We start from the raw sequence: 57,076 nt of genomic DNA, 5'->3' as shown, positions 1-57,076 counted from the left end.
GGGCCCCCGCGTCCCGGCCTGCCGCGCGCTTGATCTTGGCGATGTCGGCGGCCGACACCGTGGAGTCCGCCGTCACCACCAGGGTGCCGGTGGCGGTGTCGGTGTGCCAGGCGGTACCGGCGACGTCGGCCCGCAGGACCGCGGCGTCGGCCGCGGCCAGCCGGTCGGCGCTGTAGCCGCCGTCCTGTCCGCCCTGGTCGTCGGCGCTGGCCGTCGCGGGTACCGCGAGCGCGGCTACGGCGGCCATGCCGGCGGCTAGCGCGGCCAGGCGGGTGGGGGTGATGCGCTTCTTCCTCACTTGTCGTCCTCCCGGATGGGTGTGGGGGTCGTCCGGACATGTGGTGAGGCGCAGTCAGGTACCGCGACCGGACCCGTGGGTACCGGATTTTGGCCGTGCCCCTGACAAGCGCTGCTCGGGAGTCTCGTGTCCTTGGTCAGCCGTCGGCAAGGGCTGGATTCAGCCGCCGCTCACGGGCGGGCACCGCGAGGAGCGGGGTTCCGCCGGGGGGTGGGCACGGGCGGACGGAGTGGTCGCAGAGGGTGCGGGGCGGCAGCGGGGCCCCGGTTCGGACCGGCCCCGGCGGTGCCGTCGGCGGCCGGAAATCGTGGCTGGAGAAAGCGGACGGGGGGGCCGTGGCGGCCGTGCGGACCCGCGGCGGCGGCGCTCGCGGAAGGGCCGGCCGGGGGGCCGGCCGGCCTCGGCACCCGTGTCCTCGCGCGCTCGCGCCCTCGCCCCCGGACGGCCGGAATTCGACCTTCCGGGTAGCCGGCGGGTGCGGCGGTGTGCGGGGCGTACGGGGCGACCGCCGTGTCCGGCCCGTGCCCGTGCCGCTCCTGCCGGGCGGCGGCCGCGTCATCGCTCATGCCGGTCACCCTTCCACACCGCCGGGGGCGGGCACCTCGGTCTACGCCGTCCGGCGGTGTGGAGCTGAGGGTCCCTCAGCAGCCGTCGCAGGGGCAGCAGCAGCAGTCGCAGCCGTCGCACCCGTCGCAGTCGCGGCAGCAGCCCTCGCGCTTCTTCCGCGACCAGGGCCCCTCGTACTCCTTGGCGCAGCAGATCTGGCAGGTGCAGAAGAGGCCGACGGCCACCGCGCAGCCGGCCCAGAAGCCGCGGCGCTGCGGGCGCTGCGGCTGCGGCGCGCCGAAGCCGCCGGGGCCGGGGGGCGGCGGCATCCCGGGTCCGCCCGGCCCGCCGGGCACACCGGGCGATCCCCCGCCGTAGGGGTTCCGACCGTACGGGCCCTGACCGCCGTACGGGCCTTGGCCACCGTACGGTCCCTGGCCGCCGTACGGACCCTGGCCGCCGTACGGGCCGGGTCCGGCCGCGGAGGCGGTCCCCGCGTGCCCGCAGGAGCTGGTGCCGAAGGCCCGGTCGACCGAGGCCCGCAGCTCGTGCACCAGCAGCCGGTGGGCGAGACCTCCGTCCGCGAACTCGGTCTCGCGCAGTGCCAGGCGTATGCCGTGCAGGGCGTCGTCGCAGAGCCGCCGGGCCTCCGCGAGCGGGGTGCCTGTGGCGTCGAGGGGGTTCCAGGCGCCCGCGGCACGGTCCGCCCCGAGGTCCTCGACGGCGTCCAGCAGGTGCGCGAGCCGCCCGAAGTACCGTCCGGCCTCGGCCAGCGAGGGGGCGTTGCCTGGCCGTCCCGCCAGGATCGCGGTATGCGCGAAGGCGGCCGCGGTGGCGGTCTCGGTGGGCTCGGTCACGGCGAGCACCGGCGTGCCGGGCCCGGCCAGGGCCTCGACACCCGGCTGCCGGTCCACCGCCTCGACCAGTACGGCCGTGTCGAAGCCGAGCGCGGCCCCGGTCCGGGCCCCGGCCCGGTCCCAGCCCCTGGCGACCCGGCGGGCGGCGGCCGCGATCGGGGCGCGGGCCAACAGCCCGTCCCGGTCGGCGACGTGGTCCCGGACCTTCGCCGAGGCCAGGACCAGCGACACGGCGGCCGCGAGCCGGGCACCCTCACCGTCGGCCACCGAGGCGGTCCGCATGCCGCGCAGCGGGCAGGGGCCGGCGGTGCGGCGGCCCCCTGCGGACGCCCCGGACTGAGCCTCCGTCAGAACGGATACGAGCAGCCCGTCGTAGTTGGTGACGATCCGGGACGCCTGTCCGCGCTCGCCCCTAAGTGCCAGGCACAGCCCGCAGAGATGGGCCATCCACTCCGCCTTGAACCGCTCGCCGAGCCGGTGCGTGCAGGGTCTGACGATGCCGAACAATCTGGGGTCCCCCGTGTGTCGAGCGCGTGCTTGCTGGGCATCGTATCCAGCCAGTGCCTTCACCCGTGCGTCGGCTGCGGTCACCCGGACGGAGGCAGTGGTCGTATTTTCACTCAGTCAGCAGTGGTAGCTCCCGAGAACCTTGAGCGTGCACCGGATGTTCTGCACCAGTACCGTCACGAAAGCCCTGCGCGGCGGCTATCCACTTGGCGCGTTGTCAGCATCATGGACGACCATAGGGATTGCGGAGATGAAGACGACAGACGACAGCCGCGGTGAAAGGAGGCGTCCATGGGTTCGGTGCGCAAGGCGAGTGCCTGGCTGGGCCTCGTAGAGGACAGCGACGACGAACGCTACTACGACGACGAGTACGCGGAGACCCCGCACGGTGCGCACGGCGGCGACCAGTGGGTCACCGACCCCCGGGTCAGGGTGGTCTCCGACTCGGCCGTCGAGCAGGGACGGCGCATCGCCACCGTCACCCCGGACGGCTTCCGCGACGCCCGCGGCATCGGCGAGCTGTTCCGCGAGGGCGTCCCCGTGATCGTGAACCTCTCCTCGATGGACCCGGCCGACGCGAAGCGCGTGGTCGACTTCGCGGCCGGCCTGACCTTCGGGCTGCGCGGCTCGATCGAGCGCGTGGCGACCAGGGTCTTCCTGCTGACCCCGGCCGACACGCAGATCGTCAGCGGGGAGGGCGGCCGGGCCGCCGACGGCTTCTTCAACCAGAGCTGAGCGGGGTGCTCACCGGAAGGCGTCGAGCCCGGTGAGTGCCTTGCCCAGTACCAACTGGTGCATCTCGACGGTTCCTTCGTAGGTGAGGACCGATTCGAGGTTGGTTGCGTGCCGCATGACGGGGTACTCGAGGCTGATCCCGTTGGCGCCGAGGACGGTGCGTGCCGTGCGGCAGATCTCGATGGCCTCGCGGACGTTGTTGAGCTTGCCGAAGCTGATCTGCTCCGGGCGGAGCGTCCCGGCGTCCATCCGGCGGCCCAGGTGGTGGGCGAGCAGGATCCCCTTGTGCAGCTCCAGCGCCATGTCGGCGAGCTTGGCCTGGGTGAGCTGGAAGCCGCCGATCGGGCGGCCGAACTGTTCGCGGGTCTTCGCGTAGTCGAGCGCGGCCTCGAAGGAGGCGCGGGCGGCGCCCATCGATCCCCACACGATGCCGTACCGGGCGTGGCTGAGACAGCTCAGCGGCCCCTTGAGTCCGCTGACCCCGGCGAGCACGGCGTCGGCGGGCAGCCGTACGTCGTCCATCACGAGCTCGCTGGTGACGCTGGCCCGCAGGGACCACTTGTGCTTGATCTCCGGGGCTGAGAAGCCAGGCGTGTCGGTGGGGACGGCGAACCCGCGGATCCCGTCTTCGGTCTGCGCCCAGACGACGGCGACCGCGGCGACGGAGCCGTTGGTGATCCACATCTTGCGGCCGTTCAGCACCCAGTCGGTGCCGTCGCGCTTGGCGTGGGTGCGCATGGCGGCGGGGTCGGAGCCGACGTCGGGCTCGGTGAGGCCGAAGCAGCCGATGTACTCGCCGGCGGCCATGCCCGGCAGCCACTGCTGCTTCTGCTCCTCGGAGCCGTAGCGGTGGATGGCGTACATGGCGAGCGACCCCTGGACGGAGACCAGGGAACGGATGCCGGAGTCCGCGGCCTCCAGCTCCAGGCAGGCCAGGCCGTACTGCACGGCGGTGGCGCCGGCGCAGCCGTAGCCCTCCAGTGACATGCCCAGCGCCCCGAGCGCGCCGAGCTCGCGCGCCAGCTCGCGGATCCCGGGCAGCTCGCCCTTCTCGTACCAGTCGGCGACGTGCGGCAGCACCCGGTCCGCGGCCCAGCCGCGCACGCTGTCGCGGATGGCGAGGTCCTCGGGGGTGAGCAGCTCGTCGAGACCGAGCGGATCGGTGGGCACGAACACGGTGGCGCCTCCGGCGGGGTGCGGGGTTGTGCGGAACCTTGCACTGCGAGTTTTCCGCGCCGACGCTAACCCCCACCGGCCCGCACCTCAACCCCGACCGGCCCCGAGCGACGATTGACCGTGCCCGGTCGAAGCCCCCGGGACACCTGGCGCAGCCGGGCCACACCTCAAGCCCGAGCGGCGATCGAGCGGGACCCGGCGGAGCCGAGCCGCGCGGCCAGCGGCTGGAGTGCCGCACCCGGCCCGGCCCGCAGGGCCCCGCGGGGCGCGGGGCGGGCCGGGCCGGGGCCGGCGTCAGGCGGGGTGGTGGGCCGGGTCGCGGTCCTTCGTGGGCTGGGCCGGGATGCGGACCGCGCCCCCCTCCACGGCCGGCGCCGCCGGATCCGCGCACTCCATCGCCCGCGGCAGCTTCAGCGCCATCACCGCCCCCGTCAGCAGCAGTCCCGCGCTGACCAGCAGGGTCACGTGCAGCCCGTGGACGAAGGAGACGCGCGCGGCGGTCTCAAGGGCCTCCCCCGCCGGGCCGCCGAGCGCCGCCGCGATCTGGTAGGCCTCGCCGAGCGAGTTCACCGCACCCGCGGAGTCCTCGGCGGAGACGCCCGGCACGTCCGCCAGCCCCGGCGCGTACGCCGCGTTCATGACGCTGCCGAGCAGCGCGATGCCCATGCCCGCGCCCAGCTGGTACGAGGTCTCGCCGATCGCCGCCGCGCCGCCCGCCGCCTCCGCCGGGGCCTCGCTCAGCATGGACTCGTACGCCGCGAACAGCGTCGTCTGGAGGCCGAAGCCGAGCAGCACGAAGCCCAGGGTGAGCAGCAGCGGCCGGTCGTGCTGGCCCATGAGGGTCAGCAGCAGCACGGCGAAGGCGGTCAGCGCGAAGCCCAGCGAGACCATGGCCCGCGGCCCGATCCGGTGCAGGGTGTACGACCCGGTGCCGCCCGCGGCCATCGCCGCGAAGGTCAGCGGCAGCAGCCGCAGCCCGGTCTCCAGCGGGGACAGGTGGAGCACCAGCTGGAGGTACTGGACGGCGATGAGCTCCAGGCCGACGAGCGCCAGCATGGCGAGCACGATGCAGCCCACCGAGGTGGTGAAGGTGACCCGGGAGAACATCCGCATGTCGATCAGCGGGTGCTCCCGCCGCTTCTGTCTGCGGACGAAGAGGACGAGCAGGACCGCGCCCAGCAGCAGCGGTACGAACGCCCGCGGGTCGAGGAAGCTCTGGTCGGCCCCGGCCCGCTTCACGCCGAGCACCACGCCGAGCACACCCGCCGCGGCCATCAGCGCGCCGACCACGTCCCAGGGGCCGTCCGCCGCTCCCCGCGACTCCGGCAGCAGCCACCGCCCGAGCGGGAGGATCAGCACCATCAGCGGGATGTTGATGAGGAAGACCGAGCCCCACCAGAAGTGCTGCACCAGGAAGCCGCCGAGCACCGGCCCGCTGGCCGCGCCGATGGCGGCGACCGCGGTCCAGATGCCGATGGCCAGGGCGCGTTCCTTCCGGTCGGGGAAGACCTGGCGGAGGATCGACAGCGTGGCCGGCATGATCATCGCGCCGCCGACGCCCAGCAGGGCCCGCGCGGCGATCAGGACCTGCGCGTTGTCGGCCAGTGCGGCGATGGCCGAGGCCACGCCGAAGAGCCCGTAGCCCAGGAGCAGGATCCGGCGCCGTCCGACCCGGTCGCCCAGCGTGCCGAAGAGGATCAGCAGCGAGGCGCAGACCAGCGGGTAGGCGTCCACGACCCAGAGGAGTTCGATGGAGCCGGGGCGCAGGTCCTCGGTGACGGAGGGGACGGCGACGTGCAGGATGGTCGCGTCGAGGGCGACGAGGACCAGGCTGACGCACAGGACGGCCAGGACCACCCAGCGATTGGCTCCGCCCGCGACCGCGGTGAGCCGCTGCCAGGACTTCGGTCCGGACATGCATGTACCTCCCAGTGATCCCTCGCGTTCGGTGGACCAGCGTTGTGACGTGCCGCGGGTGAGCGGCTTGGGTTTACGGGGTCCGGCATCGACACGCGAGTGAACGGCCAGCGTACGCGAGTTCGGTCAGGCGGCACGTGGTCAAGCTCTCACCCCGGCGGCGGCCGGGGTGTGGCGTGCGCCACTCGCACCTCCCCCTCGTGCACGCGGGGTCACGGTCCGTGGTTCCTTCCCGTGGGCCCCTGTCGGACACCACCGATAATCATGCCCGTGAAAGATCTTGCCGTTCGCCGGGCCGCGCCCGCCCTGCTCGCCTTCGCGGCGGTCCGCCTGCTGGTGCTGACCGTGCTCGGGGTGTGGGGGGCGGTCGCCGGCAGCAGTCCGCACCAGCTGTTGTCGGCCCGCTGGGACTCCCTCTGGTACGCGCGGATCGCCGCCGAGGGTTACGGGTACGCGATCACCCTGCCGGACGGCGACGTCCACTCGAACCTCGCGTTCTTCCCGTTGCTGCCCTGGCTGGAGCGGCTGGTGTCCGCCGTGACGGGGTCGTCGTACGGGTCGGCCGGGCTGGTGGTGTCGGCGGTGGCGGGGCTCGCGGCGGCCTGGGGGATCTTCGCGGTCGCCGACCGGCTGTACGGGCCGCGGGCCGGGGTGTGTGCGGCGGCGGCCTGGGCGGCGCTGCCGGTGGGGATCGTGCAGTCGATGGCGTACAGCGAGTCCCTGTTCACGGCCCTGGCGGCGTGGGCGCTGTACGGGGCGCTGCGCGGCCACTGGATCACGGCCGGGCTGCTCGCCGCCGGGGCGGGGCTGACCCGCCCGGTCGGTGCGGCGGTGGTGGCCGGGGTGTGGGTGGCGGCGGCCATGGCCTGGCGTGCCGGCCGGGCGTCGTGGCGTACGGCGGTGGGGGTGCTGCTCGCTCCGGCGGGGGCGGCGGCGTACGTGCTGTGGGTGGGGGCGTGGACCGGCCGGGGAGTGCTCGGCTATCTGGAGGTGCAGGCCGGCTGGGGGAACGGTTTCGACGGGGGGCTGGCCTTCGCGCGGTTCGTCGGGGCCCGGCTGGGGTCGTCGGCGTGGCCTGCGGGGGTGGGTCTGGTGGCGGGGGTGCTGCTGGTGCTGTGGCTGTACGCGTCGTGCGTGCGGCAGCGGCAGCCCGTGCCGCTGCTGGTGTACTGCGGGATCGTGGTGGCGCTGGCGCTGTGCGCGTCGGGGTACTTCGGGTCGAAGCCGCGGCTGTTGCTGCCGGCGTTCCCCCTGGTGTTCCCGGTGGCTGCGGGGCTGGCCCGGTGGCGGCGGGGGCGGGCGGCGGCTGCGCTCGGGGCGGCGGCCGTGGTGGCGGCGGTGTACGGCGCGTTCTGGCTGAACGGTTCCGGTCCGCCTTAGCGGAAGCGTCAATTCCATTCTTTTGCCGATGCGGAATTGACGCCTCGACATAAAAGCCGGGTAAGCCCTTTGGAGAATTGCTGGATTTCCCGGGAATAAAGGCCGGAGTGAGACCTGCTCCACATCACATGGTCATCACAAACGGCGCCATAGGTCCGGGTCGACCACGCGCGCGCGGTAACGTCGATTGAGTGCGTACCGACCAATCATTCACCCGTCTGGAGCGGCTCTTCGCCCGCCTCGACCGTGAACCCGAACGACCGGCTCATCTGCAAACGCCGCAGATGAGCCGGCACCGTGCGGTGCTCTTCGCGTCAACCCTCGCGTTCTATCTGGCGATTGTCGTCGCCGTCCTGACCACTTCCTGGCTGGTCCGGCTGGACTGGCAGGTCATGTTCTGGCGGCCCTACGAGCAGTGGCCGGAGCTGCACGCCTTCCTCGACTACCTCGTCGTGCTGGGCCAGCGCGGGCCCACGGCGGTCATGGTCGCCGCCTGGCTGGGCTGGCGCTCCTGGCGGCAGCACACCATCCGCCCGCTGCTCACCCTGGGCGTCGCACTGCTGCTGCTGAACGTCACGGTCGGCTCGGTGAAGCTCGGTCTGGGGCGGCTCGGTCCGCACTACGCCACCCGGATCGGTTCCGCCGAGCTCTTCGCCGGCGGGGATATATTTCCTTCGGGCCACACCGCCAACGCCGTCGTGACCTGGGGAATCCTGGCCTACCTGGCCTCCACCGTGCGCACCCGGCGGAACCTTTCGGTACTCTCCGCCGTCGTCGCCCTGAGCGTCGGCGCCACCACCGTCTACCTCGGCACCCACTGGGTCAGCGACGTGCTGCTCGGCTGGGCCGCGGGCCTGCTGATCCTGCTGGCCCTGCCCTGGTTCGAGCCGCTGATCGCCCGCGCCGAGGCCTGGATCTTCGAGGTGCGCGAGCAGGCGCTCCGCCGTCCGGCCGGCCGGGCCACCGCACCCGCGCCGTCCCCGGCTCCGGTGCCGGTGGGCGCCCGTGCGGCCGTACGGCCCGCGGCGCCGCGGACCGCGGTGGTGCACCTGACGACCCGGCCGCACGTCATCCGCTCCGAGCGCGCCCCGGTGGGACCCCACGGCGGCCGGCGGCCGGCGCACGCCGAGCGGGCCGCCCGCACCCCCTCCGCCCGGCCGGTCGCCGGGGGCTGAACCACCCGTCGCGCGGGGGCCGGTACGCACCACCGGGCCCCCGCGCCGGCGCCGCCGCGTCAGCCCGGCGCCCACGACTTCAGCCGTGGCGGGTCACGCTTGGGTCACGGAATGTCGACAACTGTTTCACCGGCACCCTTCACCCGAACCGACGGATTCGCGGCCCGGTCCGGCGTTTTGCGGGGCGCGACACGCCCGGCGCAAACCCTCTTGCCAATTCTCCGCGGAGGGGCCGGAATTCCGCCCCGGAATTGGCTCCGTCCGCCTCCGGAAGACCGGTCCGGGGGCCGTCCGCACTCCATGGTCCGGACCACCGCCCTCGTCCACGAAACCATCACTTCTTCTCCACCCGCGCCTCCTCTGGCGCGTCCGCTGCCGGTTGCCGCGGCCCGGCTGGGAGCATCGTGACCCGTGTCCGATGCCGCCCCAGTGAGGAGACCATCGATGGCGCACCGCGGGCGGGTCCTCGTCGACTGGCTGACCACCACCGACCACAAGAAGATCGGCCACCTCTACCTGGTCACGTCGTTCCTGTTCTTCCTCGTGGCCGGGGTGCTGGCCCTGGTCATGCGGGCCGAGCTGGCCCGGCCCGGCCTGCAGCTGGTGACCAACAACCAGTTCAACCAGGCCTTCACCGTGCACGGCACGATCATGCTGCTGCTCTTCGCAACCCCGACCTTCGCCGGGTTCGCCAACGAGATCATGCCGCTCCAGATCGGCGCGCCGGACGTCGCGTTCCCGCGGCTGAACATGCTGTCGTACTGGCTGTTCCTCTTCGGCGGGCTGATCGTGCTGTTCTCGCTGATCACCCCGACCGGCCCGGCGAACTTCGGCTGGACCGCCTACGCCCCGCTGAACAGCCTGGACCGGTCCCCCGGCATCGGTGCCGACATGTGGATCATGGGTCTGGCCCTGTCGGGCTTCGGCACCATCCTGGGGTCGGTCAACTTCGCCGTCACCATCATCGGGATGCGGGCCCCCGGCATGACCATGTTCCGGATGCCGGTCTTCACCTGGAACGTGCTCCTCACGTCGGTCCTGGTGCTGTTCGCGTTCCCGGTGCTCGCCGCGGCCCTGCTGGTGCTGGAGTCCGACCGCCGGTTCGGGTCGGTGGTCTTCCAGCCCCAGTGGGGCGGGGCCCTGCTGTGGCAGCACCTGTTCTGGTTCTTCGGCCATCCCGAGGTCTACATCATCGCGCTGCCGTTCTTCGGGATCGTCACCGAGATCCTGCCGGTGTTCTCCCGCAAGCCGATCTTCGGTTACGTCACCCTGGTCAGCGCGACCATCACCATCACCGGCCTGTCGGTGGTGGTGTGGGCGCACCACATGTTCGCCACCGGAGCCGTCCTGCTGCCGTTCTTCTCCCTGCTGTCCTTCCTGATCGCGGTGCCCACCGGGGTGAAGTTCTTCAACTGGACCGGGACCATGATGAAGGGCTCCCTGTCCTTCGAGACGCCGATGCTGTGGTCGATCGGCTTCCTGGTCAGCTTCCTGTTCGGCGGGCTCACCGGGGTGATCCTGGCCTCGCCGCCGATGGACTTCCAGGTCACCGACTCGTACTTCGTGGTGGCGCACTTCCACTACACGGTGTTCGGGACGGTGGTCTTCGCGACCTTCGCGGGCTTCTACTTCTGGTGGCCCAAGTTCACCGGGAAGCTGCTCGACGAGCGGCTCGGCCGGATCCACTTCTGGACCCTCTTCATCGGCTTCCACACCACCTTCCTGGTGCAGCACTGGCTGGGTGCCGAGGGCATGCCCCGCAGGTACGCGGACTACCTGGCCGCCGACGGCTTCACCGCGCTCAACACGGTCTCCTCCGTCGGAGCCTTCCTGCTGGGCCTGTCCACGCTGCCGTTCCTCTACAACGTGTGGACCACCCACCGGGACGGCCGACGGGTCACGGTGGACGACCCCTGGGGGTTCGGGCGCTCCCTGGAGTGGGCGACCTCCTGTCCCCCGCCCCGGCACAACTTCACCGAGCTGCCGCGGATCCGTTCGGAGTCCCCGGCGTTCGACCTGCACCATCCCCAGTACGCGCTGGCCCAGTTCCGGCGCGTGGACCCGCAGACCGGAGAGCTGCCCGAGTCAGCCGATCCCGGGCATCCCTGACCCGGTCGGCCAGCTCGGGCGGCTCCAGCACCTCGAACTCGAAGCCGAGCAGCAGGACGTGCACCAGCAGCACGTCCAGGCTGGCCGCGCCGGTGCGCAGCAGGCACGAGGCCCCGTCGACCGGTTCCAGCACCCCGGCGGCGGGCGACACCGCCTGCCCGGCCTCCTCCGCTGACACGTGCAGCCGCACCACGGCCCGGGCGGCGTACACCCGCTGCGAGACGCCCTCGGCCACGTAGGCGGCGAGGTCGCCGGCGGGCGGGGTGCGCGGGTCGAACCGCGGCCCGTGCGGGGGCCTCGGCTCGATCCGGTCGGCCCGGAAGGTCCGCCAGTCCGCCCGGTCCACGTCCCAGGCCACCAGGTACCAGCGCCGCTCGCTGCACACCAGGCGGTGCGGCTCCACGGTCCGGCGGGTGGCCACGCCGTCGTGGTCGAGGTAGGCGAACCGGAGGCGCTCGCCGTCGCGGCAGACCGCCGCGAGTTCGGTCAGCACCGAGGGGTCGACGGTGGAGCTCTGCGGTCCGCGCAACATGGACACGGTGAACTCGTTGAGGGCGCCCACCCGGCGCCGCAGCCGGCCCGGCAGAACCTGCTCCAGCTTGGCGAGCGCCCGCACGGAGGCCTCGCCGATGCCCTCCACCCCGTTGCCGGCGGCGGTGCGCAGCCCCACGGCGACCGCCACCGCCTCCTCGTCGTCCAGCAGCAGCGGGGGCAGCTCGGCGCCGGCGCCGAGCCGGTAGCCGCCGCCCGTGCCGGGGCTGGCGTGCACGGGGTATCCGAGCTCCCGCAGCCGGTCGACGTCCCGCCGGACCGTACGGGGAGTGACGCCGAGGCGCTCGGCCAGGTCGGCGCCGGTCCATTCGCGGCGCGCCTGGAGCAGCGAGAGCAGGCGGAGCAGGCGCGCGGAGGTGTCCAGCATGCCCAGAGTCTGCCGCATGCCGCGCGGGCGGCGGGGGGCGGGCGGGGTGAGCGGGGGTCAGCAGCCGGGGGCGGTGGTCCCGGCCATCTTCACCAGGGAGCAGAGGGTCTTGGCGGACACCTTCCAGACGTCGTCACGGAGCACGGCGGTGCCCTTGGCGTCGGAGACCACCGGAAGCCCGTGGACGGTCAGCTCGTAGGTCACCTGCGCCTCGGTGGGCGAGCTGAACGCCACGCCGGTGACCTCCGCCTCCGCCCCGGACACCTTGGGGTCGGAGCCGACCGACGCGAGCAGCGGGGCGAGTGCGGTGCCGTTCTCGACGAGCCGGGTCTTCTGCGCGGCCGGCACGTCGGTGTCGAAGAAGGCCGCCCAGTTCTTCTCGATCTCCGCTCGGGCGGCCGCGGGGTCGTCGGGTCCGACGGCGGGCGCCGAGGCGGTGTGGCTGCCGCCGCCGCCGCTGCTGCCGCTGCCGCCGTCGGAGGAACATCCGGCGGCCGCCAGGCCCAGGAGCAGCACGGCGGCCGCCGCCCTGCGTCGGGTTCCGCCTCGTCCGCCGAAGCCCATGTGGCTCACCGCCGTCCGTCGTCCGTCCGGGCCGCGCGGCCCGCTGGCCTCCCACACTGAGCGGCCCCCGCGCCCACCTCAAGCAGCCGCCCCGGGCACCGGGCGACCCCACCTGTATGGCCGCCGCCTGAGCGGACCCCGACACCGCGGGGCCACCCGGGGCTCCGCCCCGAACCCCGCTCCTCAAACGCCGGAGGGGCTGGATTCCCCGCCCGGCACCGACCCGCAGGGCCCCACCCCCGGGCCCCACCGAGCCCGAGCGGCGTTTGAGCGGGCCCGGGCGAAGCCCCGGGTACCCGGCGGACCCCGGCCGCACTTCAAGCCCGAGCGGCGATTGAGCGGGCCCCGGCGGAGCCAGAGCCGCGCAGCCAATGCTTCGCCCGAACACACGGGGCTCCGCCCCATACCCCGCTCCTCAAACGCCGGAGGGGCTGGAGACGCCCACCCCGGAACCGGCCCGCAAGGCACTCCCCTGGGAGCCCCACCAAGAGCGGGTCAGGGCGAAGCCCCCGGGCCACACGGCGCAGCCGGGCCGCACCCTCCAGCCCGAGCGGCGATTGAGCGGGGCCGGGCGGAGCCCTGGGTGCCTGGCGGAGCCGGGCCGCGCTTCAAGCCCGAGCGGCGATTGAGCGGGCACCGGCGGAGCCGGAGTCGCGCAGCCCGCGCCCGGGGCGGCTGGGGTCAGGCGTCTGCCCGGCTGGATGTGGCCGGCGTCGCCGGGGCAGGGGTAGGCGCCGGCGTCGCCGGGGCAGGGGTAGGCGCCGGCGTCGCCGGGGCAGGGATAGGCGCCGGGGCCGCCGGGGCAGCTGGCGGGGGTGCCGGGGGCCGGGGCGGGAGGTGCAGCATCGTGCCGACCCGGAGTGCGCCCGCGCGGGGGCCGATGCGGGCGCGGTTGGCCTCGTACAGGGCGCGCCAGCCGCCCGCGACCCCGCGGGCGCGGGCGATGCCGGTCAGCGTGTCCCCCGGCCGCACCACGTGCATCCGGCCGGCGAGTCCGTACCGCCGGGAGCACTCCGGCCAGGCCTCCCAGCCCTGCGTGCCCAGCACCTCCTCCGCGACCCGGATCTGCTGGGCCCGGGTCGCGAGGTCCGCGCGCGGCGCGAACAGCAGGCCGCCGTGGTCCTCCCAGGTCCGCTGCCAGAACTGCAGCCCGCCGTAGAAGCCGTTGCCGGTGTTGATGTTCCAGCGGCCGCTGGACTCGCAGTCGGCCACGCAGTCCCACGGCCACTCCCGGCCCGGCCCGCAGTCCCCCGGCCCGGAGCCGATCACCCCCGGCGATCCCACGGCGGCCGCCCCGGCCGGGCCCGGCGCGGGCGGCGGCGGGGGTGCCGCGTACGCCGCGGGTGGTGAGGGGGACAGGACGACGAACGCCAGCGCGGCGGCGGCCACCGGTACGGCCCGCCGGATCCGGAGGTTGGGCATCGGGTCACGTTACGCAGCGCCCCGGCGGCCGCCGGGCCCGGCGCGCGGCGCCCGCCGCGGGACCGCCCGGTCGGCCGACCGGCCCCCACCCCCGGAAACGGCCAACCGGCGCCATCAACTGACCACAAGCGGACACGAGTTGCACCGAAGGGAAAGCCCCGATCGGCACGTTCACCCCTTCGGGGGCCCGGTTCGATTCCGTTCCCTCGTCCGGCGTTACCCCGGCGACCGCTCCCCCGTTGTGCCCGGCGAGCCGGGAACCGCCCGGCCGCGCACCCGTTCCTTCCTAGTCCGAGGAGTCACCCCGTGCCGCGCATGCTCGACGTCAGTGATGACGTACGCGCCGAGATCGGCGACGAAGAAGCCGACCTGCTGCTCGCCGGCGATAACGCTCCGGGCAGTTACGACTGCACCTCCTGCCGCACCCCGGGAGACTCCGAGCGCGAACGCACCAGCACCGTGCTGTTCGTCGGCGAGGAGACCGCCGTCCTCGCCTTCGCCCACGCGACCTGCATCCCCTCGCAGGTCGTCACCGTGTCCGAGGAGCAGCTCAAGGGCGCCGTGGCCAGCATCACCGGCGAGACGCCGCAGTCCGTGCCCGGCGGCCAGGCCGTCCTCGGCATCACCAGCGGGCTGGTCCTGATCCAGGGCGAGCTCTACCCGGCCCTCGTGGTCGAGCCGACCGCGCCCATCGCCCGTCCCGGCAGCACCGGCCCCGGCGACGACTTCCTGCCCCTCCTCATCGAGCAGGGCTTCATCCCCGTCACCGACACCGACGCGGTGCCCTCCCCGCTGGCCGGCTGGTCCGTGCTGCTGGCCACCGGCCAGCTCCACTCCGTGCTCCAGCCCAACGCCGAGGGCACCGGCCAGGTCGCCTGGTGGCAGGCCCACCAGGCGCTGTCCGTCACCGAGGGCTGGCGGACCGCCGTCAACAAGACCAACCAGGTCCTGGTCTACGCGGCCCCCGTCGGCTCCATCGGCCAGCAGCCGCGCGAGGACCTGCTGCGCGACGCCCTGGACAAGGCGGCGGCCGCGGGCCAGCTGGTGGCCGCCGCGATGCCCCTCGCCGGCACGTGAGGTCAGCGAGGTCCGTGAGGTCCGCAAGGGACGCGAGGTTCCTGGGGTACGCGGCCTAGGGGCGGCCCGGCCCCGGGCCCAAGGCCGTTCCCGGCGCGCGCCGGGGGTACGCGATCCGGATCGCGCACCCCCGGCGATCTGCGTTTTTCTGCCCGTTTCCGTACCGTGCCCGCATCCGCGAGCCCCGAGTTTCGTTGGCAGGTACGTGCATGCATACGACCCCCACCTCCCCCCGATGCGGACGCACAGCGCCTCGCAGACCCCGATCTACGACGCCCTGTACTCGGAGTACCTGCGGTCCTTCCGGGCCCTGCCGTACGACCGGACAGGAGAGGAGGACCTCGGGTTCACGGCGTTCGGGAGCACCGGCTACCCGGCCGCGGCCCCGCCCAGCTCGTACGGCAGCACCTACGGCAGCTCCTACGGCACCGGCTACAGCAGCGGCCACAGCGGCGTCGGCGGCTGGAACGGTTCCGCATGGCAGACCGAGCCCTGGCCGGCTTCGTACGACCAGCAGCCCCGCTACGCCGGCACCGCCGCCGCCTCCGGACACGGCGGCGGGCGACAGCACCAGACCGGGACGTTCCACGTCCCGGCGGCCCTGCCGCCCGCACCGCGCCGGTCCTACTGAGTCCTGACTCCCGGCGGCTCCGCCCTACTTCTTGGCGTTCTTGCCGCCGCGCTTCTCGCGGACCCGGACGGAGATGTGGATCGGGGTGCCCTCGAAGCCGAACTCCTCGCGCAGGCGGCGCTCCACGAAGCGGCGGTAGCCGTGCTCCAGGAAGCCGGAGGCGAACAGCACGAACCGCGGCGGCTTGGTGCCCGCCTGGGTGCCGAACAGGATGCGCGGCTGCTTGCCGCCGCGGATCGGGTGCGGGTGGGCGGCGACGATCTCACCGAGGAAGGCGTTCAGCCGGCCGGTCGGGACCCGCGTCTCCCACCCCGCCAGCGCCGTCTCGATGGCCGGGACCAGCTTCTCCATGTGCCGGCCGGTGAGCGCGGAGACGTTCACCCGCGGCGCCCAGGAGACCTGCTGCATCTCGGTCTCGATCTCGCGCTCGAGGTAGTAGCGGCGCTCCTCGTCGAGCTCGTCCCACTTGTTGTAGGCGATCACGATCGCGCGGCCCGACTCGACCGCCATGGTGATGATGCGCTGGTCCTGGACGCTGATGTTCTCGGTCGAGTCGATCAGGACGACCGCGACCTCCGCCTTCTCGACGGCGGCGGCCGTGCGCAGGGAGGCGTAGTAGTCGGCACCCTGCTGGAGGTGGACCTTCTTGCGGATGCCGGCGGTGTCGACGAACTTCCAGGTCACCCCGCCCAGCTCGATCAGCTCGTCGACCGGGTCGCGGGTGGTGCCGGCCAGCTCGTTGACGACGACCCGCTCCTCCCTCGCGACCTTGTTCAGCAGCGAGGACTTGCCGACGTTCGGACGGCCGATCAGGGCGATCCGGCGCGGTCCGCCGATCGCGGAGCCGCCGAAGGTCTGCTCGGGGGCGTCCGGCAGCACCGCCAGGACCTGGTCGAGGAGGTCGCCGGTGCCGCGGCCGTGCAGCGCGGAGACCGGGTAGGGCTCGCCGAGGCCCAGGGACCACAGGTAGGCGGCGTCGGCCTCGCCGGACTGGCCGTCCACCTTGTTGGCGGCCAGGACGACCGGCTTGCCGGCGCGGCGCAGCAGCTTGACGACGGCCTCGTCGGTGTCGGTCGCACCGACCTTGGCGTCGACGACGAAGACCACGGCGTCGGCGGCCTCGATGGCGTACTCGGCCTGGGCGGCGACGGAGGCGTCGATGCCGAGGACGTCCTGCTCCCAGCCGCCGGTGTCGACGACCTTGAAGCGGCGGCCGGCCCACTCCGCCTCGTAGGTGACGCGGTCGCGGGTGACGCCGGGCTTGTCCTCGACCACGGCCTCGCGGCGGCCGATGATCCGGTTCACCAGGGTCGACTTGCCGACGTTCGGCCGGCCGACGACGGCGAGGACGGGGAGCGGGCCGTGCCCGGCCTCCTCGATGGCGCCCTCGACGTCCTCGATGTCGAAGCCCTCTTCCGCGGCGAGCTCCATGAACTCCGCGTACTCGGCGTCGCCGAGCGCTCCGTGGTCGTGCTGGTCGTTCATGAAGTCCGTTCCTCGTCGTTCGTGGTGGTCGGTGGCACCCGCGCGGCCGCGCGGGTCCACTACTGGTTCAAGTCTCGCCTACCGCCCGGTCAGGCGCCTGGCTTCCTTCAGGTGGGTGGTGAGCCGGTCCTGGATGCGTACGGTGGCCAGGTCCAGGGCCTGCCGGGTGCGCCGGCCGGACAGGTCCCCGGCCTGGAACGCCTCCCCGAAGACAATGTCGACCCGGCCGCGGAGCGGGGGCAAACCCTTTATGAGGCGGCCGCGGTGATCATTGCTGCCGAGGACCGCGACCGGCACCACCGGGGCGCCGCTGCGCACCGCGAAGTAGGCGAGGCCGGACCGCAGCGAGGCGAAGTCGCCCTCGCCGCGGGTGCCCTCCGGGAAGATCCCGAGGACCCCGCCGGCGGACAGCACGCCGAGGGCGCCGGTGACGGCGGTGCGGTCGGTGCCGTTCCGGTCGACCTTGACCTGCCCGATGCCCTCCAGGAAGGTGCCGAGCGGCCCCACGAAGGCCTCTTTCTTGATCAGGAAGTGGACCGGTCGCGGGGCGGTGCCCATGAGCATGGGCCCGTCGATGTTGTGGGAGTGGTTGACGGCCAGGATGACCGGCCCGGTGGCCGGTACCTTCCAGGCGCCGAGCACGCGGGGCTTCCACAGCCCGTACATGAGCCCGATGCCGATGCGCCGCCCGACCGCCGCACCCCTGGGGGAGGGCGTGTCGCTCACTTGACCGCCGCCCGCTTCTCCTCCACGAGGGTGACCACGCACTCGATCACCTGGTCGAGGGTGAGCTCGGTGGTGTCGACCTCGACGGCGTCGTCGGCCTTGGCCAGCGGGGAGGTCTTCCGGCCGGAGTCGGCGGCGTCCCGCTTGATCAGGGCTTCGCGGGTGGCCGCCAGGTCGGTGGCCTCCTTGCCCTTGAGCTCGCCGCTGCGGCGGGCGGCGCGGGCCTCGGGGGAGGCGGTCAGGAAGATCTTCAGGTCGGCGTCGGGCAGCACGGTGGTGCCGATGTCGCGGCCCTCGACGACGATGCCCTCCGCGGCGTCGGCGGCGATGGTCCGCTGCAGGTCGGTGATGATCGTCCGGACCTCGGGCACGGCGCTGACCGCGCTGACCCTGGAGGTGACCTCCTGGGTGCGGATCGGGCCGGAGGCGTCCACGCCGTCCACCGTGATGGTGGGCGCGGACGGGTCGGTGCCCGAGACGATGACCGGCTTGTACGCGGCGGTCGCGACGGCGTGCGGGTCCGTGATGTCGATCCCGTTGGTGATCATCCACCAGGTGATGGCCCGGTACTGGGCACCGGTGTCCAGATAGCGGAGGCCGAGCTTGGCGGCCACGGCCTTGGAGGTGCTGGACTTGCCCGTGCCGGAAGGACCGTCGATGGCGACGATCACGGCGGACGGAGCGGCGGTTTCCACGGGTGGGCACCTTCCTGGTGGCAGACGTTGTCCGGGCGCGCCAAAAGCGCCCCCGGTCAAGGTTACCGGGCCTTTGGAAGGGCCCCGCCCGCCGCCGGTGCCGCGGGGCCCCGCCGCCGCGTCACTGCCGGCGCAGGGCCCAGCCGCGCTCGCGGAGCTCGGCGGTGAGCGCCGGCACGGCCCGGGGTTCGACCATCAGCTGCACGAGGCCCGCCTGCTGGCCGGTGGCGTGCTCGATCCGTACGTCCTCGACGTTGACCCCGGCGCGGCCGGCGTCCGCGAAGATCCTCGCCAGCTCGCCCGGCTTGTCGCTGATGAAGACGGCCACGGTCTCGTAGGAGGCGGGGGCTGCGCCGTGCTTGCCCGGGACGCGTTCCCGGCCGGCGTTGCCGCGGCGGAGGACGTCCTCGATGCCGGCGGCGCCGTCCTGCCGCTTGGTCTCGTCGGCCGACGCCAGGCCCCGCAGGGCCTGGACGGTCTCCTCCAGGTCGGCGGCGATGCCGGAGAGCACCTCGGCGACGGGTCCGGGGTTGGCGGAGAGGATCTCCACCCACATCCGGGGGTCCGAGGCGGCGATCCTGGTCACGTCGCGGATGCCCTGTCCGCAGAGCCGTACGGCGCTCTCGTCGGCCTCCGCCAGGCGGGCCGCGACCATGGAGGACACCAGCTGCGGGGTGTGCGAGACGAGGGCGACGGCCTTGTCGTGGGCGTCGGCGTCCATCACGACGGGCACGGCCCGGCACAGGGCCACGAGTTCCAGCGCGAGGTTGAGCACCTCGTGGTCGGTCTCGCGGGCGGGGGTGAGCACCCAGGGCCGTCCCTCGAAGAGGTCGGCGGTGGCGGCCAGCGGGCCGGACTTCTCCCGTCCGGCCATGGGGTGGGTGCCGATGTAGGCGGAGACGTCGACGCCCTGGGCCTCCAGCTCGCGCCGGGGGCCGCCCTTGACGCTGGCGACGTCCACGTAGGCACGGGCCAGACCCTGTTCTATGGCGCGGGCCAGGGTCGCGGCCACGTGCGCGGGCGGTACGGCGATGACCGCGAGGTCGACCTGGCCGGCGGGCGGGTCGTCGGTGCCGGCGCCGAGCGAGGCGGCGGTGCGCGCCTGGGCCGGGTCGTGGTCGGCGAGGTGGACGGTGACGCCCCGGCCGGCGAGGGCGAGCGCCGCGGAGGTACCGATCAGCCCGGTTCCGATGACGACGGCGGTTCTCACTCTGGGCGCTCCTCGTTGGACGGTCCTGCGTTGCGGCTCGGTCTTCCCCTGAAGGGTAGTCACCCGGCACGGCGGGAAGGACCCGGTGACCGTCCTGCGAGACGGTCACCGGGTCCTGGGACGGCGGAGCGCGTGAGGGGGGCGGGTCCGGCCGGGGTCAGAGGCCCTGCTTCCGGACGATGTCCTCCAGCGACTCGGTGGGCACCGCGCCGTTCGGGGTCAGCTTGTCCACGGCCCCCGGCAGGGTCTGCGCGAGCTCGTCCGCCGCCTGCTCGGGGCTGACCCCGACGCGCTGGGCGACCTCGCGCAGGGTGTCGTCGGGCAGCGCCTCCTTGATCTGCGAGCCGCTGACGGGCTGGTTCTCGCCGGTGCCTACCCAGGACCGGGCCTGGTCGGCCAGGCCGGACCTGGTCAGCATGTCCAGGAGTCCGCCCAGCGGGTTCCCGTTGCCGGACGTCTGGGCGCCCGGGGCGCCGCCCCCGCTCGTCAGGGCCCCGAGCAGGGCGCCGAGGACGTTGCTCCCGCCGCCGCCCTGGCCACCGCCGAGGAGGCCGCCGAGGAGAGAGCCGAGGTCGTTTCCCGCCATGATCGTGTCGCCTTTCGAAGAGGGACGAAGAGGGATGAAGGGGACCGGGCGGGCCCGCGGGGTCCACCCGGCTCCGGAACACCGACAATCTCCCCCGAACCATGCCGTTCCGCCAGTCGGTGGGGGCCCTGGCCGGTACCGGCCGCGGGCTGCGCTACAACAGCGGCATGATCTTCCACGTCGTTCCGCTCGCCGACTGGTCCGCCGCCCCGGAGCTGCCGTACGCGCCGCCCTCCCTCGACTCCGAGGGTTTCGTGCACTGTTCGGCGGACCGGCCGACCGCCCTGGCGATCGCCGACGCCCACTACCGGGACACCCCCGGCACGCTGCTCGCCGTGGAGCTGGACGAGCGGGCGCTGACCTCCGAGGTCCGCCGGGAGGGTGAATCCGGCGCCCGGTACCCGCACCTGCACGGGCCGGTGGACCGGGCCGCCGTCGCCCGGGTCTGGGAAGTCGTCCGCGTCCCGGGCCGGCCGGCCGAACTGGCCCCCTGGCGGCCGCGCGGCTGATCCGGCGCGGCGTACTTCCCCCGGCCGCCGGCAGGCGCCAGGATGCTCCTCGCCGTCCCGGAAACCGACCGAGGAGATCCCCGATGAGCGACCCCACGCGCACCGCCCGCCGTACCGTCCTGGCGGCGGGCGCAGCCGCCCTCGCCGGCGGCGCGCTGACCGCCTGCGGCGAGGCGACCGAGCCGACGCCCGAGTCGTCCGGCAGCCCGGCCACCGGCGGCGCCGCGGTGCCCAAGGGTCTGGTGAAGGCCTCCGAGGTGCCGGTGGGCGGCGGCACCGTGCTGAAGGCGGAGAAGATCGTCGTCACCCAGCCCGAGGCCGGCACGTTCAAGGCCTTCTCGGCGGTCTGCACGCACCAGGGCTGCCTGGTCAACAAGGTGCAGGACGGCTCGATCGTCTGCCCCTGCCACGACAGCGAGTTCGACGCCTCCGACGGCGCGGTGACCAAGGGGCCGGCGACCAAGCCGCTGCCCGAGCGGAAGGTCCAGGTCACGGGCGGGGAAATCACGCTCGCCTGACCGGCGCGGTCCCGCCTAACCTCCCGGCATGGACCGTACGAGCGAACAGAGTGCCGATCCCCTCGCCCTGGTGCGCGAGCACACCGTCTACGCGTGCGTGATGGGCTCGCGGGCGTTCGGACTGGCGACGGAGGCGAGCGACACCGACCGGCGCGGGGTCTACCTCGCCCCGACGCCGCTGTTCTGGCGGTTCGACAAGCCTCCCACCCATGTCGAGGGTCCCCGGCCGGAGGAGTTCTCCTGGGAGCTGGAACGCTTCTGCGAGCTGGCCCTGAAGGCCAACCCGAACGTCCTGGAGTGCCTGCACTCCCCCCTCGTGGAGCGGCTCACCCCGGTGGGCGAGGAACTCCTCGACCTCCGCGGCGCGTTCCTCTCCCGGCACGCCCACGTCTCCTTCACCCGGTACGCGGAGGGCCAGCGGCGCAAGCTGGAAGCGGACGTCCGGCTCCACGGGGCCCCGCGCTGGAAGCACGCCATGCACCTGCTCCGGCTGCTGATCTCCTGCCGCGACCTGCTGCGCACCGGGCGGCTGACCGTCGACGCGGGCCCGCACCGGGAGCGGCTGCTCGCCGTCCGGCGCGGCGAGCTGACCTGGGACGAGGTGGAGTCCTGGATGGCCCGGCTCGCCGAGGGGACGGAGCAGGGTCTGGCGGCCACGCCCCTGCCGCCCGAACCGGACCGCGCCCGGGTCGAGGACTTCCTGCACCGCGCCCGCCGCGCCTCGGCGCACTGACCGGGCGCGCCTGCGGACACCGGCCGGCGCGCTACGCGGCCGGCGCGTCCCAGAGCGCCCCGAACTCCAGCAGCTCGTCCCGGTACTCGATCCGACCCTCCCAGTCCCTCGGCCAGACGTCGGCCCCCAGGTACGCCCCGGCGAAGGCACCGGCCAGGCAGGCGATCGAGTCGGAGTCGCCCTTGGTGCAGGCGGCGCGGCGCAGCGCGAGGAGCGGTTCGTCCGGGAACAGCAGGAAGCAGTGGAGGGCGGTGGCGAGGGCCTCCTCGGCGATCCAGCCGTCGCCGGTGGCCAGGCAGGGGTCCAGCTCGGGGGCCGGGTCGCGCAGGGCGGCGGCGAGCCGGTCGAGGACGGCCAGGCACTCGTCCCAGCCGCGCGCCATGAAGGACTCGGGCGAGGCGTCCGAGGGGGTGCGCGTCCACAGGTCGCCGAGCCAGCGCTCGTGGTAGCGGGTGCGCTGCTGGAGGGCGTACGACCGCAACCGGCCGACGAGGCCCGTCACTTCGACGCCCTGCGCCAGCAGGAACACGGCGTGGGCGGTCAGGTCGGAGGCGGCGAGGGCCGTCGGGTGGCCGTGGGTCAGCGCCGACTGGAGCTGGGCCGCGCCGGCCCGCTCCTCCTCCGTCCAGCCGGGGACGAGGCCCACCGGCACCACGCGCATGTTGGCCCCGCAGCCCTTGGAGCCGGTCTGGCTGGCGTCGCGCCAGTCCCGCTGCGGGTCCTTCAGCAGGCTGCAGGCCCGCAGGCAGGTGTTGCCGGGGGCGCGGTTGTTCTCCGGCGACTGGTACCAGTCGACGAACTCCTCCCGGACGGGGCGGGTCAGCCGCAGCGGGGCGATCCGTCCGCGGTCGGTGGCGGTGCGGATGCCGCGCGCCAGGGCCAGGGTCATCTGGGTGTCGTCCGTGACGATCGCCGGGCGGGGCAGCGGCATCTCCCGCCAGGGGCCGGTCTTGGCGAGGATGCCGGGCACGTCGCTGAACTCGGTCGGGAAGCCGAGTGCGTCGCCCAGCGCCAGGCCGATGAGCGCGCCGGTCGCGGACCGCTTGGCCGGGGTCCTGGTGGTCGTCATCCTCGGTGTCCTTCCGGGCGGAGCAGGGGTGGGTGGAGTGCGGTGGCGGGTCCGGCGCGGTAGAGGGCGGCCGGTTTGCCGCGGCCGCCGGTGAGGCGGGCGGCGCCGGGCACGGCTTCGACGAAGCCGGGGGTGGCGAGCACCTTCCGGCGGAAGTTGGCCGGGTCGAGGGGGGCGGCCCAGACCGTCTCGTAGACGGCGCGGAGCTCCCCCAGGGTGAACTCGGGCGGGCAGAACGCGGTGGCCAGGCAGGTGTACTCCAGCTTCGCGCCGACCCGTCGGCGGGCGTCCGCGAGGATCGCGTCGTGGTCGAAGGCGAGGGGTCCGGTCTCGTCCACGGGGGCCCAGCGGGCGCGGTCGGCGTCGCCGCCGCCGGTCTCGACGGGCTCGGGCAGATCGGGCACGAGGGCGGTGAAGGCGACCGACACCACCCGCATCCGCGGGTCCCGGTCGGGCTCGCTGTAGGTGCGCAGCTGTTCCAGGTGGAGGGCCGCCACGAGGTCCGCCGCCAGGCCGGTCTCCTCGGCGAGCTCGCGCCGGGCGGCGGTCTCGGCCGACTCCCGGGGCAGCAGGAACCCGCCGGGCAGCGCCCAGGCCCCCTCGTACGGCTGTCCGCCGCGTCGGATGAGCAGGACGTGCAGGGTCCCGTGGCGGACGGTGAACACGGCGAGGTCCGCGGTCACCGCGAACGGCTCGAAGGCCCGCGGGTCGTACCCGCCGACGCCGTCGGCCGCGCCCGCCCCGCTCGCCGGTGGGCCGGGGGGAGCGTCGGCGGGTCCTGGTCCACCCCCGTGGGTCCAGGCCCGCCGACCGTCCGTCCGCCCCATGACGCCCCCCGCTCCCCCCGTCGATTAATGGTCTACCTGACTATAAACAGGAGGGTGCGACCACGGCAAGGCGCGGGCGGCGTCCGGGCCGGAAAAAGGAAGGAGCCCGCGGTGCCACGGGCACCGCGGGCTCCGCCCGGGACGGTCGGGACCGGCTACAGGCCGACCTCGCGCATCAGCATGCCGACCTCGGTGTTGGTCAGCCGCCGCAGCCAACCGGACTTCTGGTCGCCGAGTTCGATCGGGCCGAAGGCGGTCCGGACGAGCTTCTCGACCGGGAAGCCGGCCTCGGCCAGCATCCGGCGGACGATGTGCTTGCGGCCCTCGTGCAGGGTCACCTCGACCAGGTAGTTCTTGCCGACCTGGTCGACCACGCGGAAGTGGTCGGCCTTGGCGTAGCCGTCCTCCAGCTGGATGCCGGACTGCAGCCGCTTGCCGATCTCCCGCGGCAGCGGGCCGGTGATGGCCGCGAGGTACTTCTTCTTCACGCCGTACTTGGGGTGCGTCAGCCGGTGGGCCAGCTCGCCGTGGTTGGTGAGCAGGATGATGCCCTCGGTCTCGGTGTCGAGCCGGCCGATGTGGAAGAGGCGGGTCTCCCGGTTGGTGACGTAGTCGCCGAGGCACTGGCGGCCGTCCGGGTCCTCCATGGTGGAGACGACACCGGCGGGCTTGTTCAGCGCGAAGAACAGGTAGGACTGGGTGGCGACGGTCAGGCCGTCCACCTTGATCTCGTCCTTCTGCGGGTCCACCCGCATGCCCTGCTCGGTGACGATCCGGCCGTTGACCTCGACCCGGGCCTGCTCGATCAGCTCCTCGCAGGCGCGCCGCGAGCCCATGCCGGCCCGCGCGAGCACCTTCTGCAGGCGCTCGCCCTCCTGCTCGGCGCCCGGGAAGGTCTTGGGCGTCTTGATCTCGGGCTTGTTCGCGTACCGCTCGCGGTTGCGCTCCTCGATCCGGGCGTCGTACTCCCGGGGCCGCGCCTGACCGCCGCCGCGCGGACCGTCGCCGCGGCGGCCGTCGGCCTTGCCGCCGCCCTGGGAGGTCCGGGGGCCGCCCTTGGCCCCGCCGCGGGCCGCGCTCCCGCGGGCCCCGCCGGAGCGGCCGGCTCCGCTGCGCTCACCCTCGGGGCCCACGTCGTAACGGCGCTCCTCGGGGCGGGGACGGCGCGGGCGGGCCTGGCCCTGACCGCCCTGCCGGTCGTCGCGCGAGTTGCCGGCGCCGCGGTGGTTACCGCGCCCGCCGCTCTTGCCGCTGTTCCTGTTGCCGCCGTTGCCGCCGCTGCTTCGCATCAAATGTCCGTCGTCTTGTCGTCTTCGTCAGTGTCCGGAGCGTCCGGATCGAACGACGGGACGCCTTCCTGCGTCTCGGCCTCGATCGCGTCCGCCTCCGGGAGGAACGGTGCGAGCTCGGGGAGCTCGTCCAGGCCTCGGAGGCCCATCCGCTCCAGGAAGTAGTTCGTCGTCCTGTACAGGATCGCACCTGTTTCGGGTTCCGTCCCCGTCTCCTCCACCAGCCCGCGCTGGAGCAGGGTGCGCATGACCCCGTCGCAGTTGACCCCGCGCACCGCGGAGACCCGGCTGCGGCTGACCGGCTGCCGGTAGGCCACGACCGCGAGGGTCTCCAGCGCCGCCTGGGTGAGCCGGGCCTGCTGCCCGTCCAGTACGAAGGCCTCGACCGCGGGGGCGTGCTCCGCGCGGGTGTAGTACCGCCAGCCGCCGGCCACCAGCCGCAGCTCGAAGCCGCGCCGCTGGACGTCGTACTCGTCGGCCAGCTCGCGGAGGGCGTCCGCGACCTCGCGGGGGCCGCGGCCGAGCACCTTGGCCAGGTGGGCCTCGGTGGCCGGCTCGTCCACCACCATCAGCACGGCCTCCAGCGCCGGCTTGAGCGCGGCCCGCTCGTGCCCGCCGGCCGTCCCGGTGTCACCCATCTCCGTCACTCTCCTCCACGACCCGGTCGAACTCGTCGGTGACCATCGCCCCGGGGCTGTCGGCGTCCCCGCCGCTCCAGCTGACCGTGAGCTCCTCCAGGGCCCGCTCCTGGTCGAGGGCGACAGCCTTCTCCCGGTAGAGCTCCAGCAGGGCGAGGAAGCGGGCCACCACGGTCAGCGTGTCCGGGGCGTCGGCGGTCAGCTCCCGGAAGCTGGCCCGGCCCCGCTCGCGCAGCATCCGCACGACCACCTCGGCCTGCTCCCGGACGCTGACCAGCGGGGCGTGGATGTGGTCCACGTACACCTGGGGCCTGGCCCTGGGCTGCATGGCCTTGACGGCGAGCCGGGCGAAGCCCTCGGCGCCGATGCCGATGACCACCTCGGGGAGCAGTTCGGCGTGGTGCGGCTCGAGCCCCACGGTCCGGGGGTACCGCCGGCCCTCGGCGTCGGCGCGCTCCTCGAAGATCCGGGCGATCTGCTTGTACGCCCGGTACTGGAGCAGCCGCGCGAAGAGCAGGTCGCGGGCCTCCAGGAGGGCGAGGTCGGCCTCGTCCTCGACCTCGGCGGCGGGCAGCAGGCGTGCGGCCTTGAGGTCGAGCAGGGTGGCCGCGACGACGAGGAACTCGGTGGTCTGGTCGAGGTCCCAGTCGGGGCCCATGGCGCGGATGTGGGCCATGAACTCGTCGGTCACCTTGGAAAGGGCGACCTCGGTGACGTCGAGCTTGTGCCGCGAGATGAGCTGGAGCAGCAGGTCGAACGGCCCCTCGAAGTTCGCGAGCCGCAACGTGAACCGCCCACCCCCGTCCCCGGGCTCCGCCACCGGCTCGCCCGAGGGCTCGTCGGCCGCGGGCGGGTCGGCCGCGGGCGGGTCGGCCGCGGGCTCTGCGGCTGCCGGCTCTTCTCCCCCGGGCCCGTGGCCCAGGCGGCGCCGGGCGGCGGGCCGAGCGGGGTGGTTCGGGGGCATGTCGATCCTGGTTCCGGCGTCACGTCGGGCGGCCCCCGCAGCCTACCGGGCCACCGCCCGCTGCCCCGCCGGGCGGTGGCCGGCCCGCCCGGCGTTTCGAAGCGCATGCTCCGGCGGAGCGCCGGCTGCCCGACCACGCCTCCGGCCGGGCCCGCTCAAACGCCGCTCGGGCTTGGTGGCCCGCCGGGGTCGCGTCCTGCGGGCCGGCTCCGGGCGGGCAAACCCAGCCCCGCCGGCGATCGAGGCGCGGGGTAGGGGGCGGAGCCCCGTGTGTGCGCCGGCGGGGCCGTGCGGCGGGTCAGCGGCCGCGGAGGCGGCGGACCAGGATGCTCGCGTCGCCGCGGGACTCCAGGTCCGCCAGGACGACGGCGACCGCTTCGCGGACGATGCGGCCGCGGTCGACCGCGAGCCCGTGCTCGCCGCGCAGCACCAGCCGCGCGTGCTCCAGGTCCATCAGCTCCTCCGCGGAGACGTAGACCGTGATCTTCTCGTCGTGGCGCTCGCGCCCGCTCGGCCGGCGGTTGGCCCCCCGCCCCTTCCGCCGCGGGCCGGAACCTTCCTGCGGCCTGCGCGGCGCCGCGACCACCGGGTCCTCAGCCTCCCGGCTGGGGGCCACTGCCGTCGCCGACTCCTGCTCGGGCTCCGGCGCCGCGGTCCCCGCGTCCTCCGGACCCCGCCTCGGCGAGGAGGCCTGCAGGGCCATCCCGCCGGTCGTACGGAACAGTTCGTCGGCTCCGGGCAGACTCACTCGGCGTGACACCGGGCGAGCACCTCCCTGGCCAGCTGGCGGTAGGCGGCGGCGCCGACGGAGTTGGACGCGTACGTGGTGATCGGCTCGCCGGCCACCGTGGTCTCCGGGAAGCGGACCGTCCGGCCGATGACCGTGTGGTACACGTGGTCGTCGAAGGCCTCCACGACGCGCGCGAGCACCTCACGGCTGTGCACCGTGCGGGAGTCGTACATCGTCGCGAGGATGCCGTCGAGCTCCAGCTCGGGGTTGAGCCGCTCCTGGACCTTCTCGATGGTCTCGGTCAGCAGGGCCACACCGCGCAGCGCGAAGAACTCGCATTCCAGCGGCACGATGACCTTGTGAGCGGCCGTCAGGGCGTTCACGGTCAGCAGGCCCAGTGAGGGCTGACAGTCGATCACGATGTAGTCGTAGTCGTTCATCAGCGGCTTCAGGGCGCGCTGGAGCGTCGACTCCCGCGCCACCTCGCTGACCAACTGCACTTCCGCCGCCGACAGGTCGATGTTGCTCGGCAGCAGGTCCATGTTGGGGACCGCCGTCTTCAGCAGCACCTCGTCCGCCGACATGCCCCGCTCCATGAGCAGGTTGTAGACGGTCAGGTCCAGCTCCATCGGGTTCACGCCGAGGCCCACGGACAGCGCGCCCTGCGGGTCGAAGTCGACGAGGAGGACCCGTCGGCCGTACTCGGCGAGCGCCGCACCCAGGTTGATGGTCGACGTCGTCTTGCCGACGCCGCCCTTCTGGTTGCACATCGCGATGATCTTCGCCGGACCGTGGTCGGTCAGCGGACCCGGGATCGGGAAGTACGGCAGTGGCCGTCCGGTGGGGCCGATCCGCTCGCGGCGCTGCCGGGCAGCGTCGGGGGCGAGCGTGGCCGCGTACTCGGGGTCGGGCTCGTACTCGGCGTCGGGGTCGTAGAAGTGCCCCTCGGGCACCTCGTCGTAGTCGGCGAAACCGGCGGGCATCTCGCCGCTCCGGTCGCCGGCCATGGAGTTCACGTCTAGGCCGTCCATGCTCTTCGGGGGCGTCGTCATGTGCTGGTGGTTTGCGAAGGTGCGGACTGCGACGGAGCCGACCGCTTCGAGCCCGGCCGGGCCCTGGCCCTGCGCACGGGTACCTGCTTGACCACCCCCAGGAGTAAATGTCGACTCATTCACAAGTCGTCTTACCTCCTTGGACGTGACCAGGACACTTATCGATAGGTCAGCGTGGCACCATGCCGACGGTTGTGGACTCTATGGCGTGTCAGCGCTTCGCAGCAACACAATCCGCCGGACCCGGCACGATGTGTCGGTGACCGAACACCGCTCTGTCAAGGGCGTACGGGCCGCCACCGCAAGGTTTCGCGGGTGCGCGAAACGGTTAAAGGGTTACGTTCGAGGCGAGTTGAGCGGGCTCCCCGCCACACCCGGACACGCCTCCGGCCGGACCTTGGCTGCAAGGTCCGGCCGGATACGTGAGATTGACGTCAGTCGTTGACGCGACTAGCCGAGCAGGGCGTGGAGCTCGACCGAGTCGAGGCCGTGGGCCTCGGCGACCGGGCCGTAAACGACCTGGCCGTCATGGGTGTTGAGGCCCAGGGCCAGCGCGGGGTCGCGGCGCAGCGCCTCGGCCCAGCCGAGGTTCGCGAGCTGCACGATGTAGGGCAGGGTCGCGTTGGTCAGGGCGTAGGTGGAGGTGTTCGGCACCGCGCCCGGCATGTTGGCGACGCAGTAGAAGACCGAGTCGTGGACCTTGAAGGTCGGCTCGGCGTGGGTGGTCGGACGGGAGTCCTCGAAGCAGCCGCCCTGGTCGATCGCAATGTCGACAAGGACACTTCCGGGCTTCATCTTGGCGACGAGCTCGTTGGTGACCAGCTTCGGGGCCTTCGCACCCGGGATCAGTACGGCACCGATGACGAGGTCGGCCTCGATGACGGCCTTCTCCAGCTCGAAGGCGTTGGAGACGATCGTCTTGATCTTCGTGCCGAAGATCTTGTCGGCCTCGCGGAGCTTGTTGATGTCCCGGTCGAGCAGGGTCACGTGGAAGCCCATGCCGATGGCGATCTGCGCGGCGTTCCAGCCGGAGACGCCGCCGCCGATGACGACGCACTCGCCGGCGTGGGTGCCGGGGACGCCACCGGGGAGCACGCCGCGGCCGCCGGCCGAGCGCATCAGGTGGTAGGCGCCGACCTGCGGGGCCAGGCGGCCCGCGACCTCGGACATCGGGGCGAGCAGCGGGAGCGCGCGGTTGGCGAGCTCGACCGTCTCGTAGGCGATGGCGGTGGTGCCGGACTCCAGCAGGGCGTCCGTGCACTCGCGGGAGGCCGCGAGGTGCAGGTAGGTGAAGAGGGTCTGGTCCTTGCGGAGGCGGTGGTACTCCTCCGCGATGGGCTCCTTGACCTTCAGCAGCAGGTCGGCGGTGGCCCAGACCTCGTCGGCCGTGCCGAGGATCTCGGCACCGGCGGCGACGTACTCGGCGTCCGTGATCGAGGAGCCGACGCCGGCGTTCTGCTCGATGAAGACCTGGTGGCCGTTGCGGACGAGCTCGTGCACGCCGGCGGGGGTGATGGCCACCCGGAACTCGTTGTTCTTGACCTCGCGGGGGATGCCGACCTTCATCGTCGATCACGGTCCTTGGCTCAGGGGAAATAACGGGGCAATGCCATACATACCCGCTTACACCGGTGCGCAACGGGATGCACCACGAGATGACGTGGTGGAGCCAGTTTAATGAAGGATTAACGCGTGTCTAGCCTTGCAAACTAATAATCTTGGCCGGAAGCGCTACGGATTTCGCAGGCCGCTGGGTCGTCTCCCAGCAGTCGATCCGCCGTGGAACGGTGCAGCCGGGCCGCCGCCGGGTCGCCGAGCCGGTCCAGCGTGTCGGCCAGCCGGACCTCCAGGGCCGCCTGAAGCCGCAGGTCCCCGGCCCGGCGGGCCAGCTCCACCGCCTCGCGGCAGGTGTGCAGCGACTCCTCGGGCCGTCCCGCGTACTCCTGCACCCGGGCCATCTCGCTCAACGCCTTTGCCTGGCCCGGCACATCGGCCAGCCTTCGGTAGCCGGCACCTGCCGCCCGCCAGCTGCGCAGCGCCTCCCCGTACCGGCCGGCCAGGGTGTGGGCGTTCCCGAGCCGCCCGTACAGCCGGGCCTCGTCGGGCCGCTCCCCGCGGGCCAGGCAGTGGGCCAGCGCCCGGCCGAACCAGTCGGCGGCGCGGTTGTAGTCCCCCAGTTCCTGGTAGGCCCCGCCTACGGATTCCATCGCCCGGCCGGTCGCCAGCGGGTCCTTCGCGGCCCGGCCGGCGTCCAGCGCGGCCCGGTACCGCTCCAGCGCCTCGGCCGTCCGGCCGGTCTCGGCGTCCAGGTCGGCGAGGAACAGCTGGGCGGCGGCCTTCTCCCGGTGCAGGGAGCGCCGCTCGGCCACGTCCAGGACCAGCCGGTGCAGGGAGTACAGCTCGGGGGCGGCGTCAGCGGTGCCCCGGTGCGCGGCGAGGGCGTGGACCAGGGCCGAGATCAGCCGCCGGGCCAGGGTGTCGAGCTCGCCGTCGGCGACGGCGAGCCGGGCCGAGGCGCTGAGGGCGGGCAGGCGGGAGTCCAGCCAGCGGGCGGCGGCCCGGGTGTCGGGGAAGCGCAGGGGCCGGGGCAGGCCGTCCAGCTGCTCCCGGACGACTTCCTCGTCGTCCTCGGCCATGGCCCGGCAGGAGCCGAGCAGCCGGACGGTCCGCTCCAGCATCCGTGCCCGGGCCAGCTGCACCTCGGCGGGCCGCTCGCCGGACTCCAGGAGGGTCCGCAGCAGCGGGGCGAGGCAGCCGGGCAGCAGGTACAGGCCGTCGGCGGCGGGGCGGAGCAGCCCGAGCCCGGCGAACTCCTCCAGGGTCGACTGGGCGGCGGCGACGGAGCAGCCGGCCAGCGCGGAGGCGGTGTGGGAGTCGATCAGCCCGGCGGGGGCGAGCGGGAGCAGCCGGAGGCTGCGCTGGGCGGGCTGGGGCAGTCCCCCGTAGACGAAGCGGAACGCCCGGGCCAGGGGGTCGCCGGCCCCGCCGGGGGTGTCGTGGAGCTGCTTGGCGAGGTCGGCGACGGAGGCCTTGGGGTGGGCGGCGAGCCAGCCGCCGGCCAGGGCGAGGGCGGCGGGGCGGCCGCCGCACTCCTCGGCGAGGGCCTCCGCGGCGCGTGGGTCCACGGTGATCCGGGTGTCGCCGATGCGGTGGCCGAGCATCCGCACGGCGGCCGGGGTGTCGAGTCCGCCGAGCGTGCAGGGGCGGACATCCGGAATCCCGGTCAGGGGTCCCTCCGAGGTGACGACGACCAGGCATTCGCGGACGTCGGGGAGGAGCGGGTCCACCTGGTGGGCGTCCGCGGCGTCGTCGAGCAGGACGATCGCCCGGCGGCCGGCGAGGGCCTCGTTGAGGGAGGTGCCGAGCTCGTCCTCGCCCGCGCCCGGCGGGGTCGGCCGGCCGAGGCCCTCCAGCAGCTCGCGCAGGGTGTGCGCGGTGGGCACCCGCTCGCCGCCGGGGAGGGTCAGCCGGGCCCGGAGGACACCGTCGGGATAGTCCGCGGCGACCTCGCGCACGAAGGCCTCGGCGAGGGCGGTGCCGCCGGAGCCGGGCCGGCCGGCGACGAGCAGCACGCGGGCCCGGGGTGCCTTGTCCTTGCGTCCGGAGAGGGTGTCGAGCCCCGTCCGGGCGATGTCCTCGCGCAGCTCCTTGAGCTCGCGCCGCCGCCCGACGAAATCCGTCACAGCCTGCTCCTTTCCGTGCCCGACGCTTCGGGATCCCGAGCGTAGTTCACGCAGAGCGACGGTCCGTGGGGAGCGCGGCGCACAGGTCGCCTGATCGGATCAGCCGATCGTCACACCGGTGGAGTGGGGCTCCCGGCTCCCGCGTCCGCTGTCCGCGCCCGCGCCCCGTCCGGTCACGCGGAGTAGGGCCGGGCCGGCCAGGGGGCCTCGGCGGGACGGAGCCCCTCGACTCCCCCGGTCCCCCGTGCCGCATGGAGCGCCAGGACCCCGGCCACCAGCGCGGCGTTGCCCAGCTCGCCGTCCAGCACCCCGCGTACGAGGTCCTCCAGCGGCACCCGGCGGACCTCCATGTCCGCCTCCTCGCCCTCGCCCTCGTACCGCTCGCCCTGCGCGTCGGCGAGGCCGCGGGCCAGGAAGATCCGCACCGCCTCGTCCGACCCGCCGGGCGAGTTGAAGAAGTCGACCAGCACCCGCCAGTCCGCCGCCTCGACGTGCGCCTCCTCGTACAGCTCCCGCTGCGCCGCGTGCAGCGGGTTCTCCCCCGGTACGTCGAGCAGGCCGGCCGGGAGCTCCCACAGCCGGTGCCGCACCGGGTGCCGGTACTGCCGCAGCACCAGGACCCGGTCCTGCTCGTCCAGGGCCAGCACGCACACCGAGCCGGGGTGGACCTGGTAGTCCCGGCGGGCCACCGACCCGTCGGGCATCCGCACCTCCTCCGAGTCCACCGCCGTCTTCGCACCCTGGAACGGCCGCTCGGACGAGATGACCTCCCAGGTCTCCGCGGTGTCCCTGATCTCCTTCGCCGACATGGCCGTACCCTCCCGAGAAACGCGACAGCCGGGGCACGGATGATCCGTACCCCGGCTGCACACGTTACCGAGCGTCAGCCCTGCTGCCGCTCCACCGCGGCCTTCACCAGGCCCGCGAACAGCGGGTGCGGGCGGGTCGGGCGGGAGCGCAGCTCCGGGTGGGCCTGGGTGGCCACCAGGTAGGGGTGCACCTCGCGCGGGTACTCGACGTACTCGACCAGCTTGTTGTCCGGGGAGGTGCCGGAGAACTGCAGGCCGGCCTTCTTCTCCAGCTCGCCGCGGTAGGCGTTGTTCACCTCGTAGCGGTGGCGGTGGCGCTCGTCCACGTACGCCTGGTCGCCGTAGACCTCGCGGACGATGGAGCCCTCGGCGAGCTTCGCCGGGTACATGCCGAGCCGCATGGTGCCGCCCAGGTCGCCGGCGCCCTCGACGAAGGCCAGCTGCTCCTCCATGGTCGAGATGACCGGGTGCGGGGTCGACGGGTCGAACTCGGTGGAGTTCGCGTCCTCGATGCCGGCCAGGTTCCGCGCCGCCTCGATGACCACGCACTGCAGGCCCAGGCAGAGGCCGAGCAGCGGCACCTTGTTCTCGCGGGCGTAGGTGATCGCGCCGACCTTGCCGTTCACGCCGCGGTCGCCGAAGCCGCCGGGCACGCAGATCGCGTCGACGTCGGAGAGCTGGGCGGCGGCGCCGGCCGGGGTCTTGCAGTCGTCCGAGGTGACCCACTTGATCTTGACGCGGGCCCGGTTGGCGAAGCCGCCGGCGCGCAGCGCCTCGGTCACCGACAGGTAGGCGTCGGGCAGGTCGATGTACTTGCCGACGAGCGCCACGGTGACCTCGTGGTCGGGGTTGTGGACCCGGTCCAGCAGGTCCTCCCAGACGGTCCAGTCCACGTCGCGGAACGGCAGGTCGAGCTTGCGCACGACGTACGCGTCCAGGCCCTCGGTGTGCAGCACCTTCGGGATGTCGTAGATCGACTTGGCGTCGATGGCGGCCACGACGGCGGCCTCGTCCACGTCGCACATCAGCGAGATCTTGCGCTTGATGGAGGTGGGGACGTCCCGGTCGGCGCGCAGCACGATCGCGTCGGGCTGGATGCCGATGTTGCGCAGGGCGGCGACGGAGTGCTGGGTCGGCTTGGTCTTCAGCTCGCCGGAGGGGCCGATGTAGGGCAGCAGCGAGATGTGCACGACGAAGACGTTGTCGCGGCCGACCTCGTGGCGGACCTGGCGGACGGTCTCCAGGAACGGCAGCGACTCGATGTCGCCGACGGTGCCGCCGACCTCGGTGATGACGACGTCGACGTCGTCGGTCGCCATGCGCCGGATGCGGTGCTTGATCTCGTTGGTGATGTGCGGGATGACCTGCACGGTGTCACCGAGGTACTCGCCGCGCCGCTCCTTGGCGATGACCGTGTTGTAGACCTGGCCGGTGGTGACGTTGGCCGAGCCGTCGAGGTCGACGTCGAGGAAGCGCTCGTAGTGGCCGATGTCCAGGTCGGTCTCGGCGCCGTCGTTGGTGACGAACACCTCGCCGTGCTGGAACGGGTTCATCGTGCCCGGGTCGACGTTCAGGTACGGGTCGAGCTTCTGCATCGTGACCCGCAGGCCCCGGGCCTTGAGCAGCGCACCCAGGCTGGAGGCCGTCAGTCCCTTACCGAGGGAGGAGGCGACACCCCCGGTGACGAAGATGTGCTTGGTCGTCATGGCTGTGCTCGCCAAGAGGGGGCTCCCGTGGTCGCGAAGTGAGGTACGTCCGGCGACTTCTCCCGTTTCCGGAGGTGCCGAAGCTGCGGTTTCGGGGCCCCTGATTCGCACAGGCGGACTCCCGGTCCACGGGGTACCAGCCTATCAGCGACCTGGACGGTCCGCCTCCGAGCCACACGCGCGGCCGGCGCGCCCCGCCCGGCACCGGTCCCTCACCCGTTCGGAGTAGACGCATTCACCCGGGGCTCGCTGAGATCACTAGGGTGCCGTCTTATCCTGCTCGGATAACGCTCACATCGCCGCCGAGCAGGCCGGCAGACGGCACGACCCCAGCCCGCCGGCGGAACCCCGCAATGCAAGCGCCCTTCGGGGCGGACGTGGCTGTTCGACTGGAGTTGCAACGTGTCCGGGCGCATCGAGGATTACGCACTGATCGGCGACATGCAGACCGCTGCCCTGGTCTGCCGGGACGGCTCGGCGGACTGGCTTTGCCTGCCACGTTTCGACTCCCACGCCATTTTCGCGGGCCTGCTGGGGACGGAGGACCACGGCTTCTGGCGGATCGGCCCGGCCGTGCCGGCGGGCACCGACGCCCCGCACGCCGACCGGCGCCGCTACCGCGGCGACTCGCTGGTCCTGGAGTCCGAGTGGGACACGCCGCGCGGCACGGTGCGGGTCATCGACTTCATGCCGCCCCGTGAGGACCACGCCCCGCAGCTGATCCGGATCGTGGAGGGGGTCAGCGGGCGGGTGCCGATGCGCTCGGCGCTGCGCATGCGGTTCAGCTACGGCCGCATCGTGCCCTGGGTGCACCGGTCCGAGGGCCGTACGGTCGCCATGGCCGGCCCGGACTCGGTCTGGCTGGACTCCGACATCGAGACGTACGGCAAGGACCTGACGACCTACGCCGACTTCACCGTGGCCCCCGGTGACCGGATCGCGTTCAGCATCAGCTGGCAGCCCTCCCACAAGGACGCGCCGGAGGTCCCGGACGCCGAGGCGGCCCTGGCCGCGACCACCGAGTTCTGGCGCGAGTGGGTGGAGCACTGCACCTACCACGGGCCCTACCGGGAGGCGGTGATCCGCTCGCTGATCACCCTCAAGGCGCTCACCTACGCCCCCACGGGCGGCATCGTCGCCGCGCCCACCACCTCCCTCCCGGAGGAGATCGGCGGCGTCCGCAACTGGGACTACCGCTACACCTGGCTGCGGGACGCGGCGATCACCCTGTCCTCGCTGCTGCGCACCGGCTACCGCGAGGAGGCCCGCGCCTGGCGCGAGTGGCTGCTCCGCGCGGTGGCCGGCGACCCGGAGAACCTGCAGATCATGTACGGCATCGCGGGCGAGCGCGAGCTCGGCGAGACCGAACTCGACTGGCTGCCCGGGTACGAGAACTCTCAGCCGGTACGGGTCGGCAACGGCGCCGCCCACCAGCTCCAGCTGGACGTCTACGGCGAGGTCACCGAGGCGCTGCACCTGGGCCACATGACCGGTCTGGCCCGCAACGACTACGCCTCGCTGCTCCAGATCAAGCTGATCCGCTACCTCGAGACCCACTGGGACCAGCCCGACGAGGGCATCTGGGAGGTCCGCGGTCCGCGCCGGCATTTCGTCCACTCCAAGGTGATGGCCTGGGTGGCGGTGGACCGCACCATCAAGCTGATCGAGAGCGGGGACGCGGACGGCCCGCTGGAGCGCTGGCGGGAGCTGCGCGACGAGATCCACCGGGACGTCTGCGAGAAGGGCTACGACAAGGAGCGCAACACCTTCACCCAGTCGTACGGCTCCAAGGAGCTGGACGCCTCGCTGCTGCTGATCCCGCAGATGGGCTTCCTGCCGCCCGACGACAAGCGGGTCATCGGCACCATCGAGGCCATCCAGCGGGAGCTGTCCACGGAGGACGGGTTCATCCTGCGCTACCCGACGGCCGGCGAGGAGGCCGGTGTGGACGGCCTGGAGGGCGACGAGGGCGCCTTCCTGGCGTGTTCGTTCTGGATGGCGGACGACCTGGCGATGATCGGCCGGGTCGACGAGGCCCGCAAGCTGTTCGAGCGGCTCCTGGCCCTGCGCAACGACCTCGGTCTGCTGGCGGAGGAGTGGGATCCGCGGCTGCAGCGCCAGGTGGGCAACTTCCCGCAGGCCTTCAGCCACGTTCCGCTGATCGACACGGCGCTGCGGCTGACCGCGAGCGGCGCGTACGGCGGCTGAGGAGGGCCGGAGGGCGGCCCCGGGCGGGGCCGCCTAGCCTGGAAGGGTCCTTCTCCCCCGTCAGGGAAAGGGGGCCGCGTCATGGCTGCCTCCGGCAAGGCGGGCACGGCGCTGGCCGAGCTCCGCGAGGATCTGTCGGGTGACGTCCTGGCCCCGGGGGACCCGGGGTACGACGAGGCCCGCCGGGTGTTCAACGCGATGGTGGACCGGCGGCCGGCCGTGATCGCCCAGTGCGAGGACGAGGCGGACGTCGTCACCGCGGTGCGGTTCGCGCGCGAGCTGGACCTGCCGGTCGCGGTGCGCGGCGGCGGGCACGGCGTGGCGGGTACCGCGCTGGGCGACGGGGCGCTGGTGGTGGACCTGCGGCGGATGCGCGAGGTGTCGGTGCGTCCGGCGGCGCGGGCGGCCCGGGTCGGCGGCGGGGCGACGATGGCCGGTCTGGACCGGGCGTGCGAGCCGTACGGTCTGGCGACCACCGGCGGGCGGGTCTCGACGACCGGGGTGGGCGGTTTCGTGCTCGGCGGGGGCACCGGCTGGCTGGACCGGAGGTTCGGTCTGGCCGTGGACAACCTGCTGGGCGTGGAGCTGGTCACGGCGGACGGGGAGTGCCTGACGGTGACCGCCGGGGACCATCCGGAGCTGTTCTGGGCGCTGCACGGTGGTGGCGGGAACTTCGGCGTGGCCACGTCGCTCACGCTGCGGCTGCACGAGCTGCCGGCCATGTCCGTGGCGTTCCTGCTGTACCTGCCGGAGTACGGGCCCGAGGTGGTGCGGACGTACCGGGACGTGATCGAGGCGGGTCCGGTGGAGGCGGGCGGGGCGGTGATCTACCTGACCGGGCCGGCGGACGACGCGTTCGTGCCGGGGCACCTGGCGGGCCGGCTGGTGTGCGGGATGCTGCTGACGTACGCGGGCCCGGAGGAGCGGCTGCGGAAGCTGGCCCGGCCGCTGCTGGCGGTCCCGCACGAGGCGGAGATGGTCACGGCGATCGGGTACGCCGACCTGCAGTGCATGCTCGACGATCCGCCGGGGATGCGGAACTACTGGTCGGCGGAGTACCTCGCCCGGGCGCCGGACGCGTTCGTGGACGTGTTCTGCGGCCGGGCCGGTTCGATGCCCGTGCCCACCGGCTCCCAGCACATCCTGTTCCCGCAGGGCGGCGCGATCGCGTCGGGGCCCTCCGACTACCCGGTGCCGTACCGGGACGCGCCCTGGGCCGTGCACCCGTTCGCGGTGTGGGCGGACCCGGCGGACGACGAGCGGGCGCGGCAGTGGGTGCGGGACGTCCGGGCGGACGTCCGGCCGTGGTCCACCGGCGCGGTGTACCTGAACTTCGTCGGGGACGAGGGCCGGGACCGGGTGGTGGCGGGCCTGGGCACGGAGAACATGCGGCGGCTGGCCGAGGTGAAGCGGAAGTACGACCCGGACAACGTCTTCCGCTTCAACCACAACATCAGGCCGCTGTGAGCGGGCCCGCGCGGGGCCCGGTTCAGGTGAGGGCGGCGATCACCTCCCGGGCGGCGCGCTCGCCCTCGGTGGCGCCGCCTTCCATGAAGCCCTGGAAATCGTAGGAGCAGTGCTCGCCGCCGATGTGGACGTTGCCCTGGGCGGTGCCCTCGTAGCGGGCGTAGCGGTGGAGGTAGCCGACGGGCCAGTAGGAGTAGGCGCCGAGGGCGCGGGGGTTGCGGTGCCAGGCGGACAGCTGGGCGCGGCCGTTCCAGACGGCCTTGGTGCCCGGGTAGAAGGCGTCGATGCCGGTGAGCATGCGGTCGGCGAGGGCGCGTACGTAGGGGTCGGACTGGGTGGCGAAGGGGGTGGCCGGGGTGAGGGCCTCGGCGAGGCTGCCGCCGCCGTACTGGATGAGGATGCCTCCGGTGCCGGGCTGGACCTTGGTGGTGTCCCAGGTCTGCTGGACGGGCGAGTCGGTGAAGCAGTCGCCGGCGCTCACTCCGGGCCAGGGGCCGGTGCCGCGCCAGGGCCGGGCGGTGAACTGGAGGTTGAGCTTGGTGCAGTGGCCCATGCGGGCGTCGCGCAGCAGGTTGCGCATCAGCGGGTCGAAGCCGGCCCGGGTGGTGTCGATGCGCTGGAGGACGGGCAGCGGCAGGCAGAGGATGGTGTGGTCGGCGACGACGGTGCGGACGGCGCCGGAGTCGTCGAAGGTGAGGGTCTGGGTGCCGTCGGGGTCGGCGCGCACGGCGGTGAGTTCGCGGCCCATGACGAGGGTGCCGGCGGGCAGGGCGGCCGCGATGGCGTTCGGCAGCAGGTCGTTGCCGCCCGTGATGTGGTAGCGCTCGTTGGACAGGCCCCAGACGTTGAAGTTGCCGGGGTTGGGCTGGTAGCCCATCAGCAGGACGAGGGCGAGGGCGGACTGCCGCTGGGTGTCGGCGCCGTACTCGACGTTGTAGGCGACGTCGATGAACCGGCCGAGGCGTGAGGTGTGGCCGCCGGGGACCCGGGTCTCGATCCACTCGTACAGGGACATGTCGTCGAGGGCGGTGCCGGCCGGGGTGCTGCTGTTCCAGGCGACCTCGCCGGCTTCGACCAGGTCGCGGTGGAGGGCCTGGTAGACCGCCTTGAAGTCCTCGTCGGCCTGGTGGCGGGGGTAGTACTCGCCGCCGAACCACAGGACTTCCTCGGCCCCGTTGGGTCCGCCGCCGAGGAAGTCCTCGGTCTGCAGGCCGAAGCGCCGGCACAGCTCCAGGATCTTCTTGTGGCTGGTGTCGATCAGCTCTCCGCCTATCTCGGAGGTCTGGCCGTACGCCCAGTGGCCGCGCTGGGTCCACATGCGGCCGCCGACCCGGGCGGGGTCGGCCTCGTAGAGGGTGCAGGAGAGGCCGGCGTCCTTGAGGGTGAGGGCGGCGGTGAGACCGGAGATGCCGGCGCCGACGACGGCGATGCGCGGGTTGCCGACGGGCTTCTTGTCGGGCAGCACCTCGGCGTGCGCGGGTGTGGCGGACACGGCGGGTCCGGCGCCGAGGGCGGTGAGTCCCAGGCCGAGGGCGGCGGCGCGGCCGAGCAGTTCGCGGCGGCCGAGGCCCCGGACGTCGGCGACGGGCATCTTCAGGCGGCGGGCCGCGGCGTGCTCGGCGGCGAGCTGCCGGAGGGAGTGCATGACGGGCGTGCGGGCCATGGCGGCGGCTCCTCAGGCGGTGACGGTGGAAGGGGTGGTGTCCTCGGGGTCCGCGGTGCGTTCGGCGGCGTCCTCCAGCACGATGCGGCCGATGACCTCGTAGCGTTCGGGGGCTTTGGCGCGCAGCCACAGGCCGAGGGCGAGCCCGCCGAAGAAGACGAGGCCGACGATCCAGGGGATGAGCTTGAAGAACAGCGAGCCGGCGGCCGCGCCGGCCGCGGTCTCCATGTTGACCACGAGCAGGACCACGACGGCGGTCATGCCGATGCCGCCGAGCAGGGGGGCGGTGAGGGTCCTGAACCAGTGCCGGTCCTCGGGGTGGTTGTTGCGGAAGTAGCCGATGACGGCGAAGGAGCAGAGGGTCTGCACGATCAGGATGGCCATCGTGCCGAGGATCGCGAGCAGCGTGTAGAGGTGCAGGTAGGGGTCCTGGCCGGTGAGCCAGAAGCCGGCGACGAGCGCGGTGGCGATGCAGGTCTGGACGACGGAGGCCAGGTACGGCGAGCCGTGCCGGCGGTGGGTGCGGCCGAGCGCGGGGTGCAGGAAGCCCTCGCGGCCGATGGCGTACAGGTAGCGGGCGGCGCACTGGTGGAAGGCCATGCCGCAGGCGAAGGAGCCGGTGAGCAGGAGCCACTGGAAGGCGTCGACGCCCCAGGCGCCGATGAACTCGCGGGTGGGGGCGAAGAACAGGTCGAGCGGGCTGGTGGAGCCGGACAGTTCGACGGACTTGGCGAGCCCGTTGCCTGCGATGGTCATCCAGGAGACGTAGATGTAGAAGAGGCCGACGCCGATGACGGAGACCAGGGTGGCGCGGGGGATGACGCGCTTGGGGTCGCGGGACTCCTCGCCGTACATGGCGGTGGACTCGAAGCCGACCCAGGACCAGAAGGCGAAGAAGAGGCCGAGGCCGGCGGAGGTGCCGGTGAAGGCGTTGGCCGGGTTGACGGGTTCGACGGGGATGCCGTCGGGGCCGCCGCCGGCGAGGAGCACGGCGGTGGCGACGGCGAACAGCACGGCGATCTCCGCGACGAGCATCACGCCGAGCGCCTTGGCGGTGAGGTTGATGTCGAAGTGCGCGAGGACGGCGGTGACGCCGAGCATGCCGGCGGCGTAGACGATCCAGGGGAGGTCGACGCCGAGCTGGTCGTGGACGGTGGTCCGGGCGAAGTAGGCGAAGACGCCGACGATGGAGGCCTCGAAGACGATGTAGGCGAGGACCGCGAGCATCCCGGAGGCCATGCCGGCGATGCGGCCGAGGCCGTGCGAGATGTAGCCGTAGAAGGCGCCGGCGGCGGTGATCCGCTTGGCCATGGCCACGTAGCCGACCGCGAAGACGGTCAGGACGAGCGTGGCGAAGAGGTAGCCGGCGGGGGCCCCGGTGCCGTTGCCGAAGCCGACCGCGATGGGGAGGTTGCCGGTCATCGCGGTGATGGGGGCCGCGGTGGCGACCGCCATGAACACCACGCCGACCAGTCCGACGGAGTCGGCCTTGAGGCGCTGCACCTCGCCCGTGCCGGGAGATGCCGGGGAACCACTGCTCATGTCGTACGCCCTCGTTCCTGTCGCTCTGTTCGCGGGCGCCCACTCTGACGGCACGTGACACAGGCCACAATCGACACGCGGTCCGATAATCGCCTTTCATGGGCGACGAGTTGTCGGGTCGGGACGCGACTCGTACCGACGGGATGATGTTCACGGCACACGGCTGCCGGTAGCGTCCGGCGCTATGGACAACCAGGGTGGGATCACCGTTCAACGGGCACTGGAACTGCCGGGTCTGCGCAGCGGCCTCCCCGAGGTGGTCGCCGGCGCCGACCGGCTCGGGCGCACGGTGCGCTGGGTGCACGCGGGCGAGGTCCCCAACATCGCCTCCCTGCTCAAGGGCGGCGAACTGCTGCTGACCACCGGCCTCGGGCTGGGCACCCGCCCCGCCGAGCAGCGGGCCTTCGTACGGCGGCTCGCCGACCGGGGCATCGCCGCGCTGGTCGTCGAACTCGGGCCGCGCTTCACCCGCCTGCCCGCCACCATCGTGGAGACGGCCCGCACGGCCGGCCTGCCCCTGGTCCAGCTCCACCGCGAGGTGCCCTTCGTGACGGTCACGGAGGAGGTCCACACCGAGATCGTCAACGGGCACTACGCCCTCCTCCAGCGGGCCGAGGAGGTGCACCGGCGGTGCACCCAGGCCCTGCTGGGCGGCGGCGGCATCCCCCAGGTCCTGCACGTCCTCGCGGACTTCACCCAGAACCCCGTCTTCCTGGAGACCCCGGACGGACAGCTCCTGTACGCGGCGGGCAGCACCGCCGGGGAAGCCGCCGCCGACCCGCTCCAGGTCTGGGAGGGGCTGCGCGGCCGGGAGACGGAACCCTCCGCCAACGCGGTCCTGATCGACGTGCCCGGCGGCGGCCACGGCACGGGCTCGGTCCGCGCCCGGCTGGTCCTGGCGGGCGTCACCGCGCCCCTGCTGCCCGTCCACCGCATGGCCGCGGAGCGCACCGCCGGGGTGCTCGCGGTCGTCCTGATGCAGGCCCGCCAGGAGGAGGAGCTGGCCGCGCGGGGCCGCGGCGACTTCCTCACCGACCTCGCGGAGGGCCGCATCTCCGCCGAGGACGCGCCCGCGCAGGCCCGGGTGCTGGGGTTCAAGCCGGGGGCCGGGCCGCTGCTGCCCGTCGTCATGCGCCTGGCCGCGGACCTCGGCCCGTCGGGCAACTGGGCGGTGCTCGCCCGCGCGGTGCTGGAGGAACTGGCCGCGGTGGGCGTGCCCGTCCTGCTCGGCGTCCGCCCGGTCGAGGGCCGGGTACCGCTGCTGGTCGCCCTGCGCGACGAGTCCGAGCGGACCACGGTCGCCGACCGGGTCGCGGCCGCCCTGCGCGCCGGGGTGGAGCGGGCCGGCCTGGACCGCGCCGGGTCACCGCCGGCGGTGGTCGTCGGCGTCGCGGGCGGCTGGGCGGCGGCGTCGTCGGGCCTGCGCCACGCGGCGGAGACCGCCACGGCCGCGCAGGGCCTCCCGGCCCGCCCCTGGTACGACGCCCGCCGCCTCGACATCGACCTGCTGCTCTGGCGGCTGCGGGAACACCCCGACCTGGCGGCGTTCGTGGACCGCGCGATCGGCCCGCTGCGCGCGCACGACGCGGCCTCGCGGCCGGCGCTGCTCCCCACCCTGGAGACGTACCTGGCGCACGCGGGCCGCAAGGCGGAGACCGCCCGCGAGCTCCACCTGAACCGGCAGACCCTGTACAACCGTCTGGCCCGCATCTCGGAGCTCCTGGGCACGGACCTGGACGACCCGGAAACCGTCCTCTCCCTGAGCCTCGCCCTCCGAGCCCGCCGCCACGCCCCGTCCTGACGGACCCCGGCCGGGCGGAGGCTCAGCGGGGCCCGCTCGAACGCCGCCGGCTGGCGCAGCCATGCCCACGACGGGCGAAACCAGCCCCGCCGGGCGCTTGAGGCGCGGGGTACGGGGCAGAGCCCCGTGTCCACCAGCGAAGCGAGCCCGCACAGCGGGGACTCCGCCCGGGCCCGCTCGAACGCCGCTCAGGCTGGACAGGCCCGTGGAGCGGTCAGCGGCGGGGCTCCGTCAGCTCGTCGTAGACCGCCAGCACCTGCGCCACCGTGTCGTCCTCCGACGGCCACGTCGCCGCCTGCGCCCGCCCGGCCTCCCCCAGCGCAGCCCTCCGCTCCGGGTCGCCCAGCAGCCCCGCCACCGCCGACCCCAGCGCGGCCGCGTCCCCGTACGGAACCAGTACGCCCGCGTCGCCGACGAGTTCCGGTACTCCCCCGACCGCCGACGCGACCAGCGCCACCCCCGCCCGCAGCGCCTCCTGCGCCAGCAGCGGCCGCGCCTCCCACCGGCTGGGCAGCACCGCCACGTCCGCGGCCGCCAGCAGCTCCGCCACGTCCGGCCGGCGCCCCAGCAGCCGTACCGGCAGTCCTTCCGCGTCGATCCGGCGGGCGAGCTCCGCCCGCAGCCGGCCCTCCCCGGCGATCACCAGCAGCGGCACGGGGTCCAGCCGCCGCCACGTCCGCGCGGCGTCCAGCAGCACCGGGTACCCCCGGCCGGGCACCAGGCTGCCGACCGCGATGACCAGCGGCCGCTCGACCGCGCCGAGTTCCGCCCGCACCTTGCCCGGATCGGCGGGCGCGGTCCGCGCCCCCGGCACCGTCACGGGCGCCAGCCGCGCGTCCCGCGCACCCCGCCGCCGGGCCAGGTCCACCTGGTCGGAGGAGGCGCCCAGCACCACCGCCGCGGCCTTCGCCACCCGCCGCTCCAGCAGCCGGGTCAGGCCGCCGAGCGGCCGCGCCCCTAACGCCGGCCCGCCGCCGTGCCAGGTCACCACCAGCGGGACCCGCCGGCCCCGCAGCGCCACCGCCGCCCGGACCGCGGCCTGCAGGCCGTGCGCGTGCACCACGTCCGCGCCCGCGCACGCCGCCCGCAGCGCGCCGGCCGCCGCCGGTTCGAAGTCCGCGCCGGCGCCCGTGTAGTCGTACTCCCCCTCCGCGTCGACCGGCGCGCACACCGTGACCCGTACGCCCCGCGCGGCCAGCCCCACGGCCAGCGACCGGACGTGGGCGCGGCTGCCCGCGCCGGCCCCCGCGCCGCCGGCGCCCAGGACCTGCACGGTGCGCAACGGCGACCGCCCGTACGGCGGGACCGCAACCGGGTTGCTGCTCACGGGCCGGAGCTCCTGATCGAAGGTATGGAAGACGGGTACGGGGACCGAACGACGTGGGCCAGGATGCCAGCCCGTACGCGCGTTCCGGGCCCGCACGGGCGCGGACCCCGCACGGGATCCGCTCACACCCGGCAGGGCACCACCCACACGGGCGACACCGCGCCCGCCCCGGTCACGCGTCGGCGCGTGCCGCGGCCAGCAGTTCCTCCGCGTGCGCCCGGGCCGTCTCGGAGTCCTCCTGGCCGGCCAGCATCCGGGACAGCTCCCGGATCCGGTCCTCGCCCTCCAGGACGGTGACGCCGGACCGGGTCACGGACCCGTCGTTGGTCTTCTCCACCAGCAGCTGCCGATCCGCGAACGCCGCCACCTGCGGCAGGTGCGTGACCACGACCACCTGCGCCGACTTCGCGAGCTTCGCGAGCCGCCGGCCGATCTCCACCGCCGCCTTGCCGCCCACGCCCGCGTCGACCTCGTCGAACAGGTACGTCGGGACGGGGTCGGTGCCCGCGAAGACCACCTCCACCGCCAGCATGACCCGGGACAGCTCACCGCCGGACGCCCCCTTGGCAATGGGCCGCGGCTGCGCACCCGGGTGCGGGGCGAGCAGCAGCTCCACCTCGTCCGCGCCCGACGGCCCGTACAGCACCGGCCGCCCGCCGACCTCGACGCCCTCCCCCGAGGGGTCCTCGGTCTGCCGGATGCCGATCGTCACCCGGGCGTGCGGCATCGCCAGCGACGCCAGCTCCGCCGTCACCGCCGACCCGAACCGCTCCGCCGCCTCGGCCCGCGCGTCGGTCAGCGCCTGCGCCAGCCCGGACAGCTCGGCCCGCAGCGCGTCCCGCTCCGCGGTGAGCTCGCCGATCCGCTCGTCGTCGCCGTCGAGTTCCAGCAGCCGGGCCGCGCCCCGCTCGGCCCACTCCAGCACGGAGGCCACGGTGTTCTCCGCGGAACCGTACTTGCGGGTGAGCTGGGTCAGCGCCGCCCGCCGTTCCTCCACCGCGGCCAGCCGCAGCGGATCGGCGTCCAGGTCGTCGGCGTACCCGGCGAGTTCCCCGGCCACGTCGGCGAGCAGGATGCCCAGCTCCCCGATCCGCTCGGCGAGCGCGCCGAGCGCCGCGTCGTGGGAGCGTACGGACTCCAGCGCCCGGTGCGCGCCCGCGACCAGCGTGCCCGCGTCCGTGCCCTCGGGGTCTTCGGGGTTGCCGGCGAGCGCCGCGTGGGCCAGCTGCGCCGCCGAGGCCAGCGCCTCCGCGTGGCCCAGCCGCTCGGCCTCCGCCGCCAGCTCCTCGTCCTCGCCCGCCCGCGGCTCGACCGCCGCGACCTCGTCCAGCCCGAAGCGCAGCAGGTCGGCCTCCTGGGCCCGCTCCCGGGCCCGGGTGGTGATCTCGTCCAGTTCGGCGGAGACGGCCCGCAGCCGGCGGTACGCGGCCGCGTACTTCTCCAGCGGTACGGCGACCGCGTCACCGGCGTACCGGTCGAGGGCCTGGCGCTGCCGGGCGGGACGCAGCAGCCCCTGCTGGTCCGTCTGCCCGTGTACGGCGACCAGGTCGTCGGCGAGCTCGCCGAGCAGCCCGACCGGCACGGACCGCCCGCCGACGTGGGCGCGGGAACGTCCCTCGGCGGAGACGGTACGGCTGATCAGCAGCGCGCCCTCGTCCAGTTCCGCACCGGCCTCCTCGGCCCGCAGCGCCGCGGGCGCGCCGGGCCGGATCACGATCCGGCCCTCGACCACCGCGGCCTTGGAACCGATCCGCACCAGGCCCGGGTCGGCCCGGCCTCCGAGCAGCAACCCGAGGCTGGTGACGACCATGGTCTTGCCCGCGCCGGTCTCGCCGGTCACCGCGGTGAATCCGGGCGACAGCTCGACCACCGCGTCGTCGATGACGCCCAGCGACCGTATCCGCATCTCCTCAAGCACGGACCGACCATACCGAGGTTTCACCCCGGGCATGCGCGCTCACCCCGCCGCCCGGCACCGATCGGGTTACGCCCGGCGCCGGCGAGCCGGGCGGCGCCCGGTGCGGGTGCCTAGTGCGGCGCCCCGCGCCAGCCCGCGACGGGCAGGGCGAACTTCGCGACCAGGCGGTCGGTGAAGACCGCGTGGTGCAGCCGCGCGAGCCGCACCGGCACGCTGCCGCGCCGCACCTCCACGCGGGCGCTGGGCGGCAGCTCGACCGTGCGCCGGCCGTCGCACCACAGCACCCCGTGCGGGGTGCCGGTCTGCACCTCCACCGCCAGCACCGAGGTGGGCGAGGTCACCAGCGGCTTCGCGAACAGCGCGTGCGCGCTGATCGGCACCATCAGCAGCGCCTCGACCTCGGGCCAGACCACGGGCCCGCCCGCGGAGAAGGCGTACGCCGTGGAGCCGGTCGGGGTCGCGCAGACGATCCCGTCACAGCCGAACCCGGACACCGGCCGCCCGTCGATCTCCAGGACGACCTCGAGCATCCGCTCGGGGGACACCTTCTGGACGGCGGCCTCGTTGAGCGCCCAGTCGCGGTGGACCACGTCGCCGTTGGTGCGGACGATCACGTCGAGGGTCATCCGCTCCTCGACCTCGTAGTCCCTGGTGACGACCCGGTCGACGACCTTGTCGAGGTCGTCGCGTTCGGCCTCGGCGAGGAAGCCGACCCGGCCCAGGTTGACGCCCAGCATGGGCACGCCGGAGCCGCGGGCGAACTCCGCGCCGCGCAGCAGCGTGCCGTCACCGCCGAGCACGATCAGCAGCTCGCAGCCGTCGAGCACCCCTTCGGTGGTCTCGGTGACGAGCTCCACCTCCGGGGGCAGCGGCAGGTCCGCCGCCTCGTGCGCCAGTACCCGTACGCCCAGTCCGCAGCGCAGCAGCCCCTGGACCACCAGCTCGGCGCTGCGGATGGCGGCCGGCCGCCCCGTGTGCGCCAGCAGGAAGACCGTCCGCCCCGCCCCGCCCGTCTGCTCTGAACTCGTCACCGCGGCCCCTCCGCCACTGCACGGTCAACATCCGCGGGGTCGAGGGCCGGTGCCCCCGCCCGCAGCCACAGAAAGTACTCGACGTTGCCCGAGGGGCCCGGCAGCGGGCTCGCGGTCACCCCGAGCACCCCGAGCCCCAGCTCCCCGGCCTGCCGGGCCACCTCGCGGACGGCCTCCGCACGCAGCTCCGGGCTGCGGACCACGCCTCCGCTGCCGAGCCGTTCCTTGCCCACCTCGAACTGCGGCTTGACCATCAGCACCAGGTCGGCGTCGGGTGCGGTGCACCGCACCAGCGCGGGCAGCACCAGCCCGATCGAGATGAACGACAGGTCGCCCACGACCAGGTCCACCGGGGTCCCGTCGATCTGCTCCGGGGTCAGCTCCCGCACGTTCGTGCGGTCCTTGACGGTGACCCGGTCGTCGCTCTGCAGCGACCAGGCGAGCTGCCCGTAGCCGACGTCGACGGCGACGACGTGGGCGACGCCGGCGCGCAGCAGCACGTCGGTGAACCCACCGGTCGACGCGCCCGCGTCCAGCGCCCGGCGGCCTTCGACGCGCAGCCCCAGCGGCTGGAACGCGGCCAGCGCCCCGGCGAGCTTGTGCCCGCCGCGCGAGACGTACTCGGGGTCGCTGTCGTCCTTCAGCACCACCAGGGCGGCACTGGTCTCGACCTGGGTGGCCGCCTTGGTCGCGGTGGTGCCGCCGACGGTGACGCGGCCGGCGGCGATCAGCTGGGCGGCGTGCTCCCGGGAGCGCGCCAGCTTGCGGCGTACCAGTTCGGCGTCCAGGCGGCGGCGTGCCACTCCTGCCACGTTCGGTTCAGCTCCTGTTTTCGTACGGACCTTGTGCGGGGGGCGCGTCCAGCGCGGTGAGCGCGTCACGCAGTCCCCTGTGCACATCCTCGTACACCTGGAGGTGGGCGTCGGTCGGCAGGTGGTCGGCGTCGGCCAGCCGGTCGAGCAGGGCGTCGGTCCCGGGGTGCCCGGTGGGCGTCCGTACGAGCCCGAGCGGCCCGTCCGCTTCGTCGTTCATGGACCCGACGCTACCCGGTCGGACTGCGGTACGGTCGGGATCACCATGGCGACGATCGAGGAGTGCCGAGCCGCACTCGACCGGTTCTCCGGCAGTCTGGCGCGTGCCGACGAGGGCGTGCGCGGCGTCGCCGCGCTCGACCGCTCGGTGAGCTGCCACATCACCGACCTGGACCACACCTTCACGGGGCGGCTGGAGGGCGGACGGATCCGGGTGGACGCCGTCGCGCTCGGGCCCCCGGCGGCGAAGGCGGACATCAGGCTGCGCATGGCCGGGGACGACCTGGTGGCGATGGTCGACGGCCGCCTCTCCTTCGCCCGCTCCTGGGCCTCCGGCCGCATCTCGCTGGAAGCGGGCTTCCGCGACCTCCTCCGCCTCCGCGCCCTCCTCTGACCCACCCCACCACCCCGCCGGACCCCGGCCCAGCGAAAGCCAGCCCCGCCGGCGATTGGGGCGCGGGGTCCGGGGCGGAGCCCCGCGAGCCCGGCCGGCGAGCGTGCCCGGCCGGCCGCTAGGCCACCCGTCGGGCCTGCCTGGCCGCCGGCACGACCAGCGGCGTCCCCGTCTCCGGGTCGGCGATCACCTGGCAGCGCAGCCCGAACACCTCCTCCACCAGCTCCGCCGTGACCACCTCGGCCGGCGGCCCCTCGGCGACCACGCGCCCGGCGCGCAGCGCGATCAGGTGCGTGGCGTACCGAGCCGCGTGGTTCAGGTCGTGCAGCACGGCCACCAGCGTCCGCCCCTGGTTCTCGTGGAGTTCCGCGCACAGGTCCAGCACGTCCAGCTGGTGCTGGATGTCGAGGTACGTCGTCGGCTCGTCCAGCAGCAGCAACGGCGTCTGCTGGGCGAGCGCCATCGCGATCCACACCCGCTGCCGCTGCCCGCCGGACAGCTCGTCCACCGCCCGGTCGGCGAGTTCGGCGACGCCCGTCGACTCCATCGACTCCCGGACGACGCGCTCGTCCTCCGGGGACCACTGCCGGAGCAGCCCCTGGTGCGGGTAGCGGCCGCGGGAGACCAGGTCGCCCACGGTGATGCCGTCCGGCGCGATCGAGGACTGCGGCAGCAGTCCCAGCGTCTTCGCCACCTTCTTCGCGGGCAGCGAGCCGATCGCCTGTCCGTCGAGCAGCACCCGCCCCGCCGCCGGCTTCAGCATCCGCGACAGGGCGCGCAGCAGCGTGGACTTGCCGCACGCGTTGGGGCCGACGATCACCGTGAAGGAGTTGTCGGGGATCTCCACCGACAGGTTCTCGGCGATGACCCGCTGCTCGTACCCGAGGGTGACATTCTCCGCGGCCAGCCGCTGCACGTCCGTACTCCTTGCTGTTTCGTTCGTGACGGTCGCGTCGGCCGCGACCGTCCCGTGGGTGTTCGTCATATCCGGCCCGCCTTGCGCTCCGAGACCAGCAGCCACAGCAGGTACACGCCGCCGACCAGCCCGGTGACCACGCCCACGGGCAGCTGGTCGGAGCCGAAGGCCCGCTGCGAGGCCCAATCCGACACCAGCAGCAGCACGGCGCCCGTCAGGGCGGCGGACAGCAGGTTGGAGCCGGGCGAGCGGGTCATCCGGCGGGCCAGCTGCGGGGCGGCCAGCGCCAGGAAGGAGATCGGGCCGGCGGCGGCCGCGGCGGACGTCGTCAGCAGGATCGCCGCGAGCATCAGCAGCATCCGGGTGCGTTCGACCCGTACGCCCACCGCGTACGCGGCGTCGTCGCCCATCTCCATCATCCGCAGCGCCCGCCCCTGGCCGAGGACCAGCGGGAAGAGCACCGCGCAGGTCAGGGCGAGCGGCCCGACCTGGGCCCAGTCGCGGCCGCCGAGCGAGCCGGTGAGCCAGATCATCGCGCGCGTCGCGTCGACCAGTTCGGACTTGGTGAGCAGGTACTGGATGACCGCGATCAGCATCGCGGAGGCGCCGATGCCGACGAGGACCAGCCGGTAGCCGTTGATGCCCCGCTTGTACGCGAGGAGGTAGATGGCGGCGCCGGTCACGAGGCCGCCGACCAGCGCGCCGAGCGCGGTCTGGGCGGAGTCGCCCTGGAAGACGACGATCACGACGAGCGCGCCGACGGCCGAGCCGTGGCCGAAGCCGAGCAGGTCGGGCGAGCCGAGGGGGTTGCGGGTCACCGACTGGAAGACGGCACCGGCCATGCCGAGGGCCGCGCCGACCAGCACCGCCACCAGCACCCGCGGCAGCCGCAGGTCGTTGACGATGAACTCGTCGGCGGGGGCGCCGTTGCCGAGCAGGGTCTGGACGACGTCCCACGGCGCGATCCGGAAGTCGCCGGTGCCGATCAGCAGCACCGCCATCGCCAGCATCGCCGCGACGAGCATCAGGCCGACGGCCAGGGCGCGGGGTTCGACGCGCAGGGACAGGCCACCGGGGGTGCGCAGCGCCCGCGGCCCGCCCTTCGCCAGGCGCGGCTTCGCGGGCACTGACGGCGACGCCGGGGCAGGCGACCGCGTCGACTCCGCGCCCGTCGGGGAGTTCTGCGGCTTCACGGTCACAGCTGGGCCATCCTCTTGCGCCGAACCAGGTAGATGAAGACGGGCCCGCCGATGAGCGCGGTGACGATGCCGACCTGGAGTTCGGCGGGCCGGGTGAGGACCCGGCCGACGATGTCGGAGCCCAGCAGCAGGACCGGCGAGAGCACCGCCGAGTACGCGAGCACCCAGCGCATGTCGGGGCCGGTGAACATGCGGACCAGGTGCGGGATCATCAGGCCGATGAAGACGATCGGCCCGCAGGCGGCGGTCGCCGCCCCGCACAGCAGGGTGATGGCCACCATGGCGGTGACCCGGGTACGGCCGAGGTGGGCGCCCAGCGCCCGCGCGGTGTCGTCGCCCATGGCCATCGCGTTGAGCGGGCGGCCCAGGAACAGCGCGAGCACCATGCCCGCGATCAGGAAGGGCGCGACCTGCTTGACGGTCTCCATGTTGGCGGAGGCCAGCGAGCCGACGGTCCAGAACCGGACCCGGTCCATCGCGTTGCTGTCCATCAGCATGACGGCGTTGACGTAGCCGGTCAGCGCGAAGCTGGCGGCGGTGCCGGCGAGGGCGAGCCGCACGGGCGTGGCCCGCCGGCTGCCGCCGAGCACGTAGACGACGACGGACACCACGGCGGCGCCGGCGAACGCGAACCACACGTACTCGTTCAGCGAGGTGACGCCGAGGAAGGTGATGGCGGTGACCACCGCCGCCGCCGCGCCGGCGTTGACGCCGAGGATGCCGGGCTCCGCCAGCGGGTTCCGCGTCAGGGCCTGCATCACCGCGCCGGACAGGCCGAGGCCCACTCCGACGAGCACCCCGAGCAGCGTCCGCGGGATGCGCAGGTCGTGCACCACCACGTCCGTCGGCGTGCCGGAGTAATGGAACAGGCCGTGCCACACGTCGGCCAGCGGCATGGCCTTCGCGCCGAGCGCCAGGCTCGTCATGGCGACCACGGCGAGCACGGCGACGGCGGCCAGCAGGCCTACGGCACGCGATCCGTTGCGGGCGCGGGGGGCGACGGCGGGCTCGGCCGCCGTACTCGGTTCGGGGGGACTCTCGACCAACACGAGGTTAGGTTAGCCTAGCCTGCGCCCTTCTTGATCGGGTCGTCCGTCACAGGTCCAGCCTGGCCAGCGCCTTGCCGGCCTCCGCCGCGCAGCTCCCCCCGCCGGCCTCCGTCCACGCCGCCGCGCACAGCGCCCGCAGCCCGTCGACCGGTTCGCCGTCGCCGCCCAGCTCCAGCACCCCGTCGCGGACGGCCGCCGTCCAGCCCCCGCAGCCGAAGCCCTCCGCGGGCCCGCCGGTGACCTCCGGCTGCCCGGTGAGCAGCCCCCGCAGGTCCAGGTCCACGTAGGTGGGCCGGTGCTCGGGCCGTGCCCGCAGCAACTGCGCGGCGTCCGTCACCCCGGTCAGCACCAGCAGCGAGTCCACCTCGCCGTGGAACGCGCCCTCGATGTCGGTGTCCAGCCGGTCCCCGACCACCAGGGGCCGTTCCGCCCCCGTCCGCAGGATCGTCTCCCGGTGCATCGGCGGCAGCGGCTTCCCCGCCACCTGCGGCTCCGCACCCGTGGCGATCCGCACGACCTCCACCGCAGCCCCGTTGCCCGGCCCGATCCCCCGCTCCCCGGGAATCGTCAGGTCGGTGTTGGACGCGAACCACGGCACCCCCCGCGCGATCGCGTACGAGGCCTCCGCGAACCTCCCCCACGGCAGCTCCGGTCCCCCGTACCCCTGCACCACCGCCGCCAGACCCGGCTCGTCCGCCGACTCCACCGGCACCAGGCCCCGCTCGCGCAGCGCCACCCGCAGCCCCTCGCCGCCGATCACCAGGACCGGCGCCCCCGCGGGCACCTGCCCGGCGATCAGCCGGGCCACCGCCTGCGCCGAAGTGATCACGTCACCCGCTCCGGCGGGCACGCCCAGCTCCGTCAGGTGCGCCGCCACCGCCTCCGGGGTCCGCAGCGCGTTGTTGGTCACGTACGCCAGGTGCATCCCGCCGGCCCGGGCCGTCGCCAGCGACTCCACCGCGTGCCCGATGGCCCGCCCACCCGCATAGACCACCCCGTCGAGATCCAGCAGAGCCGTGTCGTACGCCTGGTGGAGCCGCCGCGCGCTCCCCGCGGGCCTGGTCCTGCTCTGCCGGCTCATGCCATCCGCTCCTTCGCTGGTCAGACCCCGTGTCTCCGGTCCGGAAGCCCCATCCTCCCGCACTCCCCCGATCATCCCGCATGCCGAGACGCGACTTACCATGCACCAATGACCACATCTGGAACCGAGGCTCGCGGCCTGCGCCTGCTCCCCTTCCACGGCTTGCGCTACGCCCCCGAACGCGTCGGCAGCCTTGCCGCCGTCACCTCGCCTCCGTACGACGTGGTCGTGCGCCCGGACGGCCTCGACCACCTCGAGTCCGCCGACCCGCACAACATCGTCCGCCTCATCCTCCCCCAGGCGGCCACCCCGGACGCCCGGAACGAACAGGCCGCCCGCACCCTGCTCGACTGGCTGGCCGAAGGCGTCCTGCGCACCGATCCCGAGCCGGCCCTCTACGTCTACGAACAGCACAGGGGCGACCTGCTCCAGCGCGGCGTCATCGGCGCCCTGGCCCTGTCCCCGGCCGGCGAGGGCATCGTCCTCCCCCACGAGGACGTGATGCCGGAGGTGGTCACCGACCGGGCCGGCCTGATGCGCGCCACCGCCGCCAACCTCGAACCCCTGCTGCTCACCTACCGCGGCGAGCAGCCCGACGGCGACACCGCCAAGGTCGTCGAGAAGGCCGCCGCCCGCGAACCGCTGCTGGCGACGACCACCGAGGACGGCTTCACGCACCGCCTGTGGGCCGTCACGGACCCCGCCGAGCTGGCCGCCGTCACCGCCGACCTGGGCCACCGCCAGGCCCTCATCGCGGACGGCCACCACCGCTGGGCCACGTACCTGCGCCTCCAGTCCGAGCACGCCGAGCCGGGCGCCTGGGACTTCGGCCTGGTCCTCCTCGTGGACACGGCCCGCTACCCGCTCCAGGTACGCGCGATCCACCGGCTGCTGCGCCGCCTCCCAGTCGCCGACGCCCTGGCCGCGCTGACGGGCCGGTTCCGGGTCCGCGAGGTCGAGGGCCCGCTGCCGGCCGCGCTGGCCGCCCTCGGCCCGGCCGCGGAGGCCGGCAACGCCTTCCTGCTGGCCGGCGACGGCCGCTTCCACCTGGTCACCGACCCCGACCCGGAGCTCATCGACCGCACCGTCCGTCACGACCGGCCGGAGGCCTGGCGCCGCCTGGACGCCACGGTCCTGCACTCGACGCTGCTGGACGAGCTCTGGCACGTACCGGACACCCCCGAGCACATCGGCTACATCCACGACACGGAGGCGACCGTGGCCATGGCGGAGCGGGACGGCGGCACGGCCGTCCTGCTGCACCCGGTGCACGAGGAGGTCGTGCGGGAGCTGGCCCGTCAGGGCGTCACCATGCCCCGCAAGTCCACGTCGTTCGGGCCCAAGCCGGCCACCGGCCTGGTGCTGCGCAGCCTGGACCGCCCCGGCGGCAGGGGCTGACCGGCCCGCACGACGACGGAAGGGCGGCACCCCCGGGGGGATGCCGCCCTTCTTCACGCGCCGGCCGGGTCAGGCCCGCTCGTCACCCTTGACGTCGGCGTCGGCGTCGGCCCCGTTCTGCTCCAGGGGCTCGTACTCCTCGTCGTCCTCGTCGTAGTACTCGGTGACGTCGCCGGCGGCCTCGGCCCGGGCGATCTCGGCCGGGTCGTCCCCGTCCTCGTCGTCCCCGTCCTCGTCGTCCCCGTCCTCGTCGTCCTCGTCATCGATGTCGTCGGCGACCGCGGCGGCCTTCTCCGCGCCCTGTGCGCCCTCCGCGTCCATCGCGTCGACGAACTCGACGCCGTCCATCTCGGCGAGCCGGTCGGAGGCGTCCGTGGTCCCGTCCTTGTCCGCCTCGACGGTCTTGGCGAACCACTCGCGCGCCTCGTCCTCACGGCCGGCGGCCAGCAGCGCGTCGGCGTAGGCGTACCGCAGGCGGGCGGTCCAGGACTGCACCGAGTTGGACGCCAGTTCCGGGCTCTGCAGGGTCACGATGGCCGCGTCCAGCTGCCCCATGTCCCGACGGGCCCCGGCCGCGACGAGACGCATCTCGACCTGGCCGGACTTGTCCAGCTTCTGCACCTCGGGCTCGCCGGCCATGGCCAGCGCCCGCTCGGGCCGGCCGAGGCCGCGCTCGCAGTCGGCCATGACGGGCCACAGCTCGACCGAGCCGGTCATCCGCTTCGCGGCCCGGAACTCGGCCAGCGCCTCGCTGTACTTCTGCGTGGCGTACGCGGCGAAGCCGGCGGCCTCGCGGACGGCGGCGACGCGGGAGGCCAGCCGCAGCGCGATCCGCGAGTACGCGTACGCCTGCTCGGGCTCCTCGTCGATCAGCCGGGCGACCATGACCAGGTTGCGGGAGACTTCCTCGGCCAGGCCCTTGGGCAGGCTGAGGAGCTCCTGGCGCACGTCGGCGTCGATCTCGTCGCCGGTCACGTCCTCGTCGATCGGCAGCCGCTTCACGGGCTCCCGGTCGCTGCGGTCGCGGTAGTCCCGGTCCCGCTCGTCCCGGCCCCGGTAACCGCCGCGGTCGTCACGCCCACCGCGGTAACCACCGCGGTCGCCACCGCGGTCGTCGCGGCCGCCACGGAACCCACCACGGTCGCCGCCCCGGTCGTCACGACGGGGGTAGGACGGGCGGTCGCCACCGCGGTCGTCGCGGCCACCGCGGTAGCCACCACGGTCGTCGTCACGGCGCGGGTAGGACGGACGGTCACCGCGGTCGTCACGACGCGGGTAGGACGGACGGTCGCCACGGTCGTCGCGACGGGGGTACGACGGACGGTCGCCGCCACGGTCGTCGCGGCCACCACGGAATCCACCACGGTCGTCATCGCGGCGGGGGTACGACGGACGGTCGCCACCGCGGTCGTCGCGGCCACCACGGAATCCACCACGGTCGTCATCGCGACGCGGGTACGACGGGCGGTCGCCCCGGTCGTCGCGACGGGGGTACGACGGACGGTCACCGCCGCGGTCGTCGCGACGGAAGGAGGGACGGTCCCCGCCGCGGTCGTCACGGCGCGGGTAGCTGGGACGGTCGCCACGGTCGTCACGGCGGAAGCCGCCGCCGGAGGGCCGGCCACCGCGGTCGTCGCGGCCGCCGCGGAATCCACCACGGTCATCGTCACGGCGCGGGTAGGACGGACGCTCGCCGCGGTCGTCACGACGGGGGTACGACGGGCGGTCGCCGCCACGGTCGTCGCGGCCGCCGCGGTAGCCACCACGGTCGTCGTCGCGGCGCGGGTAGCTGGGACGGTCACCGCGGTCGTCACGACGCGGGTACGACGGACGGTCGCCCCCGCGGTCGTCGCGGCCACCACGGTAGCCACCACGGTCGTCGTCGCGGCGCGGGTAGCTGGGACGGTCGCCACGGTCGTCACGGCGGAAGCCGCCGCCGGAGGGCCGGCCACCGCGGTCGTCGCGGCCGCCGCGGAATCCACCACGGTCATCGTCGCGGCGCGGGTAGCTGGGACGGTCGCCACGGTCGTCACGACGCGGGTACGACGGACGGTCGCCGCCCCGGTCATCGCGACGGAAGGAGGGACGGTCACCACCGCGGTCGTCACGACCGCCGCGGTAGCCGCCGCCGCTGGGACGGCCGCCACGGTCGTCACGGCGGAAGCCGCCGCGGTCACCACCGCGGTCGTCACGGCCCCCGCGGTAGCCGCCCCTGTCACCACCGTCGTTGCGCCGAGGCTCGCGCTCCGGACGATCGTCGGGAGAGTTGGACATGGGTGTGACTCCTGTCTTCGGGGTACCGCTAGTCATTCTCGCGCAACCAGCCCATGGCCGCGCTCCGGCGTAAAACGTGCAAAAACAAAAAGGACCCTTGGTCCTCAGCGTGAACGCTGAGGACCAAGGGTCCTTTGAAAGATTGTTCGGCGGCGTCCTACTCTCCCACAGGGTCCCCCCTGCAGTACCATCGGCGCTGAAAGGCTTAGCTTCCGGGTTCGGAATGTAACCGGGC

The 57,076-nt window shown here is 73.7% G+C and carries 47 protein-coding genes, 1 rRNA gene and 3 pseudogenes (1 of these 51 cut by a window edge); 14 read left to right on the top strand and 37 right to left on the bottom strand.

The features are described from left to right. Together ACFY61_RS16145 and ACFY61_RS16140 are read right to left on the bottom strand one after the other, a co-directional pair. Nucleotides 1-298, bottom strand: partial view of a S1 family peptidase gene (locus ACFY61_RS16145; RefSeq protein ID WP_389472192.1) — the beginning only. It extends 596 nt beyond the left edge of the window; only the first 298 of its 894 coding nucleotides appear in the window; the start codon lies at nt 296-298; its stop codon lies off the left edge, out of view. A 641-nt stretch (nt 299-939) separates the two neighbouring features. Beyond that, the gene (locus ACFY61_RS16140) at nt 940-2,208 is read right to left on the bottom strand and encodes a DUF5685 family protein (protein ID WP_389472190.1); all 1,269 of its coding nucleotides are present in this window, start codon (nt 2,206-2,208) and stop codon (nt 940-942) included. Between the two features lie 291 nt (nt 2,209-2,499). Between ACFY61_RS16140 and ACFY61_RS16135 the strand changes: the two genes are divergently transcribed. Continuing rightward, nucleotides 2,500-2,943: a cell division protein SepF gene (locus ACFY61_RS16135; RefSeq protein WP_389472188.1), complete on the top strand. Its 444-nt coding sequence runs from the start codon at nt 2,500-2,502 to the stop codon at nt 2,941-2,943. A gap of 9 nt (nt 2,944-2,952) precedes the next feature. On the opposite strand, the gene ACFY61_RS16130 is transcribed toward ACFY61_RS16135, so the two are convergent. After that, nucleotides 2,953-4,119: an acyl-CoA dehydrogenase family protein gene (locus tag ACFY61_RS16130; RefSeq protein WP_389472185.1), complete on the bottom strand. Its 1,167-nt coding sequence runs from the start codon at nt 4,117-4,119 to the stop codon at nt 2,953-2,955. A gap of 294 nt (nt 4,120-4,413) precedes the next feature. Continuing rightward, nucleotides 4,414-6,036, bottom strand: coding sequence for an MFS transporter (locus ACFY61_RS16125; protein WP_389472182.1), 1,623 nt, complete (start codon nt 6,034-6,036; stop codon nt 4,414-4,416). A gap of 264 nt (nt 6,037-6,300) precedes the next feature. Between ACFY61_RS16125 and ACFY61_RS16120 the strand changes: the two genes are divergently transcribed. From ACFY61_RS16120 to ctaD, 3 genes and pseudogenes are all read left to right on the top strand, one after another. Then, nucleotides 6,301-7,416: a glycosyltransferase family 39 protein gene (locus tag ACFY61_RS16120; RefSeq protein ID WP_389472179.1), complete on the top strand. Its 1,116-nt coding sequence runs from the start codon at nt 6,301-6,303 to the stop codon at nt 7,414-7,416. Nucleotides 7,417-7,607: 191 nt separating this feature from the next. Then, nucleotides 7,608-8,591 carry a phosphatase PAP2 family protein gene (locus tag ACFY61_RS16115; protein WP_389472177.1) on the top strand — a complete coding sequence of 328 codons (984 nt, stop codon included), beginning with the start codon at nt 7,608-7,610 and terminating at the stop codon, nt 8,589-8,591. Nucleotides 8,592-9,035: 444 nt separating this feature from the next. Continuing rightward, nucleotides 9,036-10,628 (top strand): annotated as a pseudogene (ctaD, locus tag ACFY61_RS16110) (cytochrome c oxidase subunit I); the annotation flags it as partial. Here ctaD and ACFY61_RS16105 read toward each other — a convergent pair. From ACFY61_RS16105 to ACFY61_RS16095, 3 genes are all read right to left on the bottom strand, one after another. After that, nucleotides 10,564-11,619, bottom strand: coding sequence for a helix-turn-helix transcriptional regulator (locus ACFY61_RS16105; protein WP_389472174.1), 1,056 nt, complete (start codon nt 11,617-11,619; stop codon nt 10,564-10,566). The pseudogene ctaD and the gene ACFY61_RS16105 sit on opposite strands and share 65 nt — an antisense overlap. A 57-nt stretch (nt 11,620-11,676) precedes the next feature. Beyond that, a complete protein-coding gene (locus ACFY61_RS16100) occupies nt 11,677-12,183 on the bottom strand; it encodes a hypothetical protein (protein WP_389472715.1) in 507 nt (168 codons plus the stop codon). Nucleotides 12,184-12,864: 681 nt separating this feature from the next. Beyond that, nucleotides 12,865-13,605, bottom strand: a complete 741-nt coding sequence (locus tag ACFY61_RS16095; RefSeq protein ID WP_389472172.1) for a transglycosylase family protein — start codon at nt 13,603-13,605, stop codon at nt 12,865-12,867. 306 nt (nt 13,606-13,911) lie between these two features. On the opposite strand from ACFY61_RS16095, the gene ACFY61_RS16090 reads away from it, so the two are divergent. Then, nucleotides 13,912-14,682 (top strand): hypothetical protein, encoded by a 771-nt coding sequence (locus ACFY61_RS16090; protein ID WP_389472170.1) that lies wholly within the window; start codon nt 13,912-13,914, stop codon nt 14,680-14,682. 235 nt (nt 14,683-14,917) lie between these two features. Next, nucleotides 14,918-15,313, top strand: a complete 396-nt coding sequence (locus ACFY61_RS16085) for a hypothetical protein (protein ID WP_389472168.1) — start codon at nt 14,918-14,920, stop codon at nt 15,311-15,313. Nucleotides 15,314-15,337: 24 nt separating this feature from the next. On the opposite strand, the gene der is transcribed toward ACFY61_RS16085, so the two are convergent. The 5 genes from der to ACFY61_RS16060 all read right to left on the bottom strand — a co-directional run bounded on the left by der (nt 15,338) and on the right by ACFY61_RS16060 (nt 20,015). Continuing rightward, nucleotides 15,338-16,798, bottom strand: a complete 1,461-nt coding sequence (der, locus tag ACFY61_RS16080; RefSeq protein WP_389472165.1) for a ribosome biogenesis GTPase Der — start codon at nt 16,796-16,798, stop codon at nt 15,338-15,340. 78 nt (nt 16,799-16,876) lie between these two features. Next, complete coding sequence (locus ACFY61_RS16075; RefSeq protein ID WP_389472162.1) at nt 16,877-17,566, bottom strand: lysophospholipid acyltransferase family protein; 690 nt, start codon at nt 17,564-17,566, stop codon at nt 16,877-16,879. Next, nucleotides 17,521-18,219, bottom strand: a complete 699-nt coding sequence (gene cmk / locus ACFY61_RS16070) for a (d)CMP kinase (RefSeq protein WP_389472160.1) — start codon at nt 18,217-18,219, stop codon at nt 17,521-17,523. Before cmk ends, ACFY61_RS16075 begins: the two co-directional genes overlap by 46 nt. A 121-nt stretch (nt 18,220-18,340) precedes the next feature. Beyond that, nucleotides 18,341-19,429, bottom strand: coding sequence for a prephenate dehydrogenase (locus ACFY61_RS16065; RefSeq protein WP_389472159.1), 1,089 nt, complete (start codon nt 19,427-19,429; stop codon nt 18,341-18,343). 157 nt (nt 19,430-19,586) lie between these two features. Next, nucleotides 19,587-20,015: a YidB family protein gene (locus ACFY61_RS16060; RefSeq protein WP_389472158.1), complete on the bottom strand. Its 429-nt coding sequence runs from the start codon at nt 20,013-20,015 to the stop codon at nt 19,587-19,589. A 101-nt stretch (nt 20,016-20,116) separates the two neighbouring features. On the opposite strand from ACFY61_RS16060, the gene ACFY61_RS16055 reads away from it, so the two are divergent. The 3 genes from ACFY61_RS16055 (at nt 20,117) to ACFY61_RS16045 (ending at nt 21,775) form a co-directional block, all read left to right on the top strand. Then, nucleotides 20,117-20,524 carry a DUF952 domain-containing protein gene (locus ACFY61_RS16055; RefSeq protein ID WP_389472157.1) on the top strand — a complete coding sequence of 136 codons (408 nt, stop codon included), beginning with the start codon at nt 20,117-20,119 and terminating at the stop codon, nt 20,522-20,524. A gap of 83 nt (nt 20,525-20,607) precedes the next feature. Next, the gene (locus tag ACFY61_RS16050) at nt 20,608-21,042 is read left to right on the top strand and encodes a Rieske (2Fe-2S) protein (RefSeq protein ID WP_389472155.1); all 435 of its coding nucleotides are present in this window, start codon (nt 20,608-20,610) and stop codon (nt 21,040-21,042) included. A 28-nt stretch (nt 21,043-21,070) separates the two neighbouring features. Next, nucleotides 21,071-21,775, top strand: coding sequence for a DNA polymerase beta superfamily protein (locus tag ACFY61_RS16045; protein ID WP_389472152.1), 705 nt, complete (start codon nt 21,071-21,073; stop codon nt 21,773-21,775). Between the two features lie 31 nt (nt 21,776-21,806). Here the strand turns inward: ACFY61_RS16045 and ACFY61_RS16040 are convergent, their stop codons facing one another. From ACFY61_RS16040 to ACFY61_RS15990, 11 genes are all read right to left on the bottom strand, one after another. Then, nucleotides 21,807-22,844 carry an ADP-ribosylglycohydrolase family protein gene (locus ACFY61_RS16040; protein ID WP_389472149.1) on the bottom strand — a complete coding sequence of 346 codons (1,038 nt, stop codon included), beginning with the start codon at nt 22,842-22,844 and terminating at the stop codon, nt 21,807-21,809. After that, nucleotides 22,841-23,671 carry an NUDIX domain-containing protein gene (locus ACFY61_RS16035; RefSeq protein WP_389472147.1) on the bottom strand — a complete coding sequence of 277 codons (831 nt, stop codon included), beginning with the start codon at nt 23,669-23,671 and terminating at the stop codon, nt 22,841-22,843. Before ACFY61_RS16035 ends, ACFY61_RS16040 begins: the two co-directional genes overlap by 4 nt. Nucleotides 23,672-23,826: 155 nt before the next feature. Next, the gene (locus ACFY61_RS16030; protein ID WP_389472144.1) at nt 23,827-24,960 is read right to left on the bottom strand and encodes a pseudouridine synthase; all 1,134 of its coding nucleotides are present in this window, start codon (nt 24,958-24,960) and stop codon (nt 23,827-23,829) included. Then, the gene (gene scpB, locus ACFY61_RS16025) at nt 24,960-25,598 is read right to left on the bottom strand and encodes an SMC-Scp complex subunit ScpB (protein WP_389472142.1); all 639 of its coding nucleotides are present in this window, start codon (nt 25,596-25,598) and stop codon (nt 24,960-24,962) included. Before scpB ends, ACFY61_RS16030 begins: the two co-directional genes overlap by 1 nt. Beyond that, nucleotides 25,591-26,562 carry a segregation and condensation protein A gene (locus ACFY61_RS16020; protein WP_389472140.1) on the bottom strand — a complete coding sequence of 324 codons (972 nt, stop codon included), beginning with the start codon at nt 26,560-26,562 and terminating at the stop codon, nt 25,591-25,593. The genes scpB and ACFY61_RS16020 overlap by 8 nt, the downstream gene beginning before the upstream one ends. A 298-nt stretch (nt 26,563-26,860) precedes the next feature. Next, the gene (locus ACFY61_RS16015; protein ID WP_389472714.1) at nt 26,861-27,310 is read right to left on the bottom strand and encodes a hypothetical protein; all 450 of its coding nucleotides are present in this window, start codon (nt 27,308-27,310) and stop codon (nt 26,861-26,863) included. Beyond that, nucleotides 27,307-28,467, bottom strand: a complete 1,161-nt coding sequence (locus ACFY61_RS16010; protein ID WP_389472138.1) for a ParA family protein — start codon at nt 28,465-28,467, stop codon at nt 27,307-27,309. The genes ACFY61_RS16015 and ACFY61_RS16010 overlap by 4 nt, the downstream gene beginning before the upstream one ends. Before the next feature lie 327 nt (nt 28,468-28,794). Next, on the bottom strand, nt 28,795-29,910 hold the full coding sequence (gene ald / locus ACFY61_RS16005; protein ID WP_389472135.1) for an alanine dehydrogenase: 1,116 nt from the start codon (nt 29,908-29,910) through the stop codon (nt 28,795-28,797). 143 nt (nt 29,911-30,053) lie between these two features. Beyond that, the gene (locus ACFY61_RS16000; protein WP_389472133.1) at nt 30,054-32,027 is read right to left on the bottom strand and encodes a tetratricopeptide repeat protein; all 1,974 of its coding nucleotides are present in this window, start codon (nt 32,025-32,027) and stop codon (nt 30,054-30,056) included. Between the two features lie 173 nt (nt 32,028-32,200). After that, nucleotides 32,201-32,836 carry an NUDIX domain-containing protein gene (locus ACFY61_RS15995; RefSeq protein WP_389472131.1) on the bottom strand — a complete coding sequence of 212 codons (636 nt, stop codon included), beginning with the start codon at nt 32,834-32,836 and terminating at the stop codon, nt 32,201-32,203. A 74-nt stretch (nt 32,837-32,910) separates the two neighbouring features. Next, a complete protein-coding gene (locus tag ACFY61_RS15990; RefSeq protein WP_389472128.1) occupies nt 32,911-34,542 on the bottom strand; it encodes a CTP synthase in 1,632 nt (543 codons plus the stop codon). 402 nt (nt 34,543-34,944) lie between these two features. On the opposite strand from ACFY61_RS15990, the gene ACFY61_RS15985 reads away from it, so the two are divergent. Further along, a complete protein-coding gene (locus tag ACFY61_RS15985; protein WP_389472125.1) occupies nt 34,945-36,750 on the top strand; it encodes a glycoside hydrolase family 15 protein in 1,806 nt (601 codons plus the stop codon). An 81-nt stretch (nt 36,751-36,831) separates the two neighbouring features. Beyond that, nucleotides 36,832-38,217, top strand: coding sequence for an FAD-binding oxidoreductase (locus ACFY61_RS15980; RefSeq protein ID WP_389472123.1), 1,386 nt, complete (start codon nt 36,832-36,834; stop codon nt 38,215-38,217). A 22-nt stretch (nt 38,218-38,239) separates the two neighbouring features. Here ACFY61_RS15980 and ACFY61_RS15975 read toward each other — a convergent pair whose 3' ends face one another. Next, entirely contained in the window at nt 38,240-39,880 is a 1,641-nt protein-coding gene (locus tag ACFY61_RS15975) for a flavin monoamine oxidase family protein (RefSeq protein ID WP_389472121.1), read from the bottom strand. Between the two features lie 12 nt (nt 39,881-39,892). After that, complete coding sequence (locus ACFY61_RS15970) at nt 39,893-41,422, bottom strand: APC family permease (RefSeq protein ID WP_389472119.1); 1,530 nt, start codon at nt 41,420-41,422, stop codon at nt 39,893-39,895. A gap of 184 nt (nt 41,423-41,606) precedes the next feature. On the opposite strand from ACFY61_RS15970, the gene ACFY61_RS15965 reads away from it, so the two are divergent. Further along, entirely contained in the window at nt 41,607-43,223 is a 1,617-nt protein-coding gene (locus tag ACFY61_RS15965; RefSeq protein ID WP_389472116.1) for a PucR family transcriptional regulator, read from the top strand. A gap of 214 nt (nt 43,224-43,437) precedes the next feature. On the opposite strand, the gene ACFY61_RS15960 is transcribed toward ACFY61_RS15965, so the two are convergent. The 5 genes and pseudogenes from ACFY61_RS15960 to ACFY61_RS15940 form a co-directional block, all read right to left on the bottom strand. Beyond that, nucleotides 43,438-44,550, bottom strand: coding sequence for a glycosyltransferase family 4 protein (locus ACFY61_RS15960; protein WP_389472113.1), 1,113 nt, complete (start codon nt 44,548-44,550; stop codon nt 43,438-43,440). Between the two features lie 172 nt (nt 44,551-44,722). After that, nucleotides 44,723-46,456 carry a DNA repair protein RecN gene (gene recN, locus ACFY61_RS15955; protein ID WP_389472712.1) on the bottom strand — a complete coding sequence of 578 codons (1,734 nt, stop codon included), beginning with the start codon at nt 46,454-46,456 and terminating at the stop codon, nt 44,723-44,725. Between the two features lie 122 nt (nt 46,457-46,578). Then, on the bottom strand, nt 46,579-47,499 hold the full coding sequence (locus ACFY61_RS15950; protein WP_389472111.1) for an NAD kinase: 921 nt from the start codon (nt 47,497-47,499) through the stop codon (nt 46,579-46,581). Further along, nucleotides 47,496-48,311, bottom strand: a complete 816-nt coding sequence (locus ACFY61_RS15945; protein WP_389472109.1) for a TlyA family RNA methyltransferase — start codon at nt 48,309-48,311, stop codon at nt 47,496-47,498. The genes ACFY61_RS15950 and ACFY61_RS15945 overlap by 4 nt, the downstream gene beginning before the upstream one ends. A 7-nt stretch (nt 48,312-48,318) precedes the next feature. Next, a pseudogene (locus ACFY61_RS15940) lies at nt 48,319-48,510 on the bottom strand (hypothetical protein); the annotation flags it as partial. A 66-nt stretch (nt 48,511-48,576) separates the two neighbouring features. On the opposite strand from ACFY61_RS15940, the gene ACFY61_RS15935 reads away from it, so the two are divergent. Beyond that, nucleotides 48,577-48,924, top strand: coding sequence for an SCP2 sterol-binding domain-containing protein (locus ACFY61_RS15935; protein ID WP_389472106.1), 348 nt, complete (start codon nt 48,577-48,579; stop codon nt 48,922-48,924). Between the two features lie 118 nt (nt 48,925-49,042). Here the strand turns inward: ACFY61_RS15935 and ACFY61_RS15930 are convergent, their stop codons facing one another. From ACFY61_RS15930 to ACFY61_RS15915, 4 genes are all read right to left on the bottom strand, one after another. Next, complete coding sequence (locus tag ACFY61_RS15930) at nt 49,043-49,909, bottom strand: ABC transporter ATP-binding protein (RefSeq protein ID WP_389472104.1); 867 nt, start codon at nt 49,907-49,909, stop codon at nt 49,043-49,045. Then, complete coding sequence (locus tag ACFY61_RS15925; RefSeq protein ID WP_389472709.1) at nt 49,906-50,967, bottom strand: FecCD family ABC transporter permease; 1,062 nt, start codon at nt 50,965-50,967, stop codon at nt 49,906-49,908. Before ACFY61_RS15925 ends, ACFY61_RS15930 begins: the two co-directional genes overlap by 4 nt. A gap of 68 nt (nt 50,968-51,035) precedes the next feature. Then, on the bottom strand, nt 51,036-52,088 hold the full coding sequence (locus tag ACFY61_RS15920) for a FecCD family ABC transporter permease (protein ID WP_389472102.1): 1,053 nt from the start codon (nt 52,086-52,088) through the stop codon (nt 51,036-51,038). Between the two features lie 46 nt (nt 52,089-52,134). Next, a complete protein-coding gene (locus tag ACFY61_RS15915) occupies nt 52,135-53,169 on the bottom strand; it encodes an HAD hydrolase-like protein (RefSeq protein ID WP_389472100.1) in 1,035 nt (344 codons plus the stop codon). Between the two features lie 108 nt (nt 53,170-53,277). On the opposite strand from ACFY61_RS15915, the gene ACFY61_RS15910 reads away from it, so the two are divergent. Further along, complete coding sequence (locus ACFY61_RS15910; protein WP_389472097.1) at nt 53,278-54,567, top strand: DUF1015 domain-containing protein; 1,290 nt, start codon at nt 53,278-53,280, stop codon at nt 54,565-54,567. A 69-nt stretch (nt 54,568-54,636) separates the two neighbouring features. Here the strand turns inward: ACFY61_RS15910 and ACFY61_RS15905 are convergent, their stop codons facing one another. The 3 genes and pseudogenes from ACFY61_RS15905 to rrf all read right to left on the bottom strand — a co-directional run. Beyond that, complete coding sequence (locus ACFY61_RS15905) at nt 54,637-55,515, bottom strand: hypothetical protein (protein WP_389472706.1); 879 nt, start codon at nt 55,513-55,515, stop codon at nt 54,637-54,639. Nucleotides 55,516-56,040: 525 nt separating this feature from the next. Next, nucleotides 56,041-56,826: pseudogene (locus ACFY61_RS15900) on the bottom strand (hypothetical protein); the annotation flags it as partial. Nucleotides 56,827-56,985: 159 nt separating this feature from the next. Further along, nucleotides 56,986-57,076: ribosomal RNA gene (rrf, locus tag ACFY61_RS15895) — 5S ribosomal RNA — on the bottom strand; the annotation flags it as partial.

Source organism: Streptomyces sp. NPDC012888 (assembly GCF_042900645.1).
Lineage (GTDB): Bacteria > Actinomycetota > Actinomycetes > Streptomycetales > Streptomycetaceae > Streptomyces.
Note: the sequence above shows the minus strand (reverse complement) of the source record. Positions and strands in the feature narration are given on the sequence as shown.

What these genes read in the sequence shown, in the direction of transcription:
- ACFY61_RS16135 (WP_389472188.1), top strand. Translation starts at nt 2,500, where the DNA reads ATGGGTTCGGTGCGCAAGGCGAGTGCCTGGCTGGGCCTCGTAGAGGAC.
- ACFY61_RS15930 (WP_389472104.1), bottom strand. Translation starts at nt 49,909, where the DNA reads ATGACGAACACCCACGGGACGGTCGCGGCCGACGCGACCGTCACGAAC.
- ACFY61_RS16020 (WP_389472140.1), bottom strand. Translation starts at nt 26,562, where the DNA reads ATGCCCCCGAACCACCCCGCTCGGCCCGCCGCCCGGCGCCGCCTGGGC.
- ACFY61_RS15995 (WP_389472131.1), bottom strand. Translation starts at nt 32,836, where the DNA reads ATGTCGGCGAAGGAGATCAGGGACACCGCGGAGACCTGGGAGGTCATC.
- ACFY61_RS15915 (WP_389472100.1), bottom strand. Translation starts at nt 53,169, where the DNA reads ATGAGCCGGCAGAGCAGGACCAGGCCCGCGGGGAGCGCGCGGCGGCTC.
- ACFY61_RS15910 (WP_389472097.1), top strand. Translation starts at nt 53,278, where the DNA reads ATGACCACATCTGGAACCGAGGCTCGCGGCCTGCGCCTGCTCCCCTTC.
- ACFY61_RS15980 (WP_389472123.1), top strand. Translation starts at nt 36,832, where the DNA reads ATGGCTGCCTCCGGCAAGGCGGGCACGGCGCTGGCCGAGCTCCGCGAG.
- ACFY61_RS16050 (WP_389472155.1), top strand. Translation starts at nt 20,608, where the DNA reads ATGAGCGACCCCACGCGCACCGCCCGCCGTACCGTCCTGGCGGCGGGC.
- ACFY61_RS15975 (WP_389472121.1), bottom strand. Translation starts at nt 39,880, where the DNA reads ATGGCCCGCACGCCCGTCATGCACTCCCTCCGGCAGCTCGCCGCCGAG.
- ACFY61_RS16045 (WP_389472152.1), top strand. Translation starts at nt 21,071, where the DNA reads ATGGACCGTACGAGCGAACAGAGTGCCGATCCCCTCGCCCTGGTGCGC.
- ald (WP_389472135.1), bottom strand. Translation starts at nt 29,910, where the DNA reads ATGAAGGTCGGCATCCCCCGCGAGGTCAAGAACAACGAGTTCCGGGTG.
- ACFY61_RS16125 (WP_389472182.1), bottom strand. Translation starts at nt 6,036, where the DNA reads ATGTCCGGACCGAAGTCCTGGCAGCGGCTCACCGCGGTCGCGGGCGGA.
- ACFY61_RS16035 (WP_389472147.1), bottom strand. Translation starts at nt 23,671, where the DNA reads ATGGGGCGGACGGACGGTCGGCGGGCCTGGACCCACGGGGGTGGACCA.
- scpB (WP_389472142.1), bottom strand. Translation starts at nt 25,598, where the DNA reads ATGGGTGACACCGGGACGGCCGGCGGGCACGAGCGGGCCGCGCTCAAG.
- ACFY61_RS16055 (WP_389472157.1), top strand. Translation starts at nt 20,117, where the DNA reads ATGCCGTTCCGCCAGTCGGTGGGGGCCCTGGCCGGTACCGGCCGCGGG.
- ACFY61_RS16060 (WP_389472158.1), bottom strand. Translation starts at nt 20,015, where the DNA reads ATGGCGGGAAACGACCTCGGCTCTCTCCTCGGCGGCCTCCTCGGCGGT.
- ACFY61_RS15935 (WP_389472106.1), top strand. Translation starts at nt 48,577, where the DNA reads ATGGCGACGATCGAGGAGTGCCGAGCCGCACTCGACCGGTTCTCCGGC.
- recN (WP_389472712.1), bottom strand. Translation starts at nt 46,456, where the DNA reads ATGCGGATACGGTCGCTGGGCGTCATCGACGACGCGGTGGTCGAGCTG.
- ACFY61_RS15970 (WP_389472119.1), bottom strand. Translation starts at nt 41,422, where the DNA reads ATGAGCAGTGGTTCCCCGGCATCTCCCGGCACGGGCGAGGTGCAGCGC.
- der (WP_389472165.1), bottom strand. Translation starts at nt 16,798, where the DNA reads ATGAACGACCAGCACGACCACGGAGCGCTCGGCGACGCCGAGTACGCG.
- ACFY61_RS16085 (WP_389472168.1), top strand. Translation starts at nt 14,918, where the DNA reads ATGCGGACGCACAGCGCCTCGCAGACCCCGATCTACGACGCCCTGTAC.
- ACFY61_RS16100 (WP_389472715.1), bottom strand. Translation starts at nt 12,183, where the DNA reads ATGGGCTTCGGCGGACGAGGCGGAACCCGACGCAGGGCGGCGGCCGCC.
- ACFY61_RS16040 (WP_389472149.1), bottom strand. Translation starts at nt 22,844, where the DNA reads ATGACGACCACCAGGACCCCGGCCAAGCGGTCCGCGACCGGCGCGCTC.
- ACFY61_RS15965 (WP_389472116.1), top strand. Translation starts at nt 41,607, where the DNA reads ATGGACAACCAGGGTGGGATCACCGTTCAACGGGCACTGGAACTGCCG.
- ACFY61_RS16120 (WP_389472179.1), top strand. Translation starts at nt 6,301, where the DNA reads ATGCCCGTGAAAGATCTTGCCGTTCGCCGGGCCGCGCCCGCCCTGCTC.
- ACFY61_RS16095 (WP_389472172.1), bottom strand. Translation starts at nt 13,605, where the DNA reads ATGCCCAACCTCCGGATCCGGCGGGCCGTACCGGTGGCCGCCGCCGCG.
- ACFY61_RS16030 (WP_389472144.1), bottom strand. Translation starts at nt 24,960, where the DNA reads ATGCGAAGCAGCGGCGGCAACGGCGGCAACAGGAACAGCGGCAAGAGC.
- ACFY61_RS16105 (WP_389472174.1), bottom strand. Translation starts at nt 11,619, where the DNA reads ATGCTGGACACCTCCGCGCGCCTGCTCCGCCTGCTCTCGCTGCTCCAG.
- ACFY61_RS15990 (WP_389472128.1), bottom strand. Translation starts at nt 34,542, where the DNA reads ATGACGACCAAGCACATCTTCGTCACCGGGGGTGTCGCCTCCTCCCTC.